Below are 56431 nucleotides of genomic sequence, written 5' to 3' on the forward strand. Positions count from 1 at the left end.
ATCTCGTCAGGGACTTCGTCGCCGAACTTGTCTGCAACGTAGGCACGCATGGCGGCGATCAGCGGAGTGTTTCCGTAGAAGCAAAAGCCGGCCGGTGTGGATGCTGCGTAACCGCCATGGTGTAGTGCGCCAGCATTAGTGTTGACCCGGGGCAGACAGTAGTCTTCGCGTTCGATGATCGGCCCGCCCTGAGCCCAGTCCGTCGACGGCGAAAAGGCGGCGTCAACCTCGACGGCTTCTCGTGTTTGTTGTCGCAATTAACATACGCCACGCGGCAAAGGCCATCCTCCACCTTTGGGTTTGATAGGCCTTCCGCTTTGGCAACCCAGTAGTCGAGTTGCGCACCTTCCAGATCATTTGTCTTCACAGGCTCTCTCCATCGGGCACTGCCTGGCCGCTTGCTGTCGACATACCAACGCATAGCCGCGGCCAGATCATCATCTCCGAGCCACCAGGCACTCCCATCCGGGAAGGCGCCCGGCGTGCGAACGTTGAAAATGACAGGTCGGATCCAATGACGGCGTTCAACGTCGCTGGCCCGCGATGGCCACTTGATCAGGTAAGCCAACGCTTATCTTCGTTTTGCGTGCAATGTCTTCCTGTGCGACTTCTGATGATCGGGTGCAACGGTGATTTTCGTCACGCCGCCGATCGAGGGAGGATCGCTAGCTGGAAATGTGTCCTCGACCGCTTCATCGATGTTGTGTTCACTCTTTTCGCTATTCGGATGCTTCTCGGGATACTGGGTGCGCATGATGACCTCCGCTAACTGGTAGCTAGAGCGCTCTGCCCCGGACATTCGAGGCAAAGCATGATGTTATGGGCGAAACCACGCCCTGCGGCTATGCGGGGCGCGCGCAACTTCGCCGCAGGGCTTCTGTTGGAACGAAAACACGCCGAGTAAAGTCAGGGACAGACTGTGCGCGAATGCGCGCCTTACAATGGCGGTCACGAAATGGCAGGTGCACGCAGGATGTAACGTCACGTTCTCACCTGCTACCGAACAGGTCTGTACGGTAGCGGTCAAGACCGCTTACCCACTGCTTCAATCGAGCTCGTATATCATCGACCGAACGGTCCAGTCAGGATGATTTGCGGACAGTGTCTGCAGACATCACAGCGGCCAACGACAGCAGTCCGCAGATCTGAACGACCTAAGCGCCGGCCAGTTGGACCCGCTGATCGTCATGACCGCCCGGTCCACAAACAACCAGAGCCTCAGTTCTCGAGGCGTCCTCCTACTTTCCGCGCTCACGGCTGGGCGCCATCATCCGTGGCCGCCTGTGCCTCGAGCGTGCTGTCGACCATCGCCTGGGCCTCGCTAACGATGCGTGTCAGGTGATCCTCGCCGCGGAAGCTTTCCGCATAGATCTTGTAGATATCTTCGGTGCCCGACGGGCGCGCGGCGAACCAGCCGCTCTTCGTGACCACCTTGATGCCGCCAATGGCCGCGCTATTGCCAGGCGCCCGGTCGAGCACCTGCTCGATTTTTTCGCCGGCAAGTTCAGTGTGAGGAAACTGCGCGGGCGAGAGCCGTGCAAGCAGCGCGCGTTGCGGCGCCGTCGCCGCCGCCTGTACGCGACGTTCGACCGGTTCGCCCAGCCGCTGGGTCAGATCACGGAAGATCTCGGCGGGGTCCCGGCCAGTGCGAGTCGTGATTTCGGCCGCAAGCAAAGCCGGCACGATTCCGTCCTTGTCGGTACTCCACGCCGTGCCGTCAAGCCGCAGACAACTGGCGCCCGCGCTCTCTTCACCCGCGAAACCCAGAGAACCGTCGAGCAGTCCATCAACAAACCATTTGAAGCCGACCGGTACTTCGTAAAGCGTGCGGCCGAGTTTTTCGGTCACACGATCGATCATCTGGCTGCTGACGATGGTCTTGCCGACCGCCGCGTGAGCGCGCCATTGCGGTCGATTCGCGTACAGGTAGTGGACGAGCACCGCGAGATAGTGATTCGCCGGCAACAGTCCCGCGTCTCGGGTGACGATGCCATGACGATCGTGATCCGTATCGCACGCAAAGGCCACGTCGAAGCGGTCCTTCTGGTCGATCAGCATTTGCATCGCATAAGGCGACGACGGATCCATGCGAATCCGTCCATCCCAATCGACACTCATGAAGCGGAAGGTCGGATCGACCTCGTCGTTGACCACGCTGAGATTCAGGTTGTAGCGCTCGGCAATCGGCCCCCAGTAGTGCACGCCCGCTCCGCCAAGCGGGTCGACTCCCAGGCGGATCGGCGCGCCACGCACCACAGCCATATCGACGACATTGACGAGATCTCCAACGTAGGCGTTGAGGAAGTCATGCCGGTGCGTCGTCGTGGCGCGCAACGCTTTTGACAGACACATGCGCAGCACGCCATCAAGCCCACTTTCGAGTAACCCATTCGCCGCTCTTTCGATCCAACTGGTCACCGTCTCGTCGGCGGGGCCGCCGTTCGGCGGGTTGTACTTGAAACCCCCGCTTTCTGGTGGATTGTGCGACGGGGTGATGACGATGCCGTCCGCCAGACCCGCGGGCCGGCCGCGATTGTACGCGAGGATGGCGTGCGACACGGCCGGTGTGGGCGTGTATTCGCCGTTTTGCGCGATCATGACCTCGACACCATTGGCAGCGAGCACCTCCAGCGCGCTCGCGTAAGCGGGTTCAGACAGTGCATGCGTATCGATGCCGATAAAGAGCGGGCCGTCGATACCCTGCTGCTTCCGGTAGTGGCAAATGGCCTGGGTGATGGCGAGTACGTGCCACTCGTTGAAGCTGCGTGTGAACGCGGAGCCGCGATGCCCGGATGTGCCGAACGCGACCCGATGCGCCGGGATCGACGGATCTGGCTTGTCGGTGTAGTACGCCGTGACAAGCCGCGGCACATTGACCAGCATTGTATGGGGCAAGCGCTTGCCGGCGAGAGGACTGATGTTCATCGCGGTCTCCATGGGTAATCGCGAACCATGACGGCAACATCTGCAATGGCGGTAACAACGGCGCTAACGCCGGATCAACGCATAGGTCGAGCTTTCATGTCATGAGCCGTCGAGTTGCCATTCTCCGCTTCATCTTCGCTGCCGTCTTGAGCGGACTCACCACTGCGCCGGTAGCAGGATCGCGTCCGGCGATTGCGAGCGCCAGCGCCGGATTCAGACTGTCCACCATCGACGTCGGCATGAGGATGGTCGCCCCGCGCTCCTTGGTGGTTTCATAAATGATGTTCATCGCACGAAGTTGGAGCGCACCCGGCTGATTTTCATAGACGCGAGCCGCTTCGACGAAGTTCGCAGCAATGGCTGCTTCCAGTCCGACCAGGATGCCGATGATGAACCTTGACAGGACAAATTCAAGGCAACACAGACACGGTGCCTATCATTGAGATCGGAGTCGGTACGGTGCCGTACCGGCCACGCGCCGCCCCGCGGAGGTGCGGCCGCATCACGAGTCCGCGAGCGTAGAGACACTCGTAGCGTCTATCGACCCGGCACGCTAGCAGCCAAAGAGGTCGGAATCGGCCGTTTGCCGGTCGCCTGCTCGCGGCGCAAACCGCTGCCATCGCGCTTCGACATCCCGCTTTCTGGTACGAAACCGTACCGACATCGTCGGCCGTGGCGTACATCGTGTAGATGATCTTCCCTGAGTCGTATAGCGGCACGACGGGGTGGCCAAAGACGGCGGAAACAATCACCTCCGGTTTGCCCGGCCTGACTGCTGCGGTCCTCACGAATGGACACAAACATGAACCCGCTCGCGCTTTTTCTTCTCACCGCCTTCTTTTTCGCATCGATGGTTGTCTGGCAATCGTTTCGCGCTGAATTCGTTTCTGTCGCGCCACAGACAACCGGGCGGTGCAGGACCTGAATAAAGCGAGGGAAACGGAGCGGGTTAGCCCGCGTCATTCCGACGCTCTGCTTTGCTTAGAAAGAGGACCGACTTGTTTAGCACTTCGCTGGCATTTCTCTCGAACGGCTTGCTTTCCCTGTTGTGGTGGCAGACTCTGCTGGCCACGCTGGTATTGACGCATGCCACGATAGTCAGCGTGACGGTCTACCTCCGCCGCTGCCAGGCGCATCGCGCGCTTGATCTGCATCCGGCAGTGAGCCATTGTTTCCGCTTCTGGCTGTGGATGACGACGGGCATGGTGACCGGCCCGTGGGCCGCAGTCCATCGTAAGCATCACGCGAAGTGCGAGACCGATGACGACCCGCACAGTCCGCAGACCCGGGGTATCTGGAAGGTGCTGCTCGGAGGCGCTGAGCTCTATCGCGTCGAAGCGAAAAACGAAGAAACACTGCGCAGGTTCGGCCACGGCACACCGAACGACTGGATGGAACGCAACGTCTACGCGAAGTATCCGAATCTTGGCATAAGCCTGCTCATGGTGATCGATGTTGCGCTGTTCGGCATCGTCGGCATGTCGGTCTGGGCCGTCCAGATGATGTGGATTCCGTTTTGGGCAGGCGGCGTGGTTAACGGCGCCGGACATTTCTGGGGTTACCGCAATTTCGGTACTGACGATGCGAGCACGAATCTGATCCCCATCGGCGTTCTGATCGGCGGAGAGGAACTGCACAACAATCACCACGCTTATGCGACATCCGCAAAGCTGTCCAGTAAGTGGTACGAATTCGACATCGGCTGGACGTACATCTGCATCCTTTCCGCGCTTGGTCTCGCGAAAGCGAAAAAAGTGCCGTCCACACCACATCGGGTCAAAGGCAAGGTGGTGCTCGACGACGATACGCTGCAAGCCGTACTTCGCAACCACTACGAGGTCATGGCCGGCTTTGCGAGGGCGGCCGAACACGCCTGCCGTGAGGAAATCGAGCACATGGGGCACGCCAGTCGCCGCGAAAAGTACCTTCTTATGCGCGGTGCAACGATGTGGCTTCGCAACGGGCTGGAGGCCCAACGAAATCAGGATCGACGACCGTTGCCGGAAACATACGACCACAACCAGAGGCTACGTGCCTGCATGGAATTGAGGAGGGACCTGTCGGCGATGTGGGAGCGCTCCAATGCATCGCGGGAGCGGTTGCTCTCCCAGTTGCAGGACTGGTGTCGTCTTTGCGAGCAGAGCGGGATCAACGCGCTCAAGGAATTTTCGTTGAGTCTTCGACAATACGCCTGATCTGCAGTCCCCGTTCCGCCGCCGCTTACTGAGCAATGCCGGCGCAAAAGAATGACGTTGATCTATTCCGGCAAACCATGCGGCGAGCGATCGATGCGGTTGTTTTTACTGACCTGAACGCCACCGTACAGACTTACCGCACCGTCCGTGGGATCGTGCTATCTCAACCTGCGCGTTGCAGCGATCGTCCATCGCGGCAACATCAAAGCCGGTCCGCTTCGCCATTCACTCATTCCACGAGATGCGCAGTGAGCTGGTCGCGAAGACATGGCATCTCGAGGATTGGCTAGGCGTGTTCCAGCAACTCGGGCAACTGCCACGCCAACTCGATCTGCGGGAATAGCGCAAACAGGATCCGCAGTCGCTTTCCTGACATTCGCACATCGATAGCCGCGAAGGTCAGCCTTCGCTACAAGCGTATGCGTACTTTCCACCAGCAATCACGCTGTGCGAAACGAATGGGTGATGAGCACTCGTGCAATCATCTGAGACCGGTTCGACGAGGGCTAGCCGCACCCGGAATGAAAGCCGTATCGAGCGGCGCGCCCGGGTTGCCTCTGCTCAGATTCTGATACGCCACCTGAGTATTGACACCCGTACGCGTGGACAGCAGTTACTCGCCCATCACGTCGGACTGATGGGCTTTCTCGCCGTCATTCTCGTGGTTCTGCACCTCGGCTCACTCAAAAGATGGCGGCTCATGGGGTCACCTGGTCCACTCGCGGCGACATCCGAAGGACGTCGTCCGGCCTCAGAACGCCGATATGTCGGAAGAAAAGTTCCACGATGCCACGCGTAGGCACACTGGCGGAAAGCGTCGCTATTTTGATCGGGGCGAACCACCTGCACCTTGCAATTTCGTTGCTGGCTGCGGGGTCAGGTAAGGCCCCACGTCAGCGAAGAAGACATGGTGATGCGTGTTAAAGCCGTTGAACCGGAAAAGGTACATTAGCTCATCGGCGACGAGCGCGGTTTCTTCTTCCAGCTTCCCGACAAGAGGCTAAAATCCTAGCTATGCCATGAAGGCCGCGCCAGAAAACCGGCGAAGAAACAACACCAAATCTTAGTCAGAAAAATCCATAACTGAAATTTTTAGTCAGCTAAACACGATACCCCCGCGGAGTAGGCCTCCCGGCCGACGAAAAAATCCTTAACTTTAGGAATTCGAAGTCTGCTAGCCTCGCCGCTTCACTACCCCTTTGCACTCAACTCGATGGAAACCCCTTTCAATGATCGCGGCGTGTCGGTCACGCGCAATGCACTCTCGTCGGCTGGCCAGGTTTTTCCGCTGCGCGACATCGTAGGCGTGCAGGTCGTTACCGTGCAGAAGAACAAGGTCCTGCCGCTGACGATTTCGCTGCTCGGCCTCGTCGGCCTGATTGTCGGCGGGATCTTCCGCTCGCCGGTGGGCATCGTGTGCGGCGTCATGCTGATCGTGGTGGGCTGGCTCACGTGGGCGACGCAGGACATCACCCACCGTCTGATGGTGCAGACAGACAGTGGTGAACGCGAGGCGTTGATGAGCACCGATCGTGAATTCGTCGAGCGTGTGAGCGCGGCCGTGCATGAAGCGAAAGCAACGGCGCCAGCACCCGTCCCCAAAGCTTGAAGCGGCTGGCCGCCTGACGCGGCGCCGGCGCCCGGCACAGGCCTGTCCTCGTGCGCCGGCGCAGCCACCCGCACGCATCAGCATCGTTTGCGTTTACAAGATTTTGATCACAGCGAAGGCAGTTTTTTGCGTGCCGTTGATCCAGGCCCGGCTAGAGTGGTCAGGTATCAACAACGCGCGCCGTCTCAGCTGATCAGCGCTCCCATGATGCTCACACCCATCGCAACGTCCGCAAGCCCCGCGCCGCTCGCGGCTCCCGCATTGCGCATCGGCCGCCCCACGCATCGGGCCGTGCCGCTCATCATCATCGATGTCACGATACCCGGCATTTCGTCGGCCAATGGACGGCGCGCGCTGCATGCGGCGCTCGGCGACGATCTGCGTCTGTACGTCGTCACCGTCGACCGCCAGCAAGAGCGCGTGACCTTCCGCGTCGAAGTCACCTCGCGCACCCTCGAAGACGTGATCGGCGTGCTGACCACCGCGCTGGATCGCGCCACACTGGGCCGCGCCCAGACCACGGTAATCCGCCGCCCACGCGACTACTACTGACGCCGGTCGACGTTTGCGCGCACGGTCCGCTCGTCGCGTGCGCAGCCTTTACACATCTTTGCAATCACACGTGAGCGGCCATGTAGAGTCACCGCTCCTGTTATCGCGTGTTCCCTCCCGCAGGCCTGCGCAAGCATTCGCGAGCATGGGGCTTCCCCGCTCGCGCCGCCGCGGGCATGCCCGCGAAATTGCCGCGCACGCTGCCCGCCCGCGGCGCCCGCTGCAATGCCTCGCCTCGCCCGGGGACCACGCCTTTTTGCGAAGCGTGATCCTATGTCCCTGTCGCCTCCCGATGCCGCGCGCCGGCACATTCGCCCGAACTGGCGTGCGCGTCTGCATACCTGCTTGCAGGTTCATTGGCGCCGTCTCACCGCGCTAGTGCTGTTTGCAGGCGTCGCGCTCGCCGACCTGTCCGCCTGCTCCACCACCTTTCCGGTCCCCACGCCGCCCGCGCAGAATGCCGCGCTGATCAACGGCGGCAACGACGGTCTGCTGATTCCACTGCACGTGGAGCGCGCCGACCAGGATCACGCGCGCCTCGGCCTGCCGATCCTGCTCGACGGCAAGCCGCTCTACGTCGCGTTGGATACGGGCACGCAAGGAGTGCGGATTCTGAAGTCGACGCTGCCGGGTTCGAACTACGCGCCCGCCGGCGACGTGACGTCGCTGTCGTTCGCAAACGGCGCTGAAGTGGTCGGCGCGGCGGTGACGTTGCCGTTCAGCGTGGGCGGCACGAAGCCGGCGCCGATCGCCGCGCAAGCGGTCGATACGGTGCGCTGCCTGCCGACAGCAAAGCGCTGCGTCGCGATGGACGGCTACACCGGCGAATTCGGCTGGGCCTTCTCGGGCATCGCGGGCATCGGCGCCGAGCTGCCTGGCGAGAACTGCTGCACACAACCGCTGCGCGCGTTGCCGGGCAACATCGGTCAACGGTATCTGGTGCGCGCGAACGTCGCGCAGCCCTACCTCCTGCTGAGTCCGTCGAGCGAGCTGACAAAGGGCTACACGATGCTGCCGATGGCCGCGTCGAAAGACGGTGCGACGCAGTGGCCGAGAGGCTGCGTGCGCGTCGCCGACAAGATGACGTTCTGCGCGCCGCTGGTGTTCGCCACGGGCAGCTCCGGCATGATCCGCATCGAAACCGACAAAGCGCCGAACTGGACCGGCGACGACGACGTCGGCAAGACCCTCGATCAGGGCAACTACGAAGCGGCGATCGGCGTGGCATCCTGGGTACACCGCTACGAGAACGCGCAGGTCATGGTCGTGAAAGCGAAGCCGGACGCGAATCGCATCGTGGTCGGTCTGATGGCGATGCAGAACATCGACGTGCTGTTCGACTTCCAGCGTGGCCAGCTGGGTCTGCGTGCGGCGAACGCGATCGAACGCTTCGCGCCGTGATATCGCGCTCGCGATAAGAAAAGCCGTGCGGCTCTGGCAAAGAACCGCACGGCCTTGTCATTGATCAGGCGATCACGCGAAACGCCAGCGCACCCCCACCGCCGTCACTCCAGACTAAGCGGATTCACATGCCAGATATTGCGCGCATATTCGCCGATCGTGCGGTCCGACGAAAACTGCCCCATTCCCGCGACATTCTCGATCGCGCTTTCGGCCCACGCGCGTTTGTCGACGAAGCGCGCATCCACCGCCTCCTGTGCCTTCGCGAACGCGGCGAAATCGGCCAGCACCATGTAGTGATCGCCCCAGTCGACCAGCGTGTGGAAGATATCCGAGAAGCGCAGCGGTTCGTGCGGCGAAAAGAAGCCGGTGCGGATCTGGTCGAGTGCCATGCGCAGATCCGCGTTCTCTTCGTAGACGTGACGCGGCCGGTAACCGCTTGCGCGCAGGTCGTCCACTTCGTCGGCGGTATGGCCGAAGATGAAAATGTTATCGCGGCCCACCGCCTCGCGGATCTCGATGTTCGCGCCGTCCATCGTGCCGATCGTCAACGCGCCGTTGAGCGCGAGCTTCATGTTGCCGGTGCCGGACGCTTCGGTGCCGGCCATCGAAATCTGCTCCGAGAGATCGGCCGCCGGAATGATCATCTCGGCCACGCTCACGCCGTAATTCGGCACGAACACCACTTTCAGCCGATCGCCGATCAGCGGATCCTGATTGACCTTCTCGCTCACATCGCCAATCAGCCTGATGATCGTCTTCGCCATCCGGTACGCGGACGCGGCCTTGCCGGCGAACAGCACGACGCGCGGCACCCAGTCGCGCTCGGGGTTCTCGCGAATCTGGTTGTAGCGCACGATCACGTGCAGCACGTTCAGCAGTTGACGCTTGTATTCGTGAATACGCTTGACCTGCAGATCGAACAATGCATCTGGATTGAAGTGCAGTTTGGTGTGCTGCGCGAGGCGCTGCACGAGCCGCAATTTGCTTTGCCGCTTCGCGTCGCGGAACGCGTCGATAAAGCCGCTGTCGGTACGCAGATCGCGCAACTGCTCCAGCTCGAACAGATTGCTGCGCCAATGCTTGCCGATGCGCTGATCGATCAGCGACGACAGCGACGGGCTCGCTTGCGCGAGCCAGCGGCGTGGCGTGATGCCGTTGGTCACATTGGTGAAGCGGTCCGGATAGATGCGCGCGAAGTCGGCGAAGATATCGCGGGTCATCAGTTGCGAATGCAGCTTCGACACGCCGTTCACCCTGTGGCTCGCGACGATCGCGAGATACGCCATGCGCACGCGCCGCTGCCCATATTCGTCGACCAGCGAAATGCGGCGGATCATCTCGGCGTCATGCCCCGAATGCTCGCTCACATGTTTGAGAAACTGCGCGTTGATCTCGAAGATGATCTCGAGATGCCGCGGCAACAAACGCGAGAGCATCTCGACGTCCCACGTTTCGAGCGCTTCGGGCATCAGCGTGTGGTTGGTGTACGAGAAGATCTGCGTGACGTGTTTCCACGCCTTGTCCCACGGCAGATGATGAACGTCGACCAGCAGACGCATCAGCTCGGGAATCGCCAGCACGGGGTGCGTGTCGTTCAGATGCACCGCGACCTTTTCGGAGAAGCGCCCGAACGTGCTGTGCGTGCGCTGATAGCGGCGGATCAGATCCTGCATCGTCGCGGACACGAAGAAGTACTCCTGACGCAGCCGCAGCTCGCGGCCGGCGGGCGTCGAGTCGTCCGGATACAGCAGGCGCGAGACGTTCTCCGACATGTTCTTCGTATCGACCGCATTGCGGTAGTCGCCGCGATTGAACGCGCCGAGGTCGAGTTCATCGGTGGCGCGCGCCGACCACAGCCGCAGCGTGTTGGTCGCGTCCGTCGCGTAGCCGGGAATCACGGTGTCGTACGCGGTGGCGTTCACATGCTCGGTGTCGATCCAGTCGACCTGTTCGCCACGCTGCACCGTGCGCCCGCCGAAGTGGACCATGTACTTGATTTCGGGCCGTGGGAACTCCCATGGATTGCCCGCGCGCAGCCAGTAGTCCGGCGCTTCGACCTGCTCGCCGTTGACGATCTCCTGACGAAACATGCCGTATTCGTAGCGGATGCCATAGCCGAAGCCCGGAATGCCGAGCGTCGCCATGGAATCGAGAAAGCAGGCGGCCAACCGGCCGAGACCGCCATTGCCGAGCGCGGCGTCCGGCTCGATATTGATCAGCGTCTCCATATCGACGCCGAGACTCGCGAGCGCCTCCTTCATCTGATCGTGAATGCCGAGCGCCAGCAAGGCGTTCGTAAAGGTCCGGCCGATCAGGAATTCCATGGACAGGTAATAGACGCGCTTCACGTCCTGTTCGTATTGCAGGCGCGTGGTTTTCATCCAGCGCGCCACCAGCCGGTCGCGCACGGCGAGAGCCGCGGCATGCAGCCAGTCATGGGGATGCGCGGTGACAGCGTCCTTGCCGACGCCGTACATCATGCGGTTGGAAATGGAGCGCCGTAGCGCGTCGACGGTACTGTTGAGCTGGTCGAATTCCAGATCGACGGTTGTCATCGAAGCCTCCGGAGGTAAAAGCGCCGCGGCATACGCGAACCGCATGGGTGACGGACGGGAGGCGCGTGCCGTTCAGGCGGGTTAAAAAGCAGAGTAGAACATTTTACGACTGCCGCACACAGCGAGCGCGAGCCGGTACTCACGCACATGCCATGCCCGCCGCGACGCGCGGGCATCGCGGCGTTTCGCACGGACACAGTGCAAAACGCACGCAAACTGCACTGCGCGCGTGCATCGAGCGGCAAGAGTAGACACAGCGAGGCCGCAATGAAGTCGTTGCCGGCGAGATGCACAATGCGCGGCGGATAACGTCCCACACCATTATTTTTTCACCGCGTGACGTGCGGATGAAGCGGTCGAGCGCTTCAGTATGTGATCACATCGGGCCCTCGTCTGCTGAACTGTTTGTGCCGAGGGGCGTGTGACAGAGTGTGTGCGGATCTGTTCGAAGTGAGTATGCGGACTTGACAGTTAGTTGCGTTATGTCACGTTTGGTCACGGAGGCCTGCCTGCGCGGCAGCAGGATTTCTGCGTCTCTGTAACAATCACACCATTTCGCTGCGCGCTGCCCGCCTCGACGCTACACCAGAAGGCGCGCGCCTCTCACCACGCAACCCGCCGCTTGTACGCCGCGTTCCTGGACCGGCCGCCGCGCCGGCATGCCTAACCCGACGGGCCACGCCTTGTCCGACAATTCCAGCGCCGCTGCCGCGCCCACCTTCCCCGCGGACGTCCCGATGTCCGCCGCCAACCGCCGCGCGATGGCCGCAATCATGCTCGCCGTCGCGCTCGCCACGCTCGACACCGCGATCGCCAACACCGCCCTGCCCGCCATCGCCGCAGATCTGCATGCGGCGCCCGCGGCGTCGGTTTGGATCATCAACGCGTATCAACTCGCGATGGTGGCGACCCTTCTGCCGCTCGCCGCGCTCGGCGATATCGTCGGACACCGGCGCATTTACATCGGCGGCATTGCGCTGTTCACGCTGGCGTCGCTCGCGTGCTCGATGGCTTCGACACTGCCGCTGCTCGCCGCCGCGCGCGTGATGCAAGGCCTCGGCGCGAGCGCGATCATGAGCGTGAATACCGCACTGATCCGCTTTCTCTATCCGCCGCACCGGCTCGGACGCGGGCTTGGCACCAACGCGCTGGTGGTCGGCGTGTCGTTCGCGGTCGGACCGACAGTGGCCTCGCTGATCCTGTCGGTGGCCGCCTGGCCCTGGCTGTTCGCGGTCAACGTGCCGCTCGGCCTGCTCGCATTGGGCTTTGCATGGCCGGCGCTGCCGCACACCGAACGCGGCAAGCACAATTTCGATCCGGTCGCGGCGCTGCTCAACGTGATCACCTTCGCCGCGTTGATCTTCGCGCTCGGCGAGGCGGCCCAGCGCGCGTCCGCGCAACTCGTGCTGAGCGCGGCGGCGGTCGCCGTGGTGTTCGGGCTGCTGCTGATCCGCCGTGAAGCGGGCCATCCGGCGCCGATGCTGCCCGTCGATCTGTTCAAGCGGCCGGTGTTCGCGCTGTCGGCCGTGACGGCGGTGTGCTCGTTCGCCGCGCAGGGCCTCGCATTCGTGTCGCTGCCGTTTTATTTCGAGGACGTCCTGCATCGCAGCCAGGTCGAAACCGGCTTTCTGATGACGCCATGGCCGGTGGTGGTCGCGCTGGCCGCGCCGCTCGCGGGCAGCCTGTCGGACCGCTATCCGCCCGGCCTGCTCGGCGCGATCGGGCTCGCGGTGATGTCGGCGGGGATGGCGTCGCTGGCGCTGTTGCCGGTGCATCCGCACGTACTCGATATCGGCATCCGGATGGCGATTTGCGGCGCGGGCTTTGGCTTTTTCCAGTCGCCGAATCTGAAGGCGCTGATGGCGAGCGCGCCGCCCGAACGCAGCGGCGGAGCAAGCGGTATTGTCGCGACTGCGCGGCTGCTCGGCCAGACCACCGGCGCGGCGCTGGTTGCGTTGAGCTTCGGGATTGCCGGCCGCCATGGTCCGACGCTCGCGCTCGGCACGGGCGCATTCTTTGCCGGAGCGGCGAGTCTCGCGAGCGGACTGCGCCTGCTGGCGCCTTCGCATCGCGCGGGTGGGCACGTGAAGGCGTCGGCGAAATGAAAAAAAACGGGCGCGCTGTGTTGTCAGCGCGCCCGCTTTGTCACTCGACCCCATCGGTCAACGCGCCGCGAAATACCCCTTCACAGCGGCGATGAACGTATCGATGTCCTCACGCGACACGTCTTTATGCGTGACGAAGCGCGACGCGTAGAGCATCTGCGTGAGAATGCCGCGTTCTTTGAGCCACGCTTCGAGCGGCGCGCAATCCTGCTGCGGAAACTGCGCGAACACCATGTTCGTGGCGACAGACTGAACCTTGACCTGCGCGATCGCTTCGAGACCCGCCGCCAGATGCGCGGCGTTCGCGTGGTCGTCGGCGAGGCGCTCGACGTTGTGATCCAGCGCGTACAGGCAGGCCGCCGCCAGCACACCGGCCTGGCGCATGCCGCCGCCCAGCACCTTGCGCCAGCGGTGCGCCACGTCGATCAGCGCCTGGCTGCCGACCAGCACCGAGCCCACCGGCGCGCCCAGCCCCTTCGAAAAGCAGATCGACACGGAATCGAACGGCTCGCATAGCGCCGCGACCGGCTTGCCCGACGCGACCGCCGCGTTGTAAACGCGCGCGCCGTCGAGGTGCGTCGACAGGCCGCGCTGACGCGCGAGCTGCACCGCCTCGGCGACATATCCGGCCGGCAGCACCTTGCCGCCGATGGTGTTTTCCAGGGCCAGCAGGCGTGTGCGCGCGAAGTGGTTGTCGATGGGCTTGATCGCGGCGGCGATCTTGTCCAGCGGGATGGAGCCGTCGGCCGCATTTTCGAGCGGCTGCGGCTGGATGCTGCCGAGCACCGCCGCGCCGCCGCCTTCGTACTTATAGGTGTGCGCAAGCTGGCCGACGATGTACTCGTCGCCGCGTGCGCAGTGCGCCATCAGGGCCGCGAGGTTGCTTTGCGTGCCGCTCGGGAAGAAGAGGCCCGCTTCCTTGCCGGTGCGCTCGGCGACGGCGGCTTGCAGACGCAGCACGGTGGGGTCGTCGCCCCAGACGTCGTCGCCCACTTCGGCGGCCGACATGGCCGCGAGCATCGGCGGAGTCGGACGGGTTACGGTATCGCTGCGCAAATCGATCATTGTGTGTACCTGTATGTCCTTGTGCGTCTGTGAATGACAGCCTGTGAGTGCCGGCCGGCGCGATGCTGCTTGCACTGACGGAGGGATGCCGCCTCGCCGGCTGAGTTACGCATTGTGCTTTTTGGTTTATGTTTTGTCATTGGTGCAATGCAACACGCGGACACGCAATGCGTGACGCGTCCGTGTGTCTCGGACCAGATTTCCGGGCCGGGTCCTTCGTGGTGCGCAAGCGGGTTATCCGGATTCGAAAACTGATCGAGAATCGTGCCGCGGCCTTCGCGCTGCATTTCCCCGGCAATATTACCGGCGCACTCATACCGCCGCGCGCGGGAGTCAGCACGAGTTCGGCGCCGTATACGGTCATGCTGCGGCGCCGCTCGATCGACACGTCCTCCGGCATGACCGGCAGCATCCGATAGCCTCTGAGCGGGGCGACCATGGCGAGCGCAATGCCGGTGTTGCCGGTGTTGCCGCTGGTGGCCTCGATCAACACGTTCGCCTAGGTTTGATTCGTCCTCGACGCTCGGCGCCGAGGATCATCGCTTGTGCCGCGCGATCCTTGACCGAACCTGCGGGATTGGAGCCTTCGAGCTTGCCAAGGATCACATTGCTGCGCGCGCGAATTGTCTCGCCCGGAAGCCTTACCAGTTGGACCAGCGGAGTCTTGCCAATCGTGGAGTCGATCGTTTCGTAAGTCATATCCCGGATGAGGAGAAATGTTGACGAGCGGGGTGTGAAGAGCACAGCCGGCCGGTGACAGGTTGAAGACGTGCGTCGTGCAAACGCGTTGTTACCATGGGAGGAAGCGGAATCAATTATATGTCATCTTGTGACATATAATTGATGGCCATGTGAATTGCGAGGCAAGGCGCGGCGCGCATGAATACGGCCTGGCTGCGGACGACGTGATCTGTTGAGTTGAGCGCTTGCCGCATCGGTGCGAATCGAGCCGTGGTGTGAACGTGCGGCCACCGGGCCGCGCGAAGCGTGACCGCGTGACCCGACGTGCGGTCGGGACCCGCGGCATCCGGATCAGGAAGCCGCGGGTTCAAGGGGACAAGGAAAATACGTCCGGCGCGTTGATGTCATTCGACCGGCGGCTCCCCTTCGCCGGATTTCTTCACCGGCCGGTTCTGGCTATCGGGTCGCTGCGGCATTTGCTTCGTTCGTTGTCGCTGTGTTTTGACAGGCATGTAAGCGCGATGATGGCAGCGATGACCCAAGGCGACCCGGAACCGGTGGACGCCGAGTGCGTTCGCGCGCATTACGCGCGCACGCTGTGGCATTGGGCCGATGCGCTCGAGGCCCATCTCGACGAGGCCCAGCGGACACTCGGCGTCAACGCGGAGAAAATCATCCGGGCGTACCGTCTTTATCTGGCGGGATCGGCTATGGGTTTCGAGCGAGGGTGGACCTCGTTATTCCAGATTCTGGCGTCGCGCCCGGCCGACATGGCTGAACAACGTGATCACGCAACGGGCCGCCTGAGCTTCGCGCAACGCGACTATCCGTTCAATCGCGGGGACGTGTATACGCAAAGTTCAACCGCCGAGCCAACGGACAGCGCACGCGCGATGAGTTGACCTCAATCGCCCGCTGTACTGCGAGCGTTGTGTGTTCTCATAGCCGGCCCGGCTAAAGCTGTTCGACCGAGCGCGCAGTCTCGCCGGCGCCCGGAGTTTCCGCGGCCGTTTCCGGCCCCATGGTCACCAGTACGCTGCAACTGACCCGGTCCAGCAGCAGGCCATCGTTCCTGCCGCCCCACCAGCGGGCCAGCCTGCTCTCACGACGGTGCCCTACGACGATCAGATCGACCTTCAGATCGCTCGCGAACGACGAAATCTCCTCCAACGGATCGCCGATGGCGAAATGCCCGCGCGCCCAGATTCCGCGCGCAGCGAGTTTTTTCAAGCCTTCGTCGAGCAAACTTCTGGCGGAGTCGGTGACGAGATCGACCGGGATTGCCGAGATGATGTCGGCCCCTTGCACCCAGGCTGAATCGTTGAGCACGCACAGCACATGCACTTCCGCCTTGAGATCCTGCGCCAGACAGGCGCCGTCCTTCAACGCGTGCTGCCCTTCACGTGTTCCGTCATAGCAGAGAAGAATGCGGTTATAAGTCGACATCTCATGTCTCCCTGACTTCGCTTCGCGGCACCGCAATAATGCGCTTCGCAATGCACAGTGCCTCGCCCGGAGCCAAACGCAGCATCGCCGCCGAGCCAGCACATCGTCAATTCATTATATGTCGCCCGGTGATACATATAGCACTCAACTGCGCTGCCCCGCGCTTGTCTTTTGAGGCGACTGAAGAACATGAGCCGCGCCATATGCGGCTGGCAATTTCGAATTGGCGCCAGGCCGCGTGTCGGAGCCGGCCCGGTCAAATTTCTGCCCGTACAAATTAGATCATAGCGCGACATATACTGACCGGTAAGCGATGGAGTTTCGCGCGGGAGGATCAAATGGTTATCGCCAACGACTTCGAAATCAGTTATCAGCTGGCGGCCTTTGCGTTGTTCGGCGTCATTCTGATCGGCGGTCTGCTCGATACGCTGCACCTCCAGAAGCTGAATCCGCGGCTGGATGGGCGCGACGCTCGGCGCGCTGCTGGGCTTGGCGTTGATCGAAGCGGTGCCGCTCTTCACCTGAGGATGCATTGATGGTGGCCGCAGGTTCGGCGTAGAAGTCGCTCGCTCGCCGCGTAGCGGCACAGTGGATGACCGGAATAACGCACGCCGCGAGCATGACCACCCTACGCCGTTGCGAAAGCTGCCGTTGCATCACTCGATCCTCTGCCGAATCCGGTCAATCGCGACGGGCAGTTCAACATGCTCGATGACGCCACGGTCTTCGAGACGCTTGCCGATCAAGCCCAACAGATATTGCGCAAGGTCCCGGAGCATCACGACATCTGGCGATGCCGTCGATTGAAAAGTAACGAGCATGACCACTCCTTTGGAAGAGCGCGTGACAAGCCACTCGTCGGTCGGATTCCTATGCTTATCGAGCGGCGCGATGACTCACGCGTCATCGCCTTTTTCCTCGCCCCGCCGACGTTAATTTTATATCACAACGTGATTAAATGAAAAACGAAGCGCCCATCTGGCCGTTTGCGGCAAGCGTCGGCGGACTCGACTTCAGCGAGGAGACAAGTGGCGGGATCGCAGCCCGGCGCTTGCGCACTGCAACAGCCCATTCAAGGCGTTTTATATCATATTGAAATATAATCACGACCACAGTGATTCCGCGTTACCAGGGTTTCCCCGCTAATGTCGGTCCCCGCATAATCGACTACTGCCCTTCTATCTTGTCCCGCTCCATTGCCCTTCGCTGGCTTGCCAGCTTTATTCCAGCACCGGTTACCGTGAAATGGCAGGAGCGCGCGCGCTCGTGTCTTGGTGCGCTACTGGGAATCGCCTTCACTGGCGGCTCGATGTTTCTGCTGCCCGGGCCGGCGGCGAACATTCCGCTCCTGGTCGCGCCAATGGGCGCTTCCGCCGTGCTGCTGTTTGCCGTGCCCGCGAGCCCGCTAGCGCAACCGTGGTCGATCATCGGCGGCAATCTCGTGTCGGCGACGATCGGCGTGACCTGTGCCAGCGCAATCGCCGATCCGACTCTCGCGGCCGCGTTGGCAGTCGCGCTATCCATCTGCGGAATGTTCACGCTGCGCTGCGTTCATCCACCCTCGGGTGCGGTGGCATTGACCGCGGTGCTGGGCGGACCCGCCATCCATGCGCTGGGCTACCGGTTCGTGCTGGAGCCGATTGCGATCCAGTCGGCCGCGCTGCTTGCCGCGGCGCTCGCCTATCACGCCGCCACCGGTCACCGCTACCCGCACAGCGGGCGCATGAGCCGCGGCACAACCTGTGATGCCGCCGACGATGCGTCGCGCGCAGGCTTTACGCGCGCGGACCTCGAAGCCGTTCTGAAGCGTCGCAGCGAAATGCTGGACATCGACCCGGACGACCTCGAATCGCTGCTGCGCGAAACACAGCTTCAGGCCTTCTCGCGCAGCTTCAACGAACTGAGTTGCGCGGACATCATGTCCCGCCACGTGATTTCGGTCTCCGCGACCACGCGTGCGACGGTTGCCTGGGGCCTGCTCAAGCGCAACCAGGTGAAGGCACTCCCCGTCACGGATGCCGACCGGAATCTGATCGGCATCGTGACGCGGGCCGACCTCGTCGATAAGCGGGTTTTCGGCCAGTTCCTGCCCTTCGCCACTCGCCTCGACGGCTGGCTTCGCGGCGATGCGCTGTGCACGCCGACGGTCGGCAGCGTGATGAACACCGAGGTTTGCACCACCAGCGCCACGGCGCCGATCACCGACCTCGTGCCACTCTTCGCACATCACGGCCACCACCATATTCCGGTGCTCGACGCATCCGGGCATCTTATCGGCATGATTACGCAGGTGGACCTGATCGCCGGTCTCTACCGGCAGACCGTGCTCAAAGCGCAAGAGGCAGCATAGCGACACCCGCACCGCCTGCCCGGCGAGATGAAAAATACATCATCATGTGATATATTGATCGTTTATTCGCGTTGGCAGGTACCTAATGAAAGTACGGACTCGCGGACTGAACAAAGCCGACTTCGAGCAACTATCGGAGTTCCGCTACCAGATGCGGCGCTTCGAACGGTTCTCCGAACAGGCCGCGCAGAGCGAAGGCATTACGCCGTTGCAGTATCTGCTGCTGCTGCACATCAAGGGATATCCCGAGCGCGACTGGGCCACCGTCGGCGAGCTGGCGGAGCGGCTTCAGTCCCAGCACCACGGCGTCGTCGCGCTGGTGTCGCGCTGCGAAGCGCTGAGTCTCGTGCGCCGCCAGGTCAGCGAAACCGATCGCCGCCAGGTGGAAGTCCACCTCGAAAAGGCCGGCGAGCGAGTGCTCGCGAGGCTGGCGGAACTGCACCGCGCCGAATTGAAATCGCTCGAGGGCGCTTTCCAGATTCCACAGATCGACTTCGACTAACCATGAGCATGAATTCTCATAAGCGTGATTTTTCGGCCAACGCCAAGCTGCCCGGCATTTTTGCGCTAGCGGCATGCATCGGCGGGTCTTCGACTCCGCCAGTTTGCCCGCGTCGATATCGACCTGCTTGGCGGTGACGACGATCGCCGCGATCTGGGGATCGGTGGGACCGCCGCCCTGTGCGTAGCCGGTGAAGCTGGCGAGCGTCAGTACCCCGAACAACGCAACGTTGATCCATTTCATGAGATGTCTCCCGCTTTATCGTGGTCGCGTGCATGGCCGCGCCGACGCAGTCCAGATCCGATACAACCGTGGATATGGACTTAGATGTCACCGGGAAGAACCCTGTTTCCACTCGCGACGTGGGCTCGGGCAGGTTCGTGGAGATTCGTATGCATGGCGGCGGATGCGGCCGTGCGCTACGGACCCGGGTAGCGGACGCTATTTGCGTTGACCGGATGCCCGCAGGGCCAAGCACATTCATTCGCAGCGTGCCGGAGAGAACCGGCACGCGAGAAGTTTCACGGACGGCTTAGCCGCCCGTCTTCGGCAGCCATGCGAGCGGGTCGACCGGCTGGCCGTTCTGACGCACCTCGAACTGGATCGAAGCCACGCCTCGGCTATCCACCCCGACCTCGCCGATGGTTTGCCCTTGCGCGACCGCGTCGCCTTCCTTCACGAGCAGCGTGCTGTTCTGGCCGTAAGCGGTAATCAGCGAGTCGTCGTGCTTGATGATGATGAGCGGACCATACGCTTCGATACCGGAGCCCGCGTAGACGACGCGGCCGGTTGCCGCGGCCTTGACCGGATCGCCCGGACGGCCGCCGATCACGATGCCGTTCGACTTGCCGGGCGCGAACGCTTTCAGGACCGGTCCGCGCAACGGCCATTGCAGCACGCCCTGCTGCGGGCCGGCGGCTGCCGTCGGCGCAGCGGGCGCCGCGCCTGACGCGCCCGGCGCGACGGCGACCGGCGGCGTCACCACGCTGCCGGAGGCCATCGGCGGAGAGACGCGCAGCACCTGCCCGGGGTTGACGGGCGAGTTGACCGCGAGGCCGTTCCACGCGGCGAGCTCCTGCGGCTTGCGGCCATACGCGGACGCAATGCCGCCGAGCGTGTCGCCCGGATTGACCCGATAGAAACCGGCGGGAACCGGGACCGTGCCGAGGGTGGTCGGGGCAGCCGGCGCATTGCTGTAGAACGGCGTGCTCTCCCAAGGCATCGTCGTGCAGCCACTGAACAGCGCGCCGAGCGCGGCGGCCGTCAGGAGCCGCGTCCCCGTCAATTGCCATCGTTTTGTCATTGGATTGTCCTCGACACTTGTTTCAATCGGATTCACTCGATGCCCAAGCATTCGCCGTGCCACCGGTCTCGCGACCGTCGTCACGGACGCGGTCGCGGCAATGGCGTTCCCCATTATGCCGCCACCCGTGCGGGCAATCGACGTCGGCCCGGCATCCAAGCTGGCGCAGCCGCTCAGACGCTGCCCTGCGCTTCGACCACCAGAATGCGCGCCGCGCCGATCGGATGAGCCACGTGCTCGGTGCCCACTGAAGCGTAGAACACATCCCCCGTTTCAAGAATCGCCGACCGTTCGACGCCGTCCTCGCGATAGCGCATTTCGACACGGCCATCGAGGACCGCGAACACCTTCCTCGCCGTCGTTGACATGCCACTTGTACGGCTGATCGGTCCAATGCAAACGCGTGGTGATGCCGCCCATGTTGGCGATATCGAGCGCGCCCCACGGACGCGTCGCGGTAAAGGTCTTGCTGCGAATGATCTTCATGGTGAAAGGCAGTTGGGACACACAGAGCCGCCGGGCCATTTGCATCACGCACGGGGCCCGCGCAAGCGGGCGCGCCCGGCATTCCGGCTGGCCCCATTATAGGTCTGACGGGCCACGCGCCTTCCGCTAACGGGCAGCAGGAGGGCAACAGGATTGATTTGCGTGACGATTGAAACCTTTGAGGCCTCGCCTCCTCGCCTATACTCAGGCATGTTGCGTGGAACATAGCGTCCGAAAGCGCGTCCGAAAACGCTGGATCCTGCGAGGAGTTGGGCATGAACAAAGCCACCTTTCTGGCCGTGCAACTCAACGTCGACGACGTTGCGGCGTCGCCCGGTCTGGTCGAGTTGCTGAACACGCACCTCGTTTTCGCCGCCGACGTGGCCGAGGCCGCCGACGCGCTCGTGCAGCTGGCCAGCATCGCGGCGCTGTCGAGCGGTGTCGAGGCGAGCGTCGAGATTCCCGCGCTGGCGATCGAGCGGCTGCGCGAAGCGCTGGACAATCTGAGCGGCTACGACGAATCCTGGCTGCTGGCGCTCGAACCGAGCCGCGCGCTCTTCGATGACATCGGCCGGCGGCACCGCACGCTGCACTAGCCATTGCGCATGCGGATTACCGAGGCAACGTAGCCGTAAACGACAAAACGCCACCGGTGGACACTGGATGGCGTTTTTTCTTGCTCGCCGCCTCGTCAGTCAGGCGGCGCTTTCAGTGGCTTCGGCGGGACTTAGTTGCCGAAGTAGACCGAGTTACGGTCGTTACCGGTGATCGGACGGCCCGCTTGCGAGCTGCCGGCGATCGGTGCGCCGTAGCCGCTGTTCACGGCTTGAGCGGTGCTGTTTTGAGCGTCGACACGCGCTTGCGCAGCCTGAAGATTCGCCGGGTAATCGACGTGCTCGCCCGCCGGGTTATAGCCGGCCTTTTCCAGCTGGACCAGTTCAGCGCGCACTTGAGCGCGGGTCACCGGCTGATTCGATTGAGCAAACGAAGCGACCGGAGCAACCAGGGCGGCGGCGACGACAACTGCAGAGATCAGGGTCTTCATGATGTAAACCTCCATAACTTGTTTTGTAGTGCGCTTGGGCTTGTTCTCCCGTAGCGCTTAATCACAAGTTTAGGAGCGTCGACGTCTAGGGTAAACACTTAAAGCAACGAAACTCTATTCCGATTTTTGCAATAGTCGACCCCGCAATTAAATCGGCAGGTCAACTGAAAAGCATAATTCAGCAACAATTGCCACACTGGCTTTTAAACAGCGGGACGACCCGGCAAGCCTTGTACGAAGCGCGTGGCGGGCCGTCACTCAAACGCTCAGCTCCAGTTTGCGTGGAAGCTGCCCGGCTGGTCGGTGCGCTCGAACGTATGCGCACCAAAGAAGTCGCGCTGCGCCTGGACGAGGTTCGCTGGCAGCCGTTCCGAGCGATACGCGTCGAAATACGCGACCGCCGACGCGAAAGCCGGCACCGGCACGCCCACGTTGATCGCGGCCACCACGACCTCGCGCAGCGAGGCCTGATAGTTCTTCGCGATGTCGCGGAAGTACGGATCGAGCAGCAGGTTCGCGATCGCTTTGTCCTTCGTGTAGGCGTCCGTGATCTTCTGCAGGAAGCGGGCGCGGATGATACAGCCGGCGCGGAAAATCTTCGCGATCGTGCCGAAATCCAGATCCCACTTGTACTCTTGCGACGCGGCGCGCAGCTGCGCGAAGCCTTGCGCGTACGAGATCACCTTGCTGAAGTACAACGCGCGGCGCACCGATTCGATGAACGCGGCGCGCCCCTCGCCGAGCGGCTTGGCCTGCGGGCCTTCGAGCACCTTGCTCGCGGCTACGCGCTGGTCCTTCAGCGACGAAAGCACCCTGGCGAACACGGCTTCGGTGATCAGCGGCAGCGGTGCGCCGAGATCGAGCGCGTTCTGGCTGGTCCACTTGCCCGTGCCCTTCTGCGCGGCACGGTCGAGAATCACGTCGACCAGATCCTTGCCTGTTTCCTCGTCCTTCTTGCCGAAGATCTTCGAGGTGATTTCGATCAGATAGCTGTCGAGCTCGCCCTGATTCCACTCGGTGTAGACCTTGCCCAGTTCTTCGTTCGACAGCCCGGCGACCTGCTTGAGCACGGCGTAGCTTTCCGCGATCAGCTGCATGTCGCCGTATTCGATGCCGTTGTGCACCATCTTCACGAAGTGGCCCGCGCCGTCCGGACCCATGTACGCGACGCACGGCTCGCCGTCCGGTGCCTTGGCGGCGATTTCGGTAAGAATCGGGGCGACGAGGTCATAGGCGTCGCGCGGGCCGCCGGGCATGATCGACGGGCCTTTCAATGCGCCCTCTTCACCACCCGACACGCCCGTGCCGATGAAATGCAGGCCAGCCTTCGCCAGTTCCTGATTGCGGCGGATCGTATCGGTGAAATGCGTGTTGCCGCCGTCGATCAGAATGTCGCCCTTGTCCAGCAGCGGTTTGAGCTCCGCGATGGTGGCGTCGGTCGGCTCGCCGGCCTTGACCATCAGCAGGATGCGGCGCGGCTTTTCCAGCGACTCCACGAATTCTTCCAGCGTGAAGGCCGGCACCAGCTTCCGGTCCGGATATTCGGCGACGAGTTCGTCGGTTTTCGCGCGGCTTCGGTTGTACACCGACACCGCGTGGCCGCGGCTCTCGATGTTGAGCGCCAGATTGCGGCCCATGACCGCCAGCCCCACCACGCCGATTGCCTGTTTGCCCATGTGAATTCTCCAGAGTCCAAAAAAGTCGTGACGCCGCGCCGGAAGGAACGTCGGCGGGACGTCGAGGGTGAAAGAATAAAAGAAATGCGCGCTTGCCGCTCGCTGGCCAGCATCGGGCGTTCGTTTCACTGCGTGCGGGCGTTGCTTCATCATGCGCCGGCTAACGCGTTCTCTAGCGCACCCACGTGCGCGGCAACTCACGAACCATGCCGGCTTGCGCCCGCAAAACCCGTCTGTCAGACCTGTACAGCGCCCGGGCGTTTCCTGAACACGAGGCTGAAATTGTTGGCCGGCATCGCGATGGGCTCGTCGCACACGAACCCGACCGACGCACCGAGCGCGATCACGGCTTCCATGTCGCGCACGCCCCACGCCGGGTCGCGGCTGCGCAACTGCTGATCGAATGCGTCGTTGCTCGGCGACGTATGCGCCCCGCCGCGTTTATATGGACCGTACAGATACAGTACACCGCCCTCGGCGAGACGGCGGCTCGCGCCGGCGAACAGCGCCTCGGCCGCGCTCCACGGCGAGATGTGAATCATGTTGATGCAGACCACCGCGTCGAGCGCATCGACGCCCCAGTCGGGCTGATGCACGTCGAGAGCAAGCGGCGCGCGCACGTTCGGCAGCGCGTCGTGGGCGAGCCACGCGGCAATCGACGCACGCGCGTCGGCATCCGCATCGCTCGGTTGCCAGTCGAGCCCGGGCAGCGCGCCGGCGAAGCACATCGCGTGCTGGCCGGTGCCGCTCGCGATTTCGAGCACGTGGCCGGTTGCGGGCAGCGCATCGCGCAGCACGGCGAGGATCGGTTCGCGATTGCGCTCCGCGGAAGGCGAACGTTGCCGCAACGCCGGATGGGATTCAGTCATGGTGAGTTTCTGGGTCAATACAGGGTCGTGCGCACGCGTTCGGCGAATTCACGGTCGTAGGTGGCGGCGTCGAACCCGGCGCCGTTGATGCGCCGATGGATCTGGCCCGCGCTCGGCAGCCGCGACCGCTCGACGTGCTGCGCCGGGTCCCACAGTTTCGAACGCACCAGCGCCTTCGAGCAGTGAAAATACACCGAGTCGACGTCGATCAGCAGCACGGTGCGCGGCAGTTTACCTTCGACGGCGAAACTGTCCAGCCATTGCGGGTCGTTGGTGATCCGGCCACGGCCGTTACGCGCAGACTTTCGCCGACGCCGGGGATCATGAACAGCAGCGCGAGACGCGGCTCCACGATGATATTGCGCAGACTGTCGAGCCGATTATTGCCGGGGCGGTCCGCCAATGCGAGCGTGCGCTCGTCGACGATCCGCACGAAGCCCGGCGCGTCGCCGCGCGGCGAACAGTCGAGGCCTTCCGGCCCGGCGGTGGCGAGCACCACGAACGGCGCGACTTCGATGAACGCGCGATAGTCCTCGTTGATAGATGGAATCTCCTTGCGCAGCGCACGCTCGTGCGGCTGACCGTAGAGCGTTTCGAGTTGTTCGATGGTCGTCAACATCGGTGTTCCTTTCGAGGTGCGTTTTTTGTTCGAGCGGCGCGCGGCGTGAGCGAAGCTCCTGATTGGTGAAACGCAACCGGCGAATCAGCGTGCGCGCCGCCGGTTCGTGAAGCCTCGCTCAATCCAGTGCGAGGCGCCCGGCCAGCGCGCTCAGCGTGTCGGCGCACGGCGCGGCGATCTTCAGCGACAGCAACGGATCGGCGCGCGTGCGCCCCAGATTGATCGCGGCGATCGCCTTACCCTGCTGCTGCGCCCACACGCAAAAGCGATAACCGGAATAGACCATCAGCGACGAGCCGACTACCAGCACCGCGTCCGCCGCGTCGAGCGCCTGCGAGGCCGCTTCGACACGCGCCTTCGGCACGCTTTCGCCGAAGAACACGACTGCGGGCTTCAACAGGCCGCCGCAATTCGAACACGACGGAATGCGAAAGCCGCCGAGATCGTGCCACTCCAGGTGCGCGTCGCCATCGGCGGCGGCTTCGGCGGTCACCTCCAGCAGCGCGGGATTGTTCGCCTCCAGCGTTTGCTGAATCGACGCGCGCGCATGCTGCATTCCGCAATCGAGACACGTCACGCCATCAATGCCGCCATGCAATTCGATCACCTCGCGGCTGCCGGCCCGCTGGTGCAGACCGTCGACGTTCTGCGTCACCAGGGTCGGCGCGTGGCCCGCGGCTTCGAGCCTGGCCAGCGCGTTATGCGCGGCGTTCGGCTGCGCGTGCGCAACCACCGGCCAGCCGATCATGCTGCGCGCCCAGTAGCGCTGGCGCATCGCAAGCGTGCCGAGAAACTCCTGCAAGGTGATCGGCGGCGAGCGCTTCCATGCGCCGTTGTCGTCGCGATAACCGGGAATGCCCGAGTCGGTGCTGATGCCCGCGCCGGTCAGCACGAACAGACGCGGATAGCGCTGCACGAAGCGATGCAGGTCGTCGAGCGTATGCGATTCAAGCAGGGGTTCGGGAGGCGCGGGCTGAAGGTCGGTCATGACGGGCACGGGGTAAAGACTGCGGCCTGAACGTAAAGCCTCGGACGCCGTTCAACGACGCGCGCGCGGCTTGCTCTGCCGCGCTTGCGCCGGGTGCCGCGCCTGCCACTCGGCAAGCGCGGTCCGATAACGCTCGAGCGCTTCGTCATAGAGATCGAATACACAGGGATTGCAGCCGCTATGGCAACAGTCGTCGAGATCGGGCTGTGCGGGGGGTTGCGGCGGCGGGTCATCGCTGGGTGTAGCTCGGGGCACGGCGAAAACGCGTTCCGTTAAGGCGGGAAGCGCTCAGTATAAGTTGATCGCGCGCGGCGTGCTGCGCGGTGCCGCCGTGAGCGTCGGTTCGCGTTGCCGGGCGCGCCGCGTCGTCGGCCTGATCAATTAGCAGGAAGACGACGTGTCCGCAGCATTTGCGGGTATCGTGGAATTCGTGTTGGTCAACGCACAGCGAACAGGCGGCAGGCGCTGGAAATATTCCAGCGCATTTGCATTTGCTTTTGGTCTGCCCGGAGCAGGCTTTGATTGCTGACGATTTGTGCCACTATGGAACGCTTCAGAGTTTTCAGCGGCATTACAGTTTCAACCATCAGAACATCATCACGCGTTCGGCACGCACAACATGCGAAATGGTGGCGCGAAGCACCGGTTAAAAGACAATCGTTCGCGACGTACTATCACGACTTCCGCCGGGATTTGCGCAAGGCACTGGGGGCGTTCTCCGAACCAGACCCGCAGGATGAAGAACCGGAGTGGGTGACTCATTACAGACCACACAAAAAGACGCTCGCATCAAGCGGGGGCAAAAGCGGAAGACGGCGAGGGTTGAACGCCGCATTCCGTAGCAGATGGCGCGTCTACATCAGCAATCTGTCGTCTCGGGCGTATTGATTGAAATCGTCAAGGCCCGTTCACTACGCCCCGAACGGACGTTCCCGGTCATACTCGCTGAGCCACATCCAGCGCGCGTCCACGGACGGTGACCAGGAATGGATGTGTCTGGGTATGGTAAAGGCCTGCCCAAATTTTTCGCCACCCCATACCACCGTGCGGTCAGTCGGCCCGCTTTCGGTCCAGCCTTCCCATATGCCTGTCTCCGGGCACAGCATGCCGGTGCGAAGGTCCATCATCCCGTACTTCTCGCGCTTCGCCGTCTGCTGGTCAAGACGGCGTTGCTCGCGTTCCTCCGGTGTCAGGATGGGGTAGCCGCGGCTGAGCCTAATCATCAGCAGGATCGGCGTTGTCGGCTTTTCCTGCTCGGCCGCGTTTTTGACAGGATCGCCGAAAGCCAGTTCGACATCCACGGGGAACCGGCTCGATGGCTGGTCCAGCGCACGATAGCGATAGGGATGCAGAAGAATCGCAGGCGGCGATGTTCCCATGTCATTGCCGGGCCACCGTTTGCCATTCCCATCGACCCAGTATCCGCTGCCGAGATGGAGCAGGTCTTCCAGGGTCGAGCGGTCGATTCCCGTCATGGACGGTGAGAAAAATATCGTGAAGACAGTAGGAACCGGCTTGACCTTCATCCGGTCAGCCGTGTAATCGGCCGGGTCGCCCTCTATCAACAATGTAGTTTGCGTGCGAGGCAAAACCGGGTTCTCGAAGGAATACTCTTTACCCACGGAACCCTCGATCAGTTCCGTTGCGAAGTTGCGGCCGAATACCAGATGCGCCGGATCGAATGGCTGGTCATCCTGCAGGATCGCCATCGCCGTCGTTATCATCTTGAGTGCCATTTCGCGCTGCGCGTCGGTAACTATCTCTCTCATCTCAGCCCCTTGCCCCGACGATCCTGAGGGCGACAGCATAGTCGGCTGTGCATGTACCGGGATTGCGAACGAAAGGATTATCAGGGTTCTGCCAGTAAGCCTGAACCACTTCTGCGCACGCGTAGGCATCTTCTTCATGGAGTTGGCTCCTGTAGCCAGTTTCAAATTTCGCCATTTTCTGTGCGGCTTCCGGAGAAACCTTCAGCAGGTCGCATACCTTTTTTTCGGCAAGCAGAACTTCCGTCCTCAGATAATCACCGCCCGGTGTGTCCTGCATGTAGGAAATCAGCCAGTAGTAGTGGAACACGAGCATCCTGTGCAGGCCGATGTGGACGCGCTCATCCTTTGGCAGCGATGTGCTCCCTGCTGCCTTGAAGGCAATATCCGACATCTGCGCCGAATAGACCTTCTGGATGTCCGGCAAGTCCCTGTAATCATCGGGAAAGTGCTGAAGCAGCGAAAACATCCAGAAGTACTGCTGACAATGACGGGCCTCGTGATACAGCGTATCGGCGAATGCCCTGAGGCGGTCATCCAGTTCTGCTGGCTTGTCCTTGAGCGCGACGATTTTCGCAATCTCGCTTTCGTTGATGGCGATAAGCCAGTAGTTACCGATAAACGCGGCGCTGACATCCTGTCGCAGGTTGTAGCTCTCAGCCTGTACTGGAATGACGATCACAACGCGCGGTATGACGCTACCACTTTCCCTGCTACTCGCATTGCCTTGTGGTAATCCAAATGGCCCTGAACCAAGTGCATCCTGCAGGGGCCGTTTGACCGCATTTTGAATCATCGTTACCGCGCTGGAAGCTAGCGGCCACGTAAGCCGGTGCCAGTCGATTCCTTTCAGCGCGGATTTGATCGCAGCCGTGTAGGTCTTCGTCACCTGGTATTCAATGTTCCGGCGCAGCGGCATGCCCGCAGGCGCATCAGCCTGGGTCGAGCCGTTGATGAAGTGACACGACCGCAACCCGAAGTTCATCGGATCGCACGAAACAAATTCGGGTGGCCGGTCTTCCGTCGTAGCGCCCTGTTCGGGTGTCGAGACGGTCTTCCCCGCAACCCGGGTACTTCGTTTCTCCGCGTTCGGTGCCGCACCGGTGAACGGCTGATTCGAGTCCCGCGTGATAGGGCCTGTACTTACCGCGATCACCTTGTCCGGCTCACTCGCCGCGAACATTTCGACCGTTGCGAAGGCAATCGCATTGCTGGTTACGAGGCTCGTTTCACCTAGGGCGTTGGACACACCCTGAATCACCTGACCGTCATCCAGCGTGATGCGGTACGGCTGGTTCGGCAGTGCGAAGCCGGTGTCGTGCTCGATCAGGACGTGGTGCGCGGCCACCTTCGCCTGTGCGATGTCGGTCGGGGGCATCCTGAGCGGCGTGGCAAGCGGCCCGTCTGTCTGGTGGCTGCCCGCATGGACGAGATGGGCGCCGTCCGTGTAGACCTTGTACCCCTCCGGGTCGATCACAACCTTCGTGTTGGCGACATGGAACACGATTTTCTTGCTGGCCGTCAGGTTGATGGCATCGGTCCTGCTGATGATGTTGAGGACACGCTCGGCAATGAGGTCCATACCGTCGCTCTGGGCCTGAATCCGTATCTTGCCCGCCGCCGCTGTCAGATAGATGCCGAGATTTTGCGCGAACATCCGCAGACCATTGACCGCCGATGCCAGAAACGATTTCGCCGTCGCAATGCTAACGTGTCCGCCCGCCGTGATCGCGGTATGTTCAACGCTGGCAATGTGAGCCCCTTCCGCCGCCGTGAGGCCGAAACCGGCCGCGCTCGCCAGAAGCATGTCCGGGCGGGATAGCTGCGGAAACGGACTGTCCGCATTGGCCGCGCCGCCGCGTATCGCGTCGTTCTGCGCCTTGACGGCCTTCGATACGTCGCTCTGGCTGGTCTCCTGTTCTTGTGCTTCGTGCTGCCGTGCGAGAGCCGCGAGGTTTTCGTAAATATCGCGGGCCTGTGTCAGACGCGCCACCGTCTCGCCCATGTCCTTCGCCGGTGCCGTGGCACCGTCGCGCGCCTCCGTGGTAAGCACGATGCCCATGTTGGCGCGAGCCACGCCATGCGCATTGGTCGCCAGTTCCCAGCCCTCACCGCGTGCGTCCCGCCGTCCCGCGCCGCTGACAACGCGCGTGTTGTAGCCAAGCACGAGCCGCGACTGCGCGTGGTCGCTTGCGATCTGTGCCTGCAACTTGCCGGGCGTGTCGTCGAGGGCGACGTGATTCGACTGCCCGCCATTCAGGCCGCGGCTGAGCATGCCTGAAAGCGCCTGGTTATCCGGCAGATTCCACGGCGGCTGGTTCCGGTTGTTGACCATCCGGTCTGACACGTACGGTTTGTCCACGTCGCCTTCGTGGTAGCTGACCGTAATTTCCTGGCCGATACGCGGCAGGTAAATTGCACCGAACCCGTTGCCCTGCCACGGCGACGACACCCGCACCCAGCAGCTTGCGTTCTGGTCATCGGGACTCAACCGGTCCCATACAAAACGGATCTTGATCCGCGCGTAACTGTCGACCCACATGGGCTGGTCGTCCGGCCCCACCACGATCGCCGTCTCCCCCGCGCAGCGTGGCTTCTTCTTCGGCCGGTGCTCCTCGTCAATGCGCGTACCGTCCGGAGCCTGATAGCGGATCGTGTCGTAGGCGTTATCGTGTTTCCTGTGCGAGCCGGGTGAATCGCACAGAACCAGCGTCATCCCGTCAAACAGGTAATAGATTCCCCACTCACGCCAGAGCATGCTGAGATATTCATAATCACTCTGCCAGAACTGCCGGACATAGTCGCGCTTCGGATAGCCGTTCTTCAGGCCAGGCGCGCCAAGCCGCATTTCGACCGGATAGGGATAGCTTTCCTTGAGTATCTGGTCGGTGATTTCCACCACACTGAGATTCTGGAAGATGCGGCTGTCGCAGTTTTTCGTGGCGAGCCACAGCCAGGGACGCACGATGAACCGGTAATACTCGCGTCGGTCATCGGAGCCGGACGTCAGTAATGATCCCGGTAATCGTACGGGTGCCCGCGCCCACATTTCCGGCACCACTGCCACCGGACATACCGGGGACGAAAAACCCATTTCCCTCGAACTCGATGGAAAGCGTCACCATCTTGCCAATGAGCTTGTCGGGCACAACCCGCTCGCGCGCGTGCCACAGTCCAAGCGTCGGACTGACCAGCGTCGCCGCATCGAGTCTGTATTCGTACAGCTTGCCCAGCGCCTCGGTGCCGCGCAGTCGCAGCGCAACCAGCACCGGCTCATCGCCACACATCGGCAGCGCGTCACCCGACACGGCCAGCGTGCCGATTTGGGATGGATTGAACATAAGCTTTCCGGATAAAGAAGAAGTTGACGCGTCAACTTGGCATAAGGGGACGCCGCGTTTGCGCTGACGCTATCGGGTAGTCACGAAAAAGGCTCTATCCGGGCCTCTCTTATTCGGGCAACAACCAGCCCCGCACGACGTCTCTTCTTCTGCATTTTTCTGATCCCTTTACAGCGTTCGAAAGACGTTGTCTCCGGTTATGAAGGACTAGCACTGTGAGTAGGCTCCGTACTGACGACATCCGCCAGCGAAATGCAAATGTCCGTAATCGTTCGTTAGGAATGAGCCTAACTATCTCGGCCGGGGCTAGGCAGCAGGGAGTTTCTTTTTTTGCCTGTGAAAGTTCTGGCTGATTCGCAGGGTTATGCGATGCGCATTGAAGAATAAAAAAACGCGCGAATCTCATCGCGCCTTTTCTGGTTGCCGCGAGGGATCAGTGAGAGGTGGGAACGGTCTGCGCGGCGCCTTTGCCCGCTTCGATTTCTGCGATGCTGCGAGTGACACGCCGTCCGGCGCACTGCGCGCAGCATCGGCCAGAAGGTCCGCCGCATCGGCAGCGGTGGCCACGCATGAACGCCCGCCTCCGTTAGTCCCCAGCGCCATCCAACACCGGCTTGCCGATCACACATCCACCAAGGACGGCGTCGCGTTGGGCGTCGCGACGTCTTTCAGCGTGCTTTCATTTGCAACCATTCCTGATCGCACGACGTCGAGCCGTGCATCGGTGGTATCTTTTGCGGCTGCGGCGCATCACGCCCGATTCATGACCTTCCCGCAACGAAGGTACGCCGACAGCAAACACGCTTGATGAACGAATCCTTCACAACGACACCTCGCGCCCAGCCAGCGCCGCCGCGCCGCTGGCCGCAAACCCGCTATCCCGCGATACTCCCCGCGACCGCCGCATGGCACGTCTTCGTACTGGCCGGCTGGTTGCTGGCCCCCGCCGCGTGGCCGTGGTGGCTGGCCGCGATCTTCGTGAACCACGCCGTTTTCACGGTGGCCGGGCTGTTGCCGCGCACCTCGCTGCTGGGGCCGAACTGGACGCGCCTGCCCGCCGGCACGCGCAACGTGGACGCCATCGCGCTGACCATCGACGATGGGCCCGACCCCGTGGTCACGCCGCAAGTGCTCGATCTGCTCGCCAGCTTCGACGTGCGCGCCACCTTCTTCTGCATCGGCGCGAACGTAGAGCGCTATCCGGCGCTCGCGCGCGAGATCGTCGCGCGCGGCCATGCGCTCGAAAACCACTCGCAGGCTCACGTGCATACGTTTTCGGTGACGATGCCACGCGCGCTCGCGCGCGAGATCGATGCCGCGCAGCGCACGCTCGAACAGGTGAGCGGCGAGCGGCCGATGTTCTTCCGCGCGCCCGCGGGCCTGCGCAATCTCTTTCTCGAACCTATGCTGCGCAAGCTCGACTTGCGGCTCGCGGCGTGGACACGGCGCGGCTATGACACGCGCGAGCGCGATCCTGAGGTGGTCGCGCGACGCCTGCTCGACGGGCTTGCTGCGCGCGATATTCTGCTGTTGCACGATGGCAATGCGGCGCTGACGGCCGATGGAAAGCCGATGATTATCGCGGTGCTTCCGCGCGTGATCGAGGCGGCGCGCGCGCGGCAGTTGCGTTTTGTCACGTTGCGCGAAGCAAGGGTCGATGCGTGAGGCGAGCACGCGGTTCAAACCACGCCCCAACCCGTCCACCCCTACAGCTGAAAATCGGCCGCCATATCTTCATCCGAGCGCGCTTGCAGCTCACCACTGCGGCACGCCTTCAGAAACGCGTGATGGTCGCGTTCCACCTGATCCGCGTAGCTCGTCGCATAGCCGGTCAGCGCTTCCGCGAACTGGTCGCTGCGGCCGAGATACGCGCTGATCCCGATCGCCTGACCGCTCGCCTTTGCGTGCGCGCGGGTCAGATCCAGCCGCATAGCCGCGCGTAACCGTCGAGCAGATCGTTGTCGAACAAATCGAGGTTCGCCGCGAGCTTCATGTCGCGCAGCTGGCGAAAGTAGAAGTGCCGCCCGTGCGGCCCCGTCGCGCAGCCGAGAAAGATATCGCTTGCGGCGTGCAACGTGCGCTGGCCCTGCACGACGCGCTCGCCCTCGTGCTTGACCGGCGGCGACTTGTGGAACTGCGCGATCACCGACGACCGCGCCTCCTTGAACTGCAAAAACAGCGGCTTGCCCATGTGATCGACCAGCAACGCCACGAGACAGCGCGTGCCGACACTGCCGACGCCCGTCACCTTGAATACGATGTCCTGCAAGGTGAAGTAATGGAGCAATTCGCGGCGCTCGTGCGACATCGTCTTCAGGTACTCGCCCCACATGCGCTCGAGCATCTTGCGCGAGTTCGCGCCCCTGAAGGAATCGCTTTCTCCCGGCGTGAATAGCGTGTTCGCGCCCAGCACGTGAAACAGCGCCGGCGGTGCGTCGCGGATCGTCCAATGGCCGCCCTCGTGCACGGCCAGCTTTTCGAGCACGCTTTCGTGACTCCGGCTTGCGGCCTTTTCCATGCCGCGCCGCACCGAGCGTCGGCCCTCGGGTGTCAACGCGGTTTCCGCCATGCGGTCGAACGTGATGCGGTCGTACCAGAGTTCGAGCGCGCCGCATTGCGCATACTGAGCCATCGGGTCGCGATAGGAGCCCGACCGCGTTCATCACCAGACTTTCGGCCGTGAACAAGGCGGCGGAACAGGCGCTCTTCCACGATGGCGGCCGAACGACGATCGACGAACGTTCGCCGGCGAGTTCGGCGATTCCCGCCGTGGCCGGACGCTTGCAACGGGGCAGCGGCTCGCATGTCACGCCGTGAGATTTTGTGGGGACGCAAGCCGCCGGTTCGGCGAGTCAGTGTTGGACACGCTGCAAAGCGCATGGGGTGTGTATAGAATCGTGCGCATGCGCCCTGCCCTTCCTCAGCAGCAGGAGCCCGAGCTGCCGCTGCATACGCCCAGTGTTTCGTCGGTGACGCTGGCGGCGGTCGTCGCCGTCATCGCGTGGATTTCGCTCGTCGCGCAAGCCGAGGTCACCATCGATCGCACGCTTGCGCGCGGCCTGACCGTGCTCGACGGCCTCGCTCGCATGAGCAGTTATCTCACCAACCTGACGGTGCTCGCCTGCGCGATCTGCTTTACCTGCGTGGCGCTGCGCACGCACCGGTCGCCGCTCGTGCGTTTTTTCCGGCAGCCTACCGTCGTGACCGCGGTGGTCGTGTACATGGTTTTTGTCGGGCTCGCGTATAACCTGTTGCTGCGCGGCTGGTGGTCGCCCGCACCGCTCAGGCGGCTGCTCACCGAATCGATGCACAGTGTGCTGCCGATGCTGGCCGCACTCTATTGGGTACTGTTCGTGCCGCGTTTTCATTTGAGGTTGCGTCACTGTCTGCTATGGCTGGTTTATCCGTTGACGTACCTCGGCGTCACGTTCTGGCGCGGCAGTCTGTCTGACTTTTATCCGTACCCGTTCATCAACGTCGACACGCTCGGCCTCAGGCACGTGATGATCAATTCCGCGCTGCTGTTTGGCGGCTTTCTGATGTTGATGGCGGTGTTCATCGGCATCAATATCCGGCGCCGGCGCGGACGTTCCTGACGTTTTCTTTCCGCTGTCCAAAACCCTCCGCAATGCGGGCGCGCTTCTTGCAGCATGGGTGTGGACGCAGGGCCTCACGATGCGGGTCCTGCGCGACACCTCGGTGTGGCGGCGTTGCATGACGGCGCGCCCCACACGTAAATATGACAACGGGAGCAAATTTATGGACACCAATTCAGCGGAAGGCGCGGTCAAGGAAGTCGCGGGCAAGGTTCAAGGCGCGGTAGGCGAAGCACTGGGCGACACCGGCACGCAACTGGCTGGCAAGGCGAGAGAACTCAGCGGCAAAGCCCAGCAGTTGTGCGCGAGCACGACGAGCCTCGTGCGCGACACCACGGTCGAGAGCCCTTTCACGGCCATTGCGGTGGTGGCCCTGGCTGGCTTCGTCGCTGGTGCGCTGTGGTCACATGGCGCGGCGAATCGCGATTATCGGCGGTAGAGCATCGGCCAAGGGCGGGCTAACGGGGGATTAACAAAAAGACTAACGGGCGATCCGCTAACGGCGGTCGCCCGTTCCGCATTGGGGCGGATGCCGGGTCGCGCGTGTTTCGCGCAGCCGTCGCCGCTAGCTGCTTTTCTTGCGGCGTCCCGGGCCCATATCCAGCTCCACCCACGTCGGCGCGTGATCGCTGGCATGCGGTTCGCCGCGCACCCAGCGGTCGACACCCGCATTGCGCAAACGCGGCGCGAGATCGGCGCTCAGCAGTAGGTGGTCGATCCGCAAGCCCGAATTCGTGTCCCAATGCCGGCGGAAATAATCCCAGAAGGTGTAGACCCGCTCGTCGCCGAAATGCGTTCGCAGCGCGTCGGTCCAGCCCTGCGCCAGCAGCCGCCGATAACGCTCGCGACTCTCGGGCTGCAACAGCGCGTCCTTCAGCCATGAACGCGGGTTGTAGATATCCTCGTCGGTGGGAACGACGTTGAAGTCGCCCGCCAGAACCACCGGATGGCCCCTCTTGAACAGCTTCGCCGCATGCGCAATCAGATGATCGAACCACGCGAGCTTGTAGTCGAATTTCGGACCCGGCTGCGGATTGCCGTTCGGCAGATACAGACACGCCACCAGTACACCGCCCGCCGCCGCTTCTAGATAACGGCTGTGCGTGTCGTCCTCGAAGCCGGGCAAGCCGCGGCGGCTTTCGAGCGGTGTCTCGCCCTTCGCCAGAATCGCCACGCCGTTCCATGCGCTCTGGCCTTGCCAGATGGAGCCGTAGCCCGCGTCGCGCAATGGCTCGACGGGAAAGGCGCTATCCACCGCCTTGAGTTCCTGCAGACACACGATGTCCGGCGCTTCGCGCTCCAGCCACTGCAGCAGAGCCGGCAGCCGCGAGCGGATGCCGTTGATGTTGAAGGTCGCAATCCGCAGCTTCGCCACGATCTGTCCTCCTGTCAGGCGGCTTACTCCGCCGCGGCGTCGCACCACTCCATCGCCCAGGACCTCGCGCATGAAATGGCATCGGCTTCGTTGGAAAAGGAATCGATGTCGCCGGACTCGTGCGACTGCGCGTGCCTGTTTTTCTGCGGCGGGCGGACGATTTTCGCTCTCGCGTAATAGAGGCCGTCTTCCGCATGGCGCGCGCGGCAATCGATGTGGAAATGCCTGTAATCGAACTGCATGGGCTCTCCTGTGACCGCGCCTGATCTGTTCCGCAATAGCAGGGCTTGTACCCGGTCCCACGCAATGAAACGCCGCAGTGCGGCGACACGCGCACACAAGCACGCCGATGAGTGTGGGCGCAATTCCACCCGAGAACTACCACCCCTCAGTTCGGCACATCCAACGCCCCATTGGCCGACGTAATCGTATTGCTCCCCGGACTCGCCGCGATCGCCGGCAAGTTCGCCGCACTCAGCGCCGGCGCGGCGTCGGGCACCGCGCCGCGCGGTGTCGTGTGAATCACCTGCGACGGCGGCCAGCGGCGTGCCGCTCTATTCAGATGACTCGACATCAGATTGAGCGCCTGCAGATTGTCGTAGTGGAGCGGCACGAAGCGCGATTCGAAGCTGGCCACACGCGAATCGCCGATGTCATCTATGCTGTCTCCGTAATACGGTTGTAGTTGCAACGGCACCCAAATTGCTGCGTCAGTTCTACTTGAACTCGACGCTTCGGATACCGATGCATCGCTAATCTGCATTGACCTTTCACAGGAGTCAACAGATCGTTATGTCCACGCAAGAGGAATGTCAGGATCCGCAGGACGAAGCCGCCCTCCCACAGCAACCCTCGCGCCGGCGCTTTCTGCAGTCCGCCGCCGCGGCCGCAACGGTCGGCGCAGCCCCGCATCTGCGCGCGCAGACGCAAACGCCGGCCGCGCCGCCGGCTCCGATCAACCAGGCCGCGCCGCCGCCGCGTCCGGTCACGCTCACCATCAACGGCCGCGCCTACACGCTGCAACTCGAACCGCGCGTGACCTTGCTCGACGCGCTACGCGAATACGCGGGCTTGATGGGCACGAAAAAAGGCTGCGACCGCGGCCAATGCGGCGCCTGCACGGTCCTCGCCGACGGCCGCCGCATCAATGCGTGTCTGACGCTCGCGGTAATGCACGAGGGCGAGAACATCACGACCGTCGAGGGGCTCGCCACGCACGACGCATTGAGCCCGATGCAACGCGCGTTCATCGAACACGATGCGTTTCAGTGCGGCTACTGTACACCGGGCCAGTTGTGCTCCGCGACGGCTCTACTCAATGAATTCCGCTACGGCGCGGCGAGCACCGTGACGGCCGATGTGCGTGCCCGCCCCGCCCAACTTTCCGACGACGAGATCCGCGAACGGATGAGCGGCAACATTTGCCGCTGCGGCGCATACGCGAATATCGTGGCCGCGGTGCGCGCGGTGCACGACGGCGGCAGCCAAAGCGGCAGCGCTGCCATGCAGGATGCGCCGGGTGCGATTGGTGCAAGTGGCAACGGCCATGGCGACGAGCTTCGCAACGTCCACACGAACCACCGCACTACATAAGGAGCGACCAGCATGGATGCGATCTCCTATGAACGCGCCGGCGACGTCGCGGGCGCCGTGCGCGCGGCGCAACAACCGGGCGCCGTCTTCATCGGCGGCGGCACCAATCTGCTCGATCTGATGAAGGGCGGTGTGGCGCGGCCGGTACGGCTCATCGACATCACGCATATCAACGGACTCGACACGGTGACGACGCTCCCCGATGGCGGCATCCGTATCGGCGCACTGGTACGCAATAGCGACGCGGCGAATCACGCGCTGGTGCGAGAGCAATACCCGTTGCTGTCGCAAGCACTGCTGGCGGGCGCGTCGGCGCAATTGCGCAACATGGCGACGGTCGGCGGCAATCTGCTGCAACGTACGCGCTGCGGTTACTTCTACGACACGGCCTTCACGCAATGCAACAAGCGCACGCCGGGCAGCGGCTGTGCGGCGCTCGACGGCCGCAATCGCACACACGCGATTCTCGGCGCGAGTCCGCAATGCATCGCGGTGAATCCGTCGGATATGAGCGTGGCGCTCGCCGCGCTCGACGCCGTCGTGCGCGTGAGCGGCCCCGCCGGCGAGCGCACCATTGCGTTCGCCGACTTCCACCGTCTGCCCGCCGACCGGCCCGATGTGGACACCACCTTGCAGCCCGGCGAGCTGATTACCGCGGTCGATCTGCCGCCGCCGCTCTTCAGTGCGCACTCCCACTATCTGAAAGTGCGTGACCGCGCCAGTTACGCATTTGCGCTGGTGTCGGTGGCCGCCGCGTTGCAGATGGACGGCGAGCGCGTGCAGATCGCGCGCATCGCGCTGGGCGGCGTCGCGCACAAGCCGTGGCGCGCGAGCGCCGCCGAACAGATGCTCAACGGTCAGCCGCTTTCGCAGGCCACGCTGAAAAACGCCGCCGCTGCCGCGTTGAGCGACGCGCGGCCGCAGCACGAGAATCGCTTCAAGGTGCAGCTCGCGCAACGCGCGATCGTGCGCGCGATCAACCAGGCCGCAGCACGCGATGGAGGTGTGGCATGAACCTGATCGGCCAACCGGTCGACCGCATCGACGGTCTGCTCAAAGTCACCGGCGAAGCACGCTATGCCGCCGAATTCCCCGAAGCGCGTCTCGCGCACGCGGTGCTCGTCACCAGCACGATTGCGCGCGGCACCATCGCCTCGATCGACGCGAGCCGCGCGCAAGCCGTGCCCGGCGTGCTGCTGGTGATGACGTATCAGAACGCGCCGCGCCTGCCGAACGGCGGCAGGCCCACGCTCGCGCCGCCGGCCGGCCGGCGGCTGTCGCTGCTGCAGGACAACGAGGTTCACTACAGCAACGAGCCAGTTGCGGTCGTGGTCGCCGACACGCTCGAACACGCAACCGATGCCGCGCGTCAGTTGCGCGTCGTCTATCAGAGCACCGCGGCGACCGTGGACTTCGCGCAGGCCAAACCGAACGCGCACGCGCCGGACAAACCGCAAGGCCGGCAAACCGACACGCAGCGCGGCAGCTTCGAAGACGGCATGCAAAGCGGCACGGTCCAAGTGAATGCGACCTACACCACGCCGATCGAGCATCACAACCCAATGGAGCCGCACGCCACGATGGCGCGCTGGGACGGCCCGCACCTCACGCTCTACGATTCGACGCAAGGCGTGAGCAGCGCGGCGCAAGCGGTCGCCAAGGTGTTCGGCATCCCGCTTGGCGACGTGCGCGTGATCTCGCCGTTCATCGGCGGCGGCTTTGGCTGCAAGGGCTCGTCGTGGTCGCATGTGTCGCTGTGCGCGATGGCGGCGAAGCAGACCGGGCGTCCGGTGCGGCTCGTGCTCGAACGGCCGCAGATGTTCGGCCCGGTCGGCGCGCGCCCGCGTACCGAGCAGCACTTTACGATCGCCGCCCGTCAGGACGGCACGCTGACGGCGATGCGCCACGACAGCTTCTCCAATACCTCCACAATCGAGGACTGGACCGAGACCTGTTGCATGGTCACGCGCATGCTGTACGCGGTCCCCAATCAGGTGACCACGCACCGGATCGTGCCGCTCAATCTCGGCACGCCGACCTTCATGCGCGCGCCGGGCGAAACCACCGGCTCGTTCGCGCTCGAATCGGCGATGGACGAACTCGCGGCCGCCTTGAAAATGGACCCGCTCGCGCTGCGTCTGAAGAACTACGCCGAGGCCGATCCGCAGGAAAACAAGCCGTGGTCGGGCAAGTCGCTGCGCGAGTGCTATCAGATCGGCGCGCAAAAATTCGGCTGGTCGCGGCGCACTGCCGCGCCGCGTTCGATGCGCGACGGCCGCACGCTGATCGGCATGGGCATGGCGACCGCCACCTATCCGGCCAATCGCAGCGAAGCCTCGGCCATCGCGCGGATTCTGCCGGACGGCACCGCGATGGTCGCTTCGGGCACCCAGGACATCGGCACCGGCACCTACACGGTGATGACCCAGGTGGCCGCCGACACGCTCGGCTTCGCGCCCGAGAACATCCACTTCGCGCTCGGCGATTCGACGCTGCCGCGCGCGCCGGTGTCGGGCGGCTCGCAGTCGGCGGCGAGCGTGTCGCCTGCCGTGCGCGAGGCGGCCAGCCAGGCCCGCAGTCAGTTGATCGCGCTGGCGCTCGCCGATCCCGCTTCGCCGGTGCACGGCATCGCGCTCGACGACATCACCGTGGATAACGGCTGGGTGGTGAGCCGCACGCAACCCGCCAGGCGCGATCCGGCGGCGGCGATCATCGCGCGCTCGGGCGGCAAGCCGATCGAGGCGAGCTCGACGGTGAAGCCCGGCGACGAGAAACAGAAGTACTCGTTTCACTCGTTCGGCGCGGTATTCGTCGAAGTGCATGTCGATGCCGAGCTTGGCACGATCCGCGTGCCGCGCGTGGTCGCCGTGTATGACGTGGGGCGCGTGCTCAACCAGAAGACCGCGCGCAGCCAGTTGATGGGCGGCATCGTGTGGGGCGTGGGGGCGGCGCTGCAGGAAGAGAGCTCGCTCGATACGCGTTATGGGCGCTTCACGAATGCGAACCTCGCGGAGTATCACGTGCCGGTGAATGCGGATATTGGGTCGCTCGATATTACGTTCATCGATCGGCCCGATCCGTATATCAACTCGCTGGGAGTACGGGGGATTGGGGAGATCGGGATTACCGGGGTGCCGGCGGCGATTGCGAATGCGGTGTATCACGCTACCGGGGTTAGGGTGCGGGATTTGCCGGTTACCTTGGATAAGGTGATGGGAGGGACAATGGTTTGAGCGGGGACTGATTTAACCGCAACGCCCCGCCCTCGTCATGCCCCAGCATTCCCGCTTGCCGGAGCCCGCGTTGCATCGCACAATCGGTGTCATTGTTCCCCACCGGTGTCCGCCCATGCCTTACGCCTCGCTCGCTACTGGCGTCTTGCTCGCCGCCGGCTTCGGTTCGCGCTTCGATCCGGAAGGTCTGCACAACAAACTGCTCGCGCGAATGCCCGACGGCACGCCAGTGGCGCATGAATCCGCGCATCGGCTGCTGCGAGTCGTGACGCGGGTGCTGGCCGTGGTGCGGCCGGGCTCGGACGCCCTCGCACGTCTTTTGAACGACGCCGGTTGCGACGTGGTGTTCGCCGCCGACGCCAACCGCGGCATGGGCGCGAGTCTCGCCGCAGGCATCGAGGCGAGCGACGACGCCGAAGGCTGGATCGTCGCCCTCGCGGACATGCCGCGCATCGCCACCACGACGATCGAAGCGGTGGCGCGCGCACTCGACGACGGCGCGTCGCTCGTCGCGCCGTTTTACGAGGGCCAGCGCGGGCATCCGGTCGGCTTCGGCGTCGAGCATCGCGACGCGCTGCTGGCGCTCGACGGCGACACCGGCGCGAAATCGCTGCTGATGTCGCAGCGCGTGACGCGGGTCGATGTCCGCGATCCGGGGATTTTGCGTGATGTGGATACGCCGGAGGATTTACGCGAGGTGTGAGGCGTGCCGGTAGGTAAGCGGCAGCGCCTGGAGCGCGGGGATTGCTGCGTGAGCTTGATGGAATCGGACGTTTGGGCAAATGCTGTATCTCCATACAGTGTCTTCTCCGCATGGGCTGGCGTTTTTCACCGCGTGTGCTCACCCGGAGTCCTCTGCCCTACGACGGTGGTGGGACTGCGGGAGCCAATCAGCAAAAAAGACCAACAGAAGCACTCTCCAGGCACGCCGTTTGCACACCCCACAACCGCGCGCAATCCGCCCTGATTGCGCCTAAGCTGAGGTGACGCCATGTTTTTCCCACGCGAGCCGACGCGCCCCACGCAGCCAGCCACGCCTCGAATCCCTACACGCCCATGAGCGAAACCAGCCCACGCCTGTTCATTGTCTCGCCCCATTTCGACGACGCCGTCTTCAGTTGCGGCGCGTTGCTCGCTGCGCATCCCGACGCGGCGGTCTGCACGGTATTCGCCGCGCCGCCCGAGCACGACATGCATACCGCGTGGGATGCAAAATCAGGCTTCGCGAGCTCCCGCGAGGCGGTCCACGAACGCACGCTGGAGGACAACCGCGCGCTCGAGATGCTCGACGCGATTCCGCTGCGCATGCCGTTTAGTGACAGCCAGTATGCCGATTCGCCGTCGATCAGCAAAATGGCGGCGGCGCTCGAGGAAACGATTTATCGCAGCACCGCGAACACCCTGCTGATGCCGCTCGGCCTGCATCACGACGATCACGCGCGCGTCTTCGAAGCCTGCTGCGAAATCCTGCCGCGGCTCTCGCATCTGGAATGGTTTGGCTACGAGGAAGCGATTCACCGGCGCACGCCCGGCGTGGTGCAGGCGCGGCTCGCCGATCTCGCGCAGCGCGGCATCGTGGCGACGCCGGCTCATCCGAGCGCGGGCCATACGATCGACCTGCAACGCCGCGCGCAACTCAAGCGTGAAGCGGTGCATGCGTATGCCAGCCAGCTGCGCGCGTTCGGCGCGGGCAACTACGACGACATCTTCGCCACCGAGCGTTACTGGCAGCTGAGCGTGGGCCGTCGCACGAAAAAGTAAGCGGCGAAGCGCGGCGGAAACGCCTACGCTAGAAGTGACATTGCCAGCGCCCGGTCGAGCAGCATCGCCCGCACCCGGCGCAGTTCAACTACAGGGGATGCAATGAGCTACGACATGCATACCAGTCCAATTCCCGACCCCAACGCCGATCCGAACCGCGATCCGGAGGCCGACCCGCTGGTGCCGCCGTCGCCGGGCCATCACGTCGAGGAGCCGCAGCGGCCCGATGGACCGCCGGACAAAGACCCCGTGTGAGGGTTTCGCGCCGGGCGGCTCGTGCGACGCGGACGGCGCTTGAATCAGCGCGTCAGTTCGCTAAAGCCCTGCAGCAGACAGTCGATATCGGCGGGCTGGATATTGCCCATCGTCGAGATGCGGAACAGTTCGGCCGACAAGCCGCCCTGCCCTGCATAGATGACGAAGCCGCGCGCCTTCAGCGCGTCGTGCAGTTGCGGATACGCGATGCCGTCCGGCAGCCGGTAAGCGCGCAGCACCACCGACGACTGCTGCGCCGGCAACACGCTGCCGATGCCCCGCTCGGCCAGCCCCGCCCGCGCCTGTTCCGCAAGCGCCGCATAACGCGCGTGACGCGCGCGCCAGCCGCCTTCGTCGGCGAGTTCGCGTAGCGCTTCGACGAGCGCGTAGTACGCGTGGACCGACGGCGTGAACGGCGTGTTGCGCTGATCCTGCAAACGCGCGAGCCGCGTGAGATCCAGGTAGTACGTGCGGCTTGCCGCCCGCGCGAGCGCGGCGCGGCGCACCAGCACGAACGACGCGCCCGGCACGCCATGCAGACATTTGTTCGCGGTGGCCGCGACCGCGTCGAGACTGCTATCGGCGAAGTCGATCGCTTCGGCGCCGAAGCTGCTCACGCCGTCCACCAGCAGGCGCACTCCGTGCTCGCGGCAAAGCGCGCCGAGCGCCGCCAGTTCGTTCAGACGGCCCGTGGTCGTTTCGTGGTGAATCACCGCGACGTGCGTGAACGCCTTGTCCGCAGCGAGGCGTCCGGCGACTTTCCCCAGGTCCGGCGCGTGCATCCAGTCGTGCTTCAGCGACTCGTGCGCGATTCCGTACTGCGTGGCGATCTGCGAAATGCGCTCGCCGTACACGCCGTTTTCCACCACCAGCAGTTTGCCGTTTTGCGGCACCAGCGCGGCAGTCATGCTTTCGACAGCGGCCGTGCCGGAGCCGGTCATCAGCACCGCCTGCCATTCGCTGGCGTCGAGTCCGTAGAGATCGACGAGACGCGTGCGGGCCTCTTCCTGCAAGTCGAAAAACTCGCTTTCGCGATGGCACAGGTCCGTCTGCAACAGGCTGTTGCGAACGCGTTCGGTGAGCGTCACCGGGCCGGGATTGAGCAGCAGCATGGAGGCTCCTTTCAGGCGGCGCCGATGTGGCGCATCAGGCGCGTCTTCACATCGGGCGGAGTGATGGTGGGACGCGGCAGGCCCTCCGGCGTGCCGCGGCGAATCGCGAGGCGCGCGAAGCGCGGCCCGTCGGCGAGCGGCGTATTGAAGAGCTCGTCGATCACGGCGGGGTCGTCGCTTTCAACCGCCGACGCATAACCGCACGCGGCGGCCACCCCCGCAAACGAGACTTGCGGCGACACCGTCGCCTGACCGCCGGTCGAGTCGTGCGCGCCGTTGTCGAGCAGCACGTGCGTGAGATTGCCCGGACCGTACGCGCCGAGTGTCGCGAACGCGCCCATGCGCATCAGCGCGGCGCCGTCGCCGTCGAGCGCGACCACGTGCAAGTCGGGACGCGCAAGCGCGAGACCGAGCGCGAACGCCGTCACGCAACCCATCGAGCCGACCATGTACAACTGGTTCGGACGATCGTCGATCGCGTAGAGTTCGCGTCCGCAAAATCCGGTCGACGCCAGTACCACGGTCGAGTCGAGCGGCGTGTGGGCAATCACTTTCTTCAACGCGTCGTGACGCGAAGCCAGTTCGTCCGCCGCGACATCGCGGAACTGCGCGCGCGGCGCAACCGCCGCACGGCGCGCGCGTGAGCCGCTGACTTTCAACTGGTACGGCGCGACGCTGCCTTTTTGCATCACGAGCGCGTACGGGCGGCCGGTTTCATCCATGTGCGCGATCGCGCGATCCAGCGCCGGACCGATCGCGTCGGCTTCGGTCGGGAAGGTCTCCCACGGAATCTCCATCGTGTCGAGCATCGCGGGCGTGACGGGTCCCATCAGCGCGTGCTGCGGTTCGTCGGCGACACCCGGCTGGCCGCGCCACGTGACGATCAGCAGTTGCGGCAGACGGAAGGTCCACGTGAGCGAGGTCAACGGGCTCACGGCGTTGCCGAGCCCGGAGTTCTGCATCATCGTGACGCCGCGCCGGCCGTTGCGCGCGCCGAGCGTGACGCCCGCGATCAGCGCGACCGCGTCGCCTTCGTTGGCCGCCGACACGTACTGCAGCGACTCGTCCTGCAGCACGTAATTGATGAACGGCGTCAGATACGAGCACGGCACGCCCGCGTACCAGTCGAAGCCGCGTTCGCGCGCGGCCTCGACGAATTGTGCGGCTTCGATCATCGCGTGGCTCCGTTCGTGGTGTTCCTGGTGTTCTTCGCCGCGTGGCCGGTCGTGGCCGCGAACGGCGCTTGCGCGTGCGCGAAATCGCCGGCGCGACGGAAGTCATCGAGATCGTTCACACCGCGCCAGTGGCCATGCACGTATTGCACCTCGATCGCTTCACCGGCTTCGATCAACGCGTTCAGCAGCGCGGGCATGTCGAGCGAAGCGAAATCCGCGCGCGCCCGCAAGCGGCTCATCACCGCCTGGAGCCGCTCGCGGCCGGCCTCGCGCACGTTCAACAGACCGACCCAGCGGCCATGCGGCGCTTGCGATGCGATCGCCGCCGACGCGTGCTGCCCGCTCGACACGTGACGCAGCAGAACCTTGTTGCCGAACAGACCCCGGTCGTCGCCCGCCGAGCACCACGCGAAATCGCGCACGCTGGCGTTTTCCGTATCGGTCAGCGACGAATCCACCACCACGCTGAACGCCGCTTCGCTCTCCACCAGATCGCGCAGGATATAGCTGCGGAACAGCAGATCACCGTACGAGATGACCGTATCGCTCGCCAGATTGTCGAGCGCGCACGCGAGCGATGCGAGTTCGCCCGTCTGCGCATGCTGTTCGTTGACGACGAGTTTGATGCCCGCCGTGTCGATCGCATCGGCGCGATAGCCACCGACCACCGTGATGTCGTTGACGCCCTGCTTCTTGAATGCGTCGACGAGCCAGCGCAAGAGCGGCTTGCCGGCGATCGGCAGCATCACTTTCGGGCGGTCTTCGGTGACGGCTTCGAGTCCCTTGCCGCGGCTCGCGGCGAGCACGACGGCGGCGCCGGCCGCGCGGCCGCTCGACAGATAGCGGTCTTCGGCTTCCGAGTATTCGTCGGCGTCCTGCAGGCGGAAGATTTCGTTGACGGCGGCAATGCTGTCTTCGACGTTGACGAGCGTTTCGCTCGAATGGATTTCCTTCGCGACGGCCTGCATCGCCGAGGTCGCCGCGCGGATCAGATGGTTCGCCCAGATCACCGTGCTGATGCCCGCTTCGCGGAACACCTCGGTCGGCGTGCTGTAGTACTTGGTCGGCACGATCACGAGCGGACCGCGGCCGGCCCACTCGCGCGCGAACTCGAGAATTTCATCGGGGCGTGAGAGCTTGCTGTGAATCAGAATCGCGTCCGCGCCCGCTTGCCGATAGGCTTCCGCGCGGCGCAGCGCCTCGTCCATGCCCCAGCCCGCGATCAGCGCCTCGACGCGCGCCACGATCGAGAAGTTTTCGTCGGACTGCGAATCCTTGCCGGCTTTGATCTTGCCGCAGAACTCGTCCATATCGGCAAGCGGCTGCGCTTCGCCGTTGATGAAGCTGTTGGTCTTGGGGAACTGCTTGTCTTCGATACAGACGCCCGCAATGCCGCGCTGTTCGAGCTTGCGCACGAGACGGCGCACATTGTTGAAGTTGCCGTAGCCGGTGTCGCCGTCGAGCAGGATCGGCAGATCGCTGGCGTCGGCCATGAATTCGAGCGTGTCGACCACCTGGGTCCAGCTTGCTTCGTTATTGTCGCGCACGCCGTATTGGGCGGAGATCGCGAGGCCCGAGCCCCAGATCGCCTTGAAGCCGGCTTCACGGACGATTCGCGCGGACAGGCCGTTATGGGCCTCCATCATGAACTCGAGTTCGTTGCTGACGAGCATCTGGCGCAGGCGCGCGCTACGGGACGCGGCGATAAAGGCGGGTTGGCGGGCATTCATTTTCTTTACTCCGGAATGGCGGGCTTATTGGTGCTCTTTTGCCCGGCTGGCGACTGGAAAATGGCGACTATAGCGGAATTTTATTTATTCGTCTTTTCGCCGACCCGAGTTTTTGCGCGTTGCGGTTAAGTGGAAAAATGTGCTGTTTTTTGCATCCTCCCAATACCCGAAGTATTTGGTATTTGATTGGCGTTTCGTGGCGTATTGACATAGATCATGCCAGGCAATGGCTGGCGCGCTTTTCAAATGAATTCGACTTCTAAATCGTCGGAGCGGAATTGAATTCCCAACACGCGGCTTTAGGGACGCCCGGTAACTAATCCAAACTTCCCGGTTTTTCTCGGGCGCGAATAAAACCGGCAATCGGAAACTAATAAACATTTTTTCCGCGAATCATTAAAATATATAACCAAGCCGAAATTCCCCTATAAATCAGACGAATAACAAACGAAAACAGCGGGTTTCCCCTGCCTGCGGAGCAAACACCGGCATGCCGTAAACACAGTGAGCAACAAGCCAATCGCCAAAAGCGAACTCAACACCGATCGATCCCCTTGCAAAAACAAAGCTCATTGCTATGACTCTGAACAAAAAACTGGCTTCCATGATTGCCGTTCTCTGGATCGGCCTGATTCTGATCGGCGGCTTCGGCGCATGGCAAAACCGTGCGTCGATGATCTCGGACCGCCGTGATCAATTGGCCGCCCTGATCGATCAGGGCAACCACATCGTCGCCCGCTACTACACGCTGGCCCAACAGCACACGCTCTCCGAAGCCGATGCGAAGCAGCAGGCGCTCGACATGCTGGCGGCCATGCGCTACGGCAAGGACGGCTACATCTCCGTCAACGATTCGCAGCCGGTCATGCTGATGCACCCGTTCAAGCAGGAACTGGTCGGCAAGAACCTCGCGCAGTTCGCCGACCCGGCGGGCCACCATCTGTTCGTCGATATCGTCAACGCGGGCAATCACGACGGCGGCGGCTTCATCGATTATCTATGGGCCAAGCCCGGCAGCGAACAACCGGTGGCCAAGACGAGTTACTCGGTGCACTTCGCGCCGTGGGACTGGTACCTCGTCACCGGCATGTACATGGACGACGTGCAAAGCGCGTTCTACGCCAATCTGTTGCGCTGGCTCGCGATCACGGTGACGCTCGGCGCCATCGCCACGGCGGTCATGCTGCTGGTGCTGCGCAGTATTCGCCGCTCGCTCGGCGGCGATCTCGAAGTGGCTGTCGAACACGCGCAGCTGATGGCGCAGGGCAATCTCGCGGCGCGCATGCCGGTCGCCCCGCACGACACCGGCAGCCTGCTGCATGCGCTGCAGACCATGCAGGCCGGTCTGGTCGAAACGGTGTCGCGCGTGCGTCTGGGCACCGAGAACATCAACGTCGGCGCGACCGAAATCGCCGCCGGCAACACGGACCTCTCGCAACGCACCGAGGAACAGGCCGCGGCCCTCGTCGAAACCGCGTCGAGCATGGACCAGATGACCGTCAACGTGAAGCAGAACGCGGACAGTGCGATGCAGGCCGCGCAGCTCGCCGGCCAGGCCGCGGACGTCGCCACGCGCGGCAGCCGCGTGGTCGACGACGTGGTGCGCACGATGGGCGAGATCACCGCCAGCTCCAGACAGATCGGCGACATCATCGGCGTGATCGACGGCATTGCGTTCCAGACCAACATTCTCGCGCTCAACGCGGCCGTCGAAGCGGCCCGCGCCGGCGAACAGGGACGCGGCTTCGCGGTGGTCGCCGCCGAAGTGCGCAGCCTCGCGCAGCGCTCGGCGACGGCGGCCAAGGAGATCAAGGCGTTGATCGAAACTTCGACGGATACCGTCGAAACCGGCGCGTCGCTGGTCGCCAACGCGGGCTCGACGATGGGCGAGATCGTGCAGTCGGTGCGTCGCGTGAACGAAATTCTCGAAGAGATCAGCAACGCTTCGCGCGAGCAGAGCGCGGGCATCGAGCAGGTCAATCGCGCGGTCGGCGAAATGGATCAGGTGACGCAGCAGAACGCGGCGCTCGTCGAACAGGCCGCGGCCGCGGCTCATTCGCTGAAGGACCAGGTGAGTGTGCTGCGCGAGGCGATTGCGAGTTTCGCGTTGCCGGCTTTAGGATTGAGGTGACGCTAAAGAGCAGCACCTAAAAAAGAAGGCGCTCGACAAGGCAGTGAGCGCCTCTTTAACACGCCGCGTCGGAGTCGACGCATTGATCGAACGAATCAGCCGCGCGGATTTTGCAAGTCCGCGCGGCTTTTTTGTTTCTCGGCATGCAGCCGTTCTGTATCTCACGCCTCGTCTCGCCACGCTCGCCGCACGCGGCAAATGCTTTCCGAAGTCCCATCGCGCAACGGCTGCGTTCCGCCCCGCGGGAGGGTACGACCCACGCTGACCCGGCCACGCGCAAGCGCGGCTCAGTCGAGCCGGCCGAGCGCTCGTGTCATGCTGCTGCATCTCCTGCATTTGCCAGTGAGCGTTGCCGGAGCCACCACCGACGCGCCGATGAGCCTACGCGGCGGCAAGCAACGCTTCGGCCTGCGCCTCGGCCGGCACCCTCAGCATTGCACTGGGCAGCGGCACCTTGCACGCCGCGCTGCCTGCCACTCTCCGCTTGCATGAAGCTCGCATCGAGATTACGTTCTAATTACAATCCGGACACGGCCAAGGCTGAACACGAGCCCGCCGTCGTCGTCTCGGCCCACGCGACATTTGCCAACTCAAGCCGTTCGCCGCCGATCCGGCCGGCGTAGATGCAAGTTAATCGAGTCCGTTATCCGCACCCAATGACCCAGAAAAAATCGCAGCCGCATGATCCGTACGCGCCCGTCGCGAAGAACCCGCTGCTGGCCGCGCGTTTGCCCGCATGGCGTTCGAAACTCATCGTCCTGCTGGTGTTCGGCGCGTTCGCCACGCTGGCCGCCCGCGCGTTCTGGGTCCAGGTGGTGAACCAGGACTTCTACGTCGACCAGGGTCAAAAGCGCTATCAGCGCACCATCGAACTCGACGCGACCCGCGGACGGATCGTCGACCGCAACGGCTCGATGCTCGCCGTCAGCCTCGCGACGTATGAAATCTGGGCGTCGCCGAAGCTGATCGACGCGGCCGCCGTCGCGCCGCTGTCGAAGCTGCTCGACCTGCCGCTCGCGGAACTGCACCGGCGTCTGAACGGCGACAAGACTTTCGTACTGCTCAAACGCCAGGTGGACGCCGACACCGCCGCGCATCTATCCCGCCTGGGCCTCGCCGGCATCACGCGGATCGCGGATTCGAAACGCTTTTATCCCGAAGGCGAGTCGGCCGCGCACGTGGTCGGCTTCACGGATATCGAGGATAACGGCCAGGAAGGCGTCGAGCTGGCCGCCAACGAGCAGTTGCTCGGCGTGCCGGGCCAGCGCGAGGTGATCCGCGACCGGCTTGGCCGCGTGGTGTCCGAGACGCGGCCTCTGGTGCCCGCGCGAAACGGCGACACGATCCATTTGACGATCGACCGGCGCATCCAGCAGCTCGCGTACGCGCAACTGAAGGAAGCGATTGCGAAACATCACGCTGAAGCCGGCAGCGTCGTGGTGCTCGATGCGCGCAACGGCGAGATTCTCGCGCTTGCCAACTACCCGAGCTTCGACCCGAACGACCGCGCCCGCCTGACCGGCCGCCAACTGCGCAACCGCGCGGTGGTCGACACTTTCGAACCGGGCTCGACGATCAAGCCGGTGGTGGTCGCGTTGTCGATCGACGAGGGCAAGGTGCGGCCGCAAAGCGCGATCGACACCGCGCCCGGCTGGTACAGGATCGGGCCGGCCGTGATTCACGACACGTCGAATCACGGCGTGATGACCGTTTCCGAAGCGGTGCAGAAGTCGAGCAATATCGCGCTCGCCAAGCTCGCGCTGAATCTGCCGGCCGAGATGATCTGGACCAAATACCAGCAATACGGGCTCGGCCTGCGGCCCGTACTGAGCTTTCCGGGCGTCGCGTCCGGCAAGGTGCGTCCGTACAAACGCTGGCGCCCGATCGAACAGGCGACCATGGCGTATGGCTACGGGCTGTCAGCCTCGCTGCTGCAGATCGCGCAGGTCTACACCGCGTATGCCGGCGACGGCACGATGCAGCGCGTGAGCCTGCTGCGCGATGCGACGGGCGCCGCCGCGCAGCCGCCGTCCGCCGATCGCGACCTCGCAGTGACGAAGCCGGCCACCGCGCGGGCGATCCGCGTGATGCTGGAAATGGCGACCGGCGAAGGCGGTACGGGACGCGCAGCGGCGGTGAAGGGCTACCGGATCGGCGGCAAGACCGGCACGGCGCGCAAACAGGTCGGCGCGGCTTACGCGAAGAACCGCTACCGCGCGCTGTTCGTCGGCATGGCGCCGATGAGCGACCCTCGGCTGATCGTCGCGGTGATGATCGACGATCCGGCCGGCAAGGGTTTTTACGGCGGCACGGTGGCCGGGCCGGTGTTCAGCGGAGTGACGGGCGGCGCGCTGCAATTGCTGGGAGTGCCGCCGGATGCGCCGGGCGTTTGAAGCACGTTTGCAGCGCCTGGCACGACGATCGCGATTCATGCAGTGTTTTGTGGCAAATCAGCGGCCAAACTCAGCGTGCCGCTTCATCGCTGCCCGCTTTCACCAGCGCCTCGACGCGATTGCGCCCGTTGTGTTTGGCCTGATACATCGCGCGATCGGCTTCCTCCATCATCGCGCGACCGAGCGAAACCGCGTCGGCCGGCGCACCGCCCGCGATGCGCGCCGCGACGCCGATCGACACGGTCAACGCAATGCGTTCGCCATGACCGTCCTGCAGATCAAGTCGTTCGACCGCCAGCCGCACACGTTCGGCGACGATAAGCGCATCGGCCCGATCGCCTTGCAGCAGCGCGGCGAACTCTTCTCCGCCGTAGCGCGCGACGGTATCGCCGAGCCGCACCTGCTGCCGCACACAGGCCGCCACTGCCGCCAATGCACGGTCGCCGCTCCGATGACCGTAGCTATCGTTGATGCGTTTGAAGCTGTCGATATCAATTAAAAGACACGATACCGGCACTCCGTAGCGCGCCGCGCGCATCAGTTCCTCGCGCAGCCGCTCGTCGAAATAGCGACGGTTGGCGAGGCCCGTCAACGAGTCGGTCATGCCGAGCTGCTTGAGCCGCTCGCGATGCGCGACGTTGTCGAGACTCGCGGTCACGATGCTCGCGAAGCGCTCCAGAATGTCCGTGGCCATGCCGTCGCCGAAACGCGACGGGTCGTCGCTGCCCAGACACAGATAGCCGCTGACGGTGTCGCCCGCCGCAAGCGGCAAGAGGATCGCGCTCGTCGGCATTTGCGCGGCGGCGAAGAATGCGCGGCCCGCGCCGTCGTCCAGTTCGGTCGGCCTGCCAAGCCATGGCCGGCCCTCTACGCACAGACCTTGCGCGGCGAGTCCGCCCTCGCGCGAAGCCTTCAGGCGCGGATGATCGAGCGCCCGCAAGGCAATCGGTTCGAGTAGTTCGAGCAGCATCGGCGCGCGGTCGTCGAGCCACAGCGTCACACTCGCCAGTGAGAATTCCTGCGGCAGATGATTAAACAGAATGTCGAGGAACGACGCGAAATCCTGCGCGCCGATCAAACGCAACTCGACGTTCTGGAAGCGGCGCAAGGTACGCTCGTTGTGCTGCACGGTGTCGACTAGCGAGCGAAGCCGGTCGGAGAGCGGCGTTTGGGCGAGATTCGTCACGTTATGAGGATGCAGGCCCGAAGGCGAAGCGGGGTAGCGGCCCCAACCGTCGTAATAACGGCCGATGCGCAGAGGTCTTGAGGGCCGGTTCGCGGCGCAGGCCCTTGCCGCCTCTTAAGTTTGGCTTAATTCTTCCCTGCAACCATGGCGCACACCATCCCCTGTTGGGCCGCCAGAACATCGGCGGCACTTTTTTAAGGGGTATCGACGACGCGCCGAAAGACGAGCTGCACGCCCGCCAAGAAGGAGTCAAACCATGGTTGAAGAGACAGTATTCGAGCATCTGCGCGCCATGCCCGGCAACGATTGGGTTCGCCAGATCCACTCATGCAAGGTCTCGGACCCGCTGCAGCCGCCTTGGGGACGTTCGTACCGGCTCGTCGAATGGACCATGAAGCACACGCCCGAATCGAGCCGCCGGGTCGTCCCCGCGGAGAGCACACCGCTCGAAATCGCTCAGGCCGTCGTCTCACACGTTCCCGGCCGCCGTTTCTGCCAGCACGGCGACGACTAACATTCACCCACCTCCGGCTCATTGATTGCGCTAGCCGCGCGACGCGGCCAAAGCGCAATACTCCAGCGCATCGTCCAGCCGGTCATTGCCCCAGAACATTTCATCGCCGACAAAAAACGTCGGCGCGCCGAAGATGCCTTTGGCCGCGGCCATGCTGGTCTGCTCGCGCAGGCGCAGCTTGTTCGCTTCGCTTTGCGCGTCGGCGATGATCTGTTGCGCGGACAAGCCGAGTTCGTCGAGTGCTTCTTTCACTACCTCTGCCGAACCGATGTCACGGTCGTCGGCGAAATTCAGTTGCATGACCTTGCGGCAGTAGGCGGGCATCCATGGCTGATCCGCGCCCAGCAACGCCACGCGCATCGCCAGCAGCGCGGCACGTGGAAAGACCGTGGGACGGGTGAGCGCGAGACCGTATTTGCAGCATTGGCGTTCCATGTCCCTCCACACGTATGCGCCCTTCTTCTCCTGCAACACGAACGGCGAATTGTCGAAGCCGAGGTCGCGAAACACGGGGCCCAGCAGAAATGGGCGCCAAAGAATCCGCACGCCGTGTGCCACCGCCTGTGCGTCGATGCGCATCACGCTGAGGTAGCTGTAGTTGCTACCGAAGTCGAACCAGAACTCGATTTCCGGTCCCGGTGCAAAGGTGTTTGCAATCGATGACACCGCGCCAGTCATAGTGGCCTCCGGATCCTATGCGGCCTGCTCGGCCATTCGCTGCCGCCGAGGCACTGCGCCTTTGCAGTGCTTAACAGTTGCGCGGGACCGTTCTACCTATGATGTGCCCCTTCCCGCGCCACGTAGACGGTTCACGCCATGAATTATCCGCACGACATGCTCACCGCCACCTGTCTTTTCATCATCGCAGTTTCTTCGTTCGTCCTGCTCACGTCATCGTGGGCTCACTAAGGCTTGCGTTCGCAGCCCTTGGTGAAAACTCGCGGACACGGTCGACATGATTTGGTAAAAAGACGGGATATACTGTACATAAACACAGTATTTTTCGTCTGAGCAATGCGTATTCCACCCTTCGGCCCACCCACGCTCACCGAATTGCGCGCCTGGTGGCGCACGCACGACACGCAAGCGGTGCGGCGGCTCATCCTCGAGATCCAGCGGCAGCGGCTCACGCTGCTGGAACTGCGCAACCTGATCGACAGCGGTGTCCAGCAGGCCCGTCTGGCGGACCGCGCGCTGGTCGAACGCGGCGAACCGTTGATGACGCTGCGCATCAGAATTGCGCAGGAAGTATTGCGCGTGGGCGATATCGACGACACCCGGCCGATGAGCCGCGCCCAACAGGACAAGCTCGCCGTTCGCACGCAAAGCCAGACGGCCTATACGCGCGAAGGGCGCCTGAGACGGCAGCGCCGCAATATCTGATCAGAGCGCGACTGCATTCGCCCGTCGCAGTACGAGGCGCTCGCGCCGACCGCTTAGCGCGTTTGCGTAGCCACGCGCAGGCCGAGCGAAATGAAGAGCACGCCGATAATCTTGTCCTGCCACCGAGTCAGCCACGTCAAACGCTTGACGAGTTTGCCCACCGGGCCAATGGTCAACACCAGCAGCGTCGTGTAAAGCGCGCTCATGCCGACGAAGATCAATCCTAGCGTGATGAACTGCGCAAACGTGGAACCGTGTTCGGGACGCACGAACTGCGGCAGAAACGCGAGAAAAAACAGCGCGGTCTTGGGATTCAACACTTCGGGGGGAATCGCCTGAAAGAACGCTTTCGCGGCCGATACCGGCGCCACCGCCGGCATCTGCGGGCTGCTCATCAGCTTCTTCTCGCGCAACGCGCGAACGCCCAGATAGACGAGATAGGCAGCGCCGACAAATTTCACCGAGTTGAATGCGAGCGCGGAAGTCATCAGCAACGCGGAAAGGCCGACCGCCGCGCCCAGCGTGTGCATGAAATCGCCGGCGGCAATACCCAGGCCGGTGAGAATGCCGGCCTTACGTCCGCCATGCACGGTGCGCGTCAAAACCAGCAGCACGGCCGGGCCCGGAATCAGAAAAAGCCCGAGCACGACGGCAACGAAAGTCCCCAACGTAGATAGGTCAAGCATGTCGTCTCCTTGACGCGCTGCATTCAATGGACTCGCGCGCGTTCAGCCGGGAATTGTAGACCAATGCGTGGACTTCGATCCGTACGTGGCGCGCCGACATCATGCCGTGGCGAAGCAACGCGCCAAGCCGGCGAAAAACGCGGCGCCTCCGGCAACGCATACGTGATGTGTAGAGCCGTGCGCGTGACGCGGCAGCGATCCGTTACCATGACGAGCGGGAGCCGTTCGCGGCCTGCACTTTTTCATCCACTGAAGTCCTTGCCTTGCCCACCTACACTTTGCCCGCGGCGTTGAGCGCGGAACTCGAGATCCGCAAGAGCCGCTTCATCGCCTTTGCCATCCCAGTGGCCGACCGCGATGCCGCCATGGCCGAATTGCGTCGGCTGCGCGATGAACATCCCGCCGCGACACATGTATGCTGGGCGCTGCTCGCCGGTGGCCAGTCCGGCATGTCCGACGACGGCGAACCCTCCGGCACCGCAGGGCGGCCGATTCTCGAAGTGCTGCGGCACCACGATCTGGACGGCGTGCTGGCCGCCGTCGTGCGTTATTACGGCGGCGTGAAGCTCGGCGCCGGTGGTCTGGTGCGCGCGTACACCGATGCAATCGCTTCCGCTTTACTGGACGCGCCGCGAATAGAAAGGATTGCTCAAGTTTCGCTGGGCGTCGAAGTGAGCTATGCGGACGAAGCCAAAGTACGCCGATGGATAGATGCGCAAGGCTATGCGCTCGTGGATAGCGCTTATGCAATGCTGGTGAAGATGACAATCCGGTTACCCGTCAACGCGCTCGACGATGCGCAGCGAGCGCTGGTGGACATGACGCA

The 56431-nt window shown here is 63.4% G+C and carries 50 protein-coding genes and 8 pseudogenes (1 of these 58 cut by a window edge); 25 read left to right on the plus strand and 33 right to left on the minus strand.

All coding sequences use genetic code 11. The features are described from left to right. From PQR02_RS17730 to PQR02_RS17745, 4 genes and pseudogenes are all read right to left on the minus strand, one after another. The coding region (locus tag PQR02_RS17730) for a phage protein NinX family protein (protein ID WP_408233402.1) at window positions 1-257 on the minus strand (257 nt) is incomplete at its 3' end. A 314-nt stretch (window positions 258-571) separates the two neighbouring features. Beyond that, window positions 572-754, minus strand: coding sequence for a hypothetical protein (locus PQR02_RS17735; protein ID WP_408233405.1), 183 nt, complete (start codon window positions 752-754; stop codon window positions 572-574). 497 nt (window positions 755-1251) lie between these two features. Then, a complete protein-coding gene (pgm, locus tag PQR02_RS17740; protein WP_408233408.1) occupies window positions 1252-2925 on the minus strand; it encodes a phosphoglucomutase (alpha-D-glucose-1,6-bisphosphate-dependent) in 1674 nt (557 codons plus the stop codon). A 94-nt stretch (window positions 2926-3019) separates the two neighbouring features. Beyond that, window positions 3020-3307, minus strand: a pseudogene (locus PQR02_RS17745) (hypothetical protein); the annotation flags it as partial. A 616-nt stretch (window positions 3308-3923) separates the two neighbouring features. On the opposite strand from PQR02_RS17745, the gene PQR02_RS17750 reads away from it, so the two are divergent. From PQR02_RS17750 to PQR02_RS17765, 4 genes are all read left to right on the plus strand, one after another. Next, window positions 3924-5120, plus strand: a complete 1197-nt coding sequence (locus PQR02_RS17750) for a DesA family fatty acid desaturase (RefSeq protein WP_408233411.1) — start codon at window positions 3924-3926, stop codon at window positions 5118-5120. Window positions 5121-6333: 1213 nt separating this feature from the next. After that, window positions 6334-6729: a DUF6232 family protein gene (locus PQR02_RS17755; protein WP_408233414.1), complete on the plus strand. Its 396-nt coding sequence runs from the start codon at window positions 6334-6336 to the stop codon at window positions 6727-6729. Window positions 6730-6933: 204 nt separating this feature from the next. Next, entirely contained in the window at window positions 6934-7281 is a 348-nt protein-coding gene (locus PQR02_RS17760; RefSeq protein ID WP_408233417.1) for a hypothetical protein, read from the plus strand. Window positions 7282-7554: 273 nt separating this feature from the next. Then, window positions 7555-8682 (plus strand): hypothetical protein, encoded by a 1128-nt coding sequence (locus PQR02_RS17765; protein ID WP_408233420.1) that lies wholly within the window; start codon window positions 7555-7557, stop codon window positions 8680-8682. A gap of 104 nt (window positions 8683-8786) precedes the next feature. On the opposite strand, the gene PQR02_RS17770 is transcribed toward PQR02_RS17765, so the two are convergent. Next, on the minus strand, window positions 8787-11240 hold the full coding sequence (locus tag PQR02_RS17770) for a glycogen/starch/alpha-glucan phosphorylase (RefSeq protein ID WP_408233423.1): 2454 nt from the start codon (window positions 11238-11240) through the stop codon (window positions 8787-8789). Window positions 11241-11977: 737 nt separating this feature from the next. On the opposite strand from PQR02_RS17770, the gene PQR02_RS17775 reads away from it, so the two are divergent. Next, window positions 11978-13345 (plus strand): MFS transporter, encoded by a 1368-nt coding sequence (locus PQR02_RS17775; RefSeq protein ID WP_408233426.1) that lies wholly within the window; start codon window positions 11978-11980, stop codon window positions 13343-13345. Window positions 13346-13402: 57 nt separating this feature from the next. Here the strand turns inward: PQR02_RS17775 and ltaE are convergent, their stop codons facing one another. Both ltaE and PQR02_RS17785 read right to left on the minus strand, forming a co-directional pair. Next, on the minus strand, window positions 13403-14410 hold the full coding sequence (gene ltaE / locus PQR02_RS17780) for a low-specificity L-threonine aldolase (RefSeq protein ID WP_408233429.1): 1008 nt from the start codon (window positions 14408-14410) through the stop codon (window positions 13403-13405). Window positions 14411-14565: 155 nt separating this feature from the next. Then, a pseudogene (locus PQR02_RS17785) lies at window positions 14566-15109 on the minus strand (pyridoxal-phosphate dependent enzyme); the annotation flags it as partial. A 506-nt stretch (window positions 15110-15615) separates the two neighbouring features. Here PQR02_RS17785 and PQR02_RS17790 point away from each other — a divergent pair. After that, window positions 15616-15993 (plus strand): class I SAM-dependent methyltransferase, encoded by a 378-nt coding sequence (locus PQR02_RS17790; protein WP_408233432.1) that lies wholly within the window; start codon window positions 15616-15618, stop codon window positions 15991-15993. Between the two features lie 52 nt (window positions 15994-16045). Here the strand turns inward: PQR02_RS17790 and PQR02_RS17795 are convergent, their stop codons facing one another. Next, window positions 16046-16537 carry a universal stress protein gene (locus PQR02_RS17795; protein ID WP_408233435.1) on the minus strand — a complete coding sequence of 164 codons (492 nt, stop codon included), beginning with the start codon at window positions 16535-16537 and terminating at the stop codon, window positions 16046-16048. 338 nt (window positions 16538-16875) lie between these two features. On the opposite strand from PQR02_RS17795, the gene PQR02_RS17800 reads away from it, so the two are divergent. Next, a complete protein-coding gene (locus PQR02_RS17800; RefSeq protein ID WP_408233438.1) occupies window positions 16876-17073 on the plus strand; it encodes a hypothetical protein in 198 nt (65 codons plus the stop codon). Between the two features lie 126 nt (window positions 17074-17199). Here the strand turns inward: PQR02_RS17800 and PQR02_RS17805 are convergent. After that, a pseudogene (locus PQR02_RS17805) lies at window positions 17200-17358 on the minus strand (DUF1840 family protein); the annotation flags it as partial. Between the two features lie 362 nt (window positions 17359-17720). On the opposite strand from PQR02_RS17805, the gene PQR02_RS17810 reads away from it, so the two are divergent. Then, the gene (locus PQR02_RS17810) at window positions 17721-18887 is read left to right on the plus strand and encodes an HPP family protein (protein WP_408233440.1); all 1167 of its coding nucleotides are present in this window, start codon (window positions 17721-17723) and stop codon (window positions 18885-18887) included. An 85-nt stretch (window positions 18888-18972) separates the two neighbouring features. After that, entirely contained in the window at window positions 18973-19389 is a 417-nt protein-coding gene (locus PQR02_RS17815; protein ID WP_408233675.1) for a MarR family winged helix-turn-helix transcriptional regulator, read from the plus strand. An 81-nt stretch (window positions 19390-19470) separates the two neighbouring features. Here the strand turns inward: PQR02_RS17815 and PQR02_RS41030 are convergent. The 3 genes and pseudogenes from PQR02_RS41030 to PQR02_RS17825 form a co-directional block, all read right to left on the minus strand. After that, window positions 19471-19632 (minus strand): annotated as a pseudogene (locus tag PQR02_RS41030) (DUF4142 domain-containing protein); the annotation flags it as partial. A gap of 289 nt (window positions 19633-19921) precedes the next feature. Beyond that, a complete protein-coding gene (locus PQR02_RS17820) occupies window positions 19922-20692 on the minus strand; it encodes a peptidoglycan DD-metalloendopeptidase family protein (RefSeq protein WP_408233443.1) in 771 nt (256 codons plus the stop codon). Between the two features lie 173 nt (window positions 20693-20865). After that, window positions 20866-21178: pseudogene (locus PQR02_RS17825) on the minus strand (cupin domain-containing protein). A gap of 275 nt (window positions 21179-21453) precedes the next feature. On the opposite strand from PQR02_RS17825, the gene PQR02_RS17830 reads away from it, so the two are divergent. After that, on the plus strand, window positions 21454-21774 hold the full coding sequence (locus PQR02_RS17830; protein WP_408233446.1) for a hypothetical protein: 321 nt from the start codon (window positions 21454-21456) through the stop codon (window positions 21772-21774). Between the two features lie 131 nt (window positions 21775-21905). Here the strand turns inward: PQR02_RS17830 and PQR02_RS17835 are convergent, their stop codons facing one another. From PQR02_RS17835 to PQR02_RS17880, 10 genes and pseudogenes are all read right to left on the minus strand, one after another. Further along, window positions 21906-22223 (minus strand): DUF4148 domain-containing protein, encoded by a 318-nt coding sequence (locus tag PQR02_RS17835; RefSeq protein WP_408233449.1) that lies wholly within the window; start codon window positions 22221-22223, stop codon window positions 21906-21908. Between the two features lie 266 nt (window positions 22224-22489). Further along, complete coding sequence (gene gnd / locus PQR02_RS17840; protein ID WP_408233452.1) at window positions 22490-23899, minus strand: NADP-dependent phosphogluconate dehydrogenase; 1410 nt, start codon at window positions 23897-23899, stop codon at window positions 22490-22492. Window positions 23900-24135: 236 nt separating this feature from the next. Next, entirely contained in the window at window positions 24136-24768 is a 633-nt protein-coding gene (locus PQR02_RS17845; protein WP_408233455.1) for a DUF938 domain-containing protein, read from the minus strand. Window positions 24769-24782: 14 nt separating this feature from the next. Further along, window positions 24783-25387 (minus strand): annotated as a pseudogene (locus PQR02_RS17850) (pyridoxamine 5'-phosphate oxidase family protein). A gap of 118 nt (window positions 25388-25505) precedes the next feature. After that, entirely contained in the window at window positions 25506-26375 is an 870-nt protein-coding gene (locus PQR02_RS17855; protein ID WP_408233458.1) for an NAD-dependent protein deacetylase, read from the minus strand. 51 nt (window positions 26376-26426) lie between these two features. Continuing rightward, the gene (locus PQR02_RS17860) at window positions 26427-26630 is read right to left on the minus strand and encodes an oxidoreductase-like domain-containing protein (RefSeq protein WP_408233461.1); all 204 of its coding nucleotides are present in this window, start codon (window positions 26628-26630) and stop codon (window positions 26427-26429) included. A gap of 182 nt (window positions 26631-26812) precedes the next feature. Next, window positions 26813-26962, minus strand: a complete 150-nt coding sequence (locus tag PQR02_RS17865) for a hypothetical protein (protein WP_408233464.1) — start codon at window positions 26960-26962, stop codon at window positions 26813-26815. A gap of 324 nt (window positions 26963-27286) precedes the next feature. Next, window positions 27287-28111 carry a hypothetical protein gene (locus tag PQR02_RS17870; RefSeq protein WP_408233467.1) on the minus strand — a complete coding sequence of 275 codons (825 nt, stop codon included), beginning with the start codon at window positions 28109-28111 and terminating at the stop codon, window positions 27287-27289. A gap of 34 nt (window positions 28112-28145) precedes the next feature. Further along, window positions 28146-31106 carry a type VI secretion system Vgr family protein gene (locus PQR02_RS17875; RefSeq protein ID WP_408233470.1) on the minus strand — a complete coding sequence of 987 codons (2961 nt, stop codon included), beginning with the start codon at window positions 31104-31106 and terminating at the stop codon, window positions 28146-28148. A 25-nt stretch (window positions 31107-31131) separates the two neighbouring features. Further along, entirely contained in the window at window positions 31132-31482 is a 351-nt protein-coding gene (locus tag PQR02_RS17880) for a hypothetical protein (protein WP_408233473.1), read from the minus strand. Between the two features lie 376 nt (window positions 31483-31858). Between PQR02_RS17880 and PQR02_RS17885 the strand changes: the two genes are divergently transcribed. Next, window positions 31859-32290, plus strand: coding sequence for a hypothetical protein (locus PQR02_RS17885; RefSeq protein ID WP_408233476.1), 432 nt, complete (start codon window positions 31859-31861; stop codon window positions 32288-32290). Beyond that, window positions 32290-33147: a polysaccharide deacetylase family protein gene (locus tag PQR02_RS17890; RefSeq protein ID WP_408233479.1), complete on the plus strand. Its 858-nt coding sequence runs from the start codon at window positions 32290-32292 to the stop codon at window positions 33145-33147. The genes PQR02_RS17885 and PQR02_RS17890 overlap by 1 nt, the downstream gene beginning before the upstream one ends. A 41-nt stretch (window positions 33148-33188) precedes the next feature. Here the strand turns inward: PQR02_RS17890 and PQR02_RS17895 are convergent. Then, window positions 33189-34163, minus strand: a pseudogene (locus PQR02_RS17895) (DUF2252 family protein); the annotation flags it as partial. A gap of 222 nt (window positions 34164-34385) precedes the next feature. Here PQR02_RS17895 and PQR02_RS17900 point away from each other — a divergent pair. Further along, window positions 34386-35078: a Pr6Pr family membrane protein gene (locus tag PQR02_RS17900; protein ID WP_408233482.1), complete on the plus strand. Its 693-nt coding sequence runs from the start codon at window positions 34386-34388 to the stop codon at window positions 35076-35078. A 163-nt stretch (window positions 35079-35241) separates the two neighbouring features. Continuing rightward, complete coding sequence (locus PQR02_RS17905; RefSeq protein WP_149669833.1) at window positions 35242-35517, plus strand: CsbD family protein; 276 nt, start codon at window positions 35242-35244, stop codon at window positions 35515-35517. 126 nt (window positions 35518-35643) lie between these two features. Here the strand turns inward: PQR02_RS17905 and PQR02_RS17910 are convergent, their stop codons facing one another. The 3 genes and pseudogenes from PQR02_RS17910 to PQR02_RS17920 form a co-directional block, all read right to left on the minus strand. Beyond that, entirely contained in the window at window positions 35644-36453 is an 810-nt protein-coding gene (locus PQR02_RS17910; protein WP_408233486.1) for an exodeoxyribonuclease III, read from the minus strand. Window positions 36454-36476: 23 nt separating this feature from the next. Beyond that, complete coding sequence (locus PQR02_RS17915; RefSeq protein ID WP_408233489.1) at window positions 36477-36695, minus strand: hypothetical protein; 219 nt, start codon at window positions 36693-36695, stop codon at window positions 36477-36479. A gap of 146 nt (window positions 36696-36841) precedes the next feature. Continuing rightward, a pseudogene (locus PQR02_RS17920) lies at window positions 36842-37090 on the minus strand (3-hydroxybutyrate oligomer hydrolase family protein); the annotation flags it as partial. Between the two features lie 155 nt (window positions 37091-37245). Here PQR02_RS17920 and PQR02_RS17925 point away from each other — a divergent pair. The 6 genes from PQR02_RS17925 to PQR02_RS17950 all read left to right on the plus strand — a co-directional run bounded on the left by PQR02_RS17925 (window position 37246) and on the right by PQR02_RS17950 (window position 43295). Beyond that, window positions 37246-38046, plus strand: coding sequence for a 2Fe-2S iron-sulfur cluster-binding protein (locus tag PQR02_RS17925; RefSeq protein ID WP_408233492.1), 801 nt, complete (start codon window positions 37246-37248; stop codon window positions 38044-38046). A gap of 12 nt (window positions 38047-38058) precedes the next feature. Continuing rightward, a complete protein-coding gene (locus PQR02_RS17930; protein WP_408233495.1) occupies window positions 38059-39060 on the plus strand; it encodes an FAD binding domain-containing protein in 1002 nt (333 codons plus the stop codon). Beyond that, window positions 39057-41279 carry a xanthine dehydrogenase family protein molybdopterin-binding subunit gene (locus PQR02_RS17935; RefSeq protein WP_408233498.1) on the plus strand — a complete coding sequence of 741 codons (2223 nt, stop codon included), beginning with the start codon at window positions 39057-39059 and terminating at the stop codon, window positions 41277-41279. The genes PQR02_RS17930 and PQR02_RS17935 overlap by 4 nt, the downstream gene beginning before the upstream one ends. Window positions 41280-41394: 115 nt before the next feature. Next, the gene (locus tag PQR02_RS17940; RefSeq protein ID WP_408233500.1) at window positions 41395-41982 is read left to right on the plus strand and encodes a nucleotidyltransferase family protein; all 588 of its coding nucleotides are present in this window, start codon (window positions 41395-41397) and stop codon (window positions 41980-41982) included. Between the two features lie 353 nt (window positions 41983-42335). After that, window positions 42336-43040 (plus strand): PIG-L family deacetylase, encoded by a 705-nt coding sequence (locus PQR02_RS17945; RefSeq protein ID WP_408233503.1) that lies wholly within the window; start codon window positions 42336-42338, stop codon window positions 43038-43040. Window positions 43041-43154: 114 nt separating this feature from the next. Further along, window positions 43155-43295 (plus strand): hypothetical protein, encoded by a 141-nt coding sequence (locus tag PQR02_RS17950; protein WP_167335679.1) that lies wholly within the window; start codon window positions 43155-43157, stop codon window positions 43293-43295. Between the two features lie 44 nt (window positions 43296-43339). Here PQR02_RS17950 and PQR02_RS17955 read toward each other — a convergent pair whose 3' ends face one another. The 4 genes from PQR02_RS17955 to PQR02_RS17970 form a co-directional block, all read right to left on the minus strand. Further along, window positions 43340-44407 (minus strand): 2-aminoethylphosphonate aminotransferase, encoded by a 1068-nt coding sequence (locus PQR02_RS17955; RefSeq protein ID WP_408233506.1) that lies wholly within the window; start codon window positions 44405-44407, stop codon window positions 43340-43342. 11 nt (window positions 44408-44418) lie between these two features. After that, complete coding sequence (aepY, locus tag PQR02_RS17960) at window positions 44419-45582, minus strand: phosphonopyruvate decarboxylase (RefSeq protein ID WP_408233509.1); 1164 nt, start codon at window positions 45580-45582, stop codon at window positions 44419-44421. Next, window positions 45579-47312 (minus strand): phosphoenolpyruvate mutase, encoded by a 1734-nt coding sequence (gene aepX / locus PQR02_RS17965; protein ID WP_408233512.1) that lies wholly within the window; start codon window positions 47310-47312, stop codon window positions 45579-45581. Before aepX ends, aepY begins: the two co-directional genes overlap by 4 nt. 432 nt (window positions 47313-47744) lie before the next feature. Continuing rightward, window positions 47745-47918: a hypothetical protein gene (locus PQR02_RS17970; protein ID WP_408233684.1), complete on the minus strand. Its 174-nt coding sequence runs from the start codon at window positions 47916-47918 to the stop codon at window positions 47745-47747. Here PQR02_RS17970 and PQR02_RS17975 point away from each other — a divergent pair. Both PQR02_RS17975 and PQR02_RS17980 read left to right on the plus strand, forming a co-directional pair. After that, the gene (locus PQR02_RS17975; RefSeq protein ID WP_408233515.1) at window positions 47890-49443 is read left to right on the plus strand and encodes a methyl-accepting chemotaxis protein; all 1554 of its coding nucleotides are present in this window, start codon (window positions 47890-47892) and stop codon (window positions 49441-49443) included. The two genes, PQR02_RS17970 and PQR02_RS17975, sit on opposite strands and share 29 nt — an antisense overlap. Before the next feature lie 656 nt (window positions 49444-50099). Continuing rightward, window positions 50100-51836 carry a peptidoglycan D,D-transpeptidase FtsI family protein gene (locus tag PQR02_RS17980; RefSeq protein ID WP_408233518.1) on the plus strand — a complete coding sequence of 579 codons (1737 nt, stop codon included), beginning with the start codon at window positions 50100-50102 and terminating at the stop codon, window positions 51834-51836. A 70-nt stretch (window positions 51837-51906) separates the two neighbouring features. Here the strand turns inward: PQR02_RS17980 and PQR02_RS17985 are convergent, their stop codons facing one another. Then, window positions 51907-53022, minus strand: a complete 1116-nt coding sequence (locus tag PQR02_RS17985; RefSeq protein ID WP_408233521.1) for a GGDEF domain-containing protein — start codon at window positions 53020-53022, stop codon at window positions 51907-51909. A 256-nt stretch (window positions 53023-53278) separates the two neighbouring features. On the opposite strand from PQR02_RS17985, the gene PQR02_RS17990 reads away from it, so the two are divergent. After that, the gene (locus PQR02_RS17990; protein WP_408233524.1) at window positions 53279-53536 is read left to right on the plus strand and encodes a DUF2866 domain-containing protein; all 258 of its coding nucleotides are present in this window, start codon (window positions 53279-53281) and stop codon (window positions 53534-53536) included. Between the two features lie 30 nt (window positions 53537-53566). Here the strand turns inward: PQR02_RS17990 and PQR02_RS17995 are convergent, their stop codons facing one another. Beyond that, the gene (locus PQR02_RS17995; RefSeq protein WP_408233527.1) at window positions 53567-54214 is read right to left on the minus strand and encodes a 2-hydroxychromene-2-carboxylate isomerase; all 648 of its coding nucleotides are present in this window, start codon (window positions 54212-54214) and stop codon (window positions 53567-53569) included. Window positions 54215-54550: 336 nt separating this feature from the next. Here PQR02_RS17995 and PQR02_RS18000 point away from each other — a divergent pair, with 336 nt between their 5' ends. After that, complete coding sequence (locus PQR02_RS18000; protein WP_408233530.1) at window positions 54551-54919, plus strand: hypothetical protein; 369 nt, start codon at window positions 54551-54553, stop codon at window positions 54917-54919. A 53-nt stretch (window positions 54920-54972) separates the two neighbouring features. Here PQR02_RS18000 and PQR02_RS18005 read toward each other — a convergent pair whose 3' ends face one another. Further along, window positions 54973-55605: a LysE family translocator gene (locus tag PQR02_RS18005; RefSeq protein WP_408233533.1), complete on the minus strand. Its 633-nt coding sequence runs from the start codon at window positions 55603-55605 to the stop codon at window positions 54973-54975. A 263-nt stretch (window positions 55606-55868) separates the two neighbouring features. Between PQR02_RS18005 and PQR02_RS18010 the strand changes: the two genes are divergently transcribed. Continuing rightward, window positions 55869-56431 carry the 5' portion of an IMPACT family protein gene (locus tag PQR02_RS18010; RefSeq protein ID WP_408233536.1) on the plus strand. The gene runs 22 nt beyond the window's last position, so the window shows 563 of its 585 coding nt (coding positions 1-563); it begins with the start codon at window positions 55869-55871; the stop codon falls past the right edge of the window.

The sequence above is a fragment of the Paraburkholderia sediminicola genome, from assembly GCF_046026895.1.
In the GTDB taxonomy this organism is placed as follows: domain Bacteria; phylum Pseudomonadota; class Gammaproteobacteria; order Burkholderiales; family Burkholderiaceae; genus Paraburkholderia; species Paraburkholderia sediminicola_C.

Bases quoted from the DNA above. Each gene is read 5' to 3' on its own strand.
- PQR02_RS17945 (WP_408233503.1), top strand. From the start codon at position 42,336: ATGAGCGAAACCAGCCCACGCCTGTTCATTGTCTCGCCCCATTTCGAC.
- PQR02_RS17880 (WP_408233473.1), bottom strand. From the start codon at position 31,482: ATGTTCAATCCATCCCAAATCGGCACGCTGGCCGTGTCGGGTGACGCG.
- PQR02_RS17950 (WP_167335679.1), top strand. From the start codon at position 43,155: ATGCATACCAGTCCAATTCCCGACCCCAACGCCGATCCGAACCGCGAT.
- PQR02_RS17995 (WP_408233527.1), bottom strand. From the start codon at position 54,214: ATGACTGGCGCGGTGTCATCGATTGCAAACACCTTTGCACCGGGACCG.
- ltaE (WP_408233429.1), bottom strand. From the start codon at position 14,410: ATGATCGATTTGCGCAGCGATACCGTAACCCGTCCGACTCCGCCGATG.
- PQR02_RS17830 (WP_408233446.1), top strand. From the start codon at position 21,454: ATGAACAAAGCCACCTTTCTGGCCGTGCAACTCAACGTCGACGACGTT.
- PQR02_RS17900 (WP_408233482.1), top strand. From the start codon at position 34,386: ATGCGCCCTGCCCTTCCTCAGCAGCAGGAGCCCGAGCTGCCGCTGCAT.
- PQR02_RS17855 (WP_408233458.1), bottom strand. From the start codon at position 26,375: ATGACCGACCTTCAGCCCGCGCCTCCCGAACCCCTGCTTGAATCGCAT.
- PQR02_RS17765 (WP_408233420.1), top strand. From the start codon at position 7,555: ATGTCCCTGTCGCCTCCCGATGCCGCGCGCCGGCACATTCGCCCGAAC.
- PQR02_RS17940 (WP_408233500.1), top strand. From the start codon at position 41,395: ATGCCTTACGCCTCGCTCGCTACTGGCGTCTTGCTCGCCGCCGGCTTC.
- PQR02_RS17755 (WP_408233414.1), top strand. From the start codon at position 6,334: ATGGAAACCCCTTTCAATGATCGCGGCGTGTCGGTCACGCGCAATGCA.
- PQR02_RS17925 (WP_408233492.1), top strand. From the start codon at position 37,246: ATGTCCACGCAAGAGGAATGTCAGGATCCGCAGGACGAAGCCGCCCTC.
- aepX (WP_408233512.1), bottom strand. From the start codon at position 47,312: ATGAATGCCCGCCAACCCGCCTTTATCGCCGCGTCCCGTAGCGCGCGC.
- PQR02_RS17845 (WP_408233455.1), bottom strand. From the start codon at position 24,768: ATGACTGAATCCCATCCGGCGTTGCGGCAACGTTCGCCTTCCGCGGAG.
- PQR02_RS17775 (WP_408233426.1), top strand. From the start codon at position 11,978: ATGTCCGCCGCCAACCGCCGCGCGATGGCCGCAATCATGCTCGCCGTC.
- PQR02_RS17980 (WP_408233518.1), top strand. From the start codon at position 50,100: ATGACCCAGAAAAAATCGCAGCCGCATGATCCGTACGCGCCCGTCGCG.
- PQR02_RS18000 (WP_408233530.1), top strand. From the start codon at position 54,551: ATGCGTATTCCACCCTTCGGCCCACCCACGCTCACCGAATTGCGCGCC.
- PQR02_RS17820 (WP_408233443.1), bottom strand. From the start codon at position 20,692: ATGACAAAACGATGGCAATTGACGGGGACGCGGCTCCTGACGGCCGCC.
- PQR02_RS18005 (WP_408233533.1), bottom strand. From the start codon at position 55,605: ATGCTTGACCTATCTACGTTGGGGACTTTCGTTGCCGTCGTGCTCGGG.
- PQR02_RS17870 (WP_408233467.1), bottom strand. From the start codon at position 28,111: ATGGCACTCAAGATGATAACGACGGCGATGGCGATCCTGCAGGATGAC.
- PQR02_RS17930 (WP_408233495.1), top strand. From the start codon at position 38,059: ATGGATGCGATCTCCTATGAACGCGCCGGCGACGTCGCGGGCGCCGTG.
- PQR02_RS17905 (WP_149669833.1), top strand. From the start codon at position 35,242: ATGGACACCAATTCAGCGGAAGGCGCGGTCAAGGAAGTCGCGGGCAAG.
- gnd (WP_408233452.1), bottom strand. From the start codon at position 23,899: ATGGGCAAACAGGCAATCGGCGTGGTGGGGCTGGCGGTCATGGGCCGC.
- PQR02_RS17760 (WP_408233417.1), top strand. From the start codon at position 6,934: ATGATGCTCACACCCATCGCAACGTCCGCAAGCCCCGCGCCGCTCGCG.
- PQR02_RS17815 (WP_408233675.1), top strand. From the start codon at position 18,973: ATGAAAGTACGGACTCGCGGACTGAACAAAGCCGACTTCGAGCAACTA.
- PQR02_RS17795 (WP_408233435.1), bottom strand. From the start codon at position 16,537: ATGTCGACTTATAACCGCATTCTTCTCTGCTATGACGGAACACGTGAA.
- PQR02_RS17800 (WP_408233438.1), top strand. From the start codon at position 16,876: ATGGTTATCGCCAACGACTTCGAAATCAGTTATCAGCTGGCGGCCTTT.
- PQR02_RS17990 (WP_408233524.1), top strand. From the start codon at position 53,279: ATGGTTGAAGAGACAGTATTCGAGCATCTGCGCGCCATGCCCGGCAAC.
- PQR02_RS17735 (WP_408233405.1), bottom strand. From the start codon at position 754: ATGCGCACCCAGTATCCCGAGAAGCATCCGAATAGCGAAAAGAGTGAA.
- aepY (WP_408233509.1), bottom strand. From the start codon at position 45,582: ATGATCGAAGCCGCACAATTCGTCGAGGCCGCGCGCGAACGCGGCTTC.
- PQR02_RS17935 (WP_408233498.1), top strand. From the start codon at position 39,057: ATGAACCTGATCGGCCAACCGGTCGACCGCATCGACGGTCTGCTCAAA.
- pgm (WP_408233408.1), bottom strand. From the start codon at position 2,925: ATGAACATCAGTCCTCTCGCCGGCAAGCGCTTGCCCCATACAATGCTG.
- PQR02_RS17890 (WP_408233479.1), top strand. From the start codon at position 32,290: ATGAACGAATCCTTCACAACGACACCTCGCGCCCAGCCAGCGCCGCCG.
- PQR02_RS17770 (WP_408233423.1), bottom strand. From the start codon at position 11,240: ATGACAACCGTCGATCTGGAATTCGACCAGCTCAACAGTACCGTCGAC.
- PQR02_RS17790 (WP_408233432.1), top strand. From the start codon at position 15,616: ATGGCAGCGATGACCCAAGGCGACCCGGAACCGGTGGACGCCGAGTGC.
- PQR02_RS17915 (WP_408233489.1), bottom strand. From the start codon at position 36,695: ATGCAGTTCGATTACAGGCATTTCCACATCGATTGCCGCGCGCGCCAT.
- PQR02_RS17955 (WP_408233506.1), bottom strand. From the start codon at position 44,407: ATGCTGCTGCTCAATCCCGGCCCGGTGACGCTCACCGAACGCGTTCGC.
- PQR02_RS17865 (WP_408233464.1), bottom strand. From the start codon at position 26,962: ATGGTTGAAACTGTAATGCCGCTGAAAACTCTGAAGCGTTCCATAGTG.
- PQR02_RS17835 (WP_408233449.1), bottom strand. From the start codon at position 22,223: ATGAAGACCCTGATCTCTGCAGTTGTCGTCGCCGCCGCCCTGGTTGCT.
- PQR02_RS17975 (WP_408233515.1), top strand. From the start codon at position 47,890: ATGACTCTGAACAAAAAACTGGCTTCCATGATTGCCGTTCTCTGGATC.
- PQR02_RS17970 (WP_408233684.1), bottom strand. From the start codon at position 47,918: ATGGAAGCCAGTTTTTTGTTCAGAGTCATAGCAATGAGCTTTGTTTTT.